Consider the following 50,923-nt stretch of genomic DNA (forward strand, 5'->3'; position numbering starts at 1 on the left):
TTTAGCCATTTTCACTTAGATATTATTCCTATCCATTGTGTTATCACTAATTATACAAAATGTTGGGATGAATCTTGTGGCTATTGGTATAATCTTAACTCTGACAATGCCAAAATAGGGTTAGCAACACCTGTTTATAACTTATTAAAACAAACGACTTATTAACGCCTCTTTATCAGAATCTACATTATTTTTAGTATATAATTACTCATTATTTTTTACTCTATTAAGTTATGCAAAACAAACAACATCAAAGCTTATCTGGCTACTTAGTCTTTTTAATGGCTTTTGCTATTGGTATTACTATAGCTAGCAATTATTATGCTCAGCCGCTATTACATTCAATTACAAATAATCTGCATATAAAAGTAGAAAATGCAGGATCAATCATTATGGTTGCCCAATTTAGTTATGCTGTGGGCTTACTTTTTATCACACCACTTGGTGATAAACTAGAGCGTAAAAGATTGATTATTATTTTAATGATATTATCCACTTGTGGACTTATGGTAAGCGCTTTATCTCAAAATATATGGATGCTTATAATAGGCACAGCTATGACAGGGTTATTTTCAACGGTAGCACAAGTCTTAATTCCTTTTGCAGCTACATTATCAAGACCAGAACATCGTGGTAAAATTGTAGGCACATTAATGAGTGGTATGTTACTAGGTATTTTATTAGGTCGAACTTTTGCGGGTGCCATTTCAACCATTGCCGATTGGCATGATGTGTATTGGATTGCAACAGGTATTATGGCCATTGTGACGCTATTACTCTGGGCTTCGCTACCCAGTTACCGTTGCGATATTAACATTAATTATTTTAAGCTGTTATGGTCGATTGCTTTATTATATAAACAAGAGCCAACACTTAGAATTCGTTCACTATTAGCCATTATATCGTTTGCACTATTTTCACTATTATGGACACCTCTTGCTTTCTTACTAACTAATGCACCATACCACTATTCTGATTTTATTATTGGCTTATTTGGACTTGCTGGTGCGGCTGGTGCAATGGGATCACCAATAGTGGGAAAATTATCAGACAAAGGCAAAGGTTTTATTGCAACCACTATTGGATTATGTTTATTGCTGTTAGCTTGGTTACCCCTATCGTTAGCGCAATTTTCAATTTTCGCCTTAATTTTCGGCGTAATTTTGTTAGATTTAGCCGTACAAGTTACCCATGTGTCGAATATGAATGCTATTTATCAAATCAGACCCGAAGCACGCAGCCGAATGAATACAGGTTATATGGTATGCTATTTTATTGGCGGAATGCTAGGATCTGTGGGTTCGACCTATTTATTTAGTCATTACGGATGGATAGCGATAATCATAGCAAGCACGTCTTTAGCAATATTAGGCATCATATGCTGGCTTTTTTATACTAAAACGCATTGCTACCTGAAACTTTTTGACAAAAATCACATTAACTAAATGTTGACCTAAATCAAATATGCATAGCGTATTTGATCAATTGTTTTTTTAATAGTGAACTGTGATTAATAGCATTCATGCCAATGGTTCTTAATGTCTTTTTCAGCACATTATCTCCATTAAACATATCTTGAATTGTTCTCATGGCTGTGAGCATCACTAACGTATCTTTACGACGGTTAAACTCAAATGACTTTAAATTATTTACAAGTCCAATATCTTTTTGTGTGTCAATTAATTGTTTAATTGTCGAAACTAATAAAGCGGAGTCTTGAAACCCTAAATTCACGCCTTGTCCAGCTAAAGGATGAATAGTGTGTGCAGCATCACCAATCAGAACTAAGCGATGTTTAATAAATTGTTTTGCAAAACGCGCTTTTAATGGAAATACCATGCGCGGATTAATTAATTGGCATTTGCCTACTTTATCGCCCGTTAACGCTAATAATTGATTTGAAAATTCAGATTCACAAAGCGAGGTTAAATTTGCCGCATTATCAGGTTTAGTCGACCAAACTAAGCAACTTTTATTGGCATCCCAAAGCGGAAGAAAAGCGATAATCCCATTAGGATAAAACACTTGTCTAGCACAAGATTGATGTGGATACTCAGTTTCAACAGTTGTAATAACAGCATGATGAAGATAATCTCGTTCAAAAACAGGAATATTTTTGCATCTACGTACCCAAGAATGAGCACCATCAGCACCAATCATTAATTTAGATTGTAAAACAGTTTTATCTGCAAGTGTCAAAAAGGCAAAATCGTCATTAAATGTACAATCAATTGCTTCAAAATTATAAAAATGAATATTGGAACACTTTTTAGCATATTGGTAAAGATAATGAGAAATAACATTATTTTCGATTATATATCCAAGATTTGAATAACCATAATCTTTAGCATGAGCAGACAAATGAGCTTGACCATATTTTTCCCATACACCTATTTCGTTAAACTCTTGTACACGTCGACTAGCGCACAGATCATCCCATATACCGATTTGCGAAAAATACCGTTGACTTGCGCCATTAATAGCTGAAGCTCTAATACCTATTTCACCATGTGGCAATGATCCATGCTGATGGATTTTAGCATCTATAATTGCTATGTTTAGTGCATATTGACTAAGTGCGCAGGCTGTCGCTAACCCCACTAACCCTCCACCTACAATTGCCACATCAAATTGAATATTCATACCAATAATTACATCTATTTATTATCTAACTTATCATCATTTTTTGATTCCACTTCGTCATCATTCATCGCTTTTTTAAAGCCTTTCAATGCTGAACCAAGATCTGAACCTAAATTACGTAATTTTTTGGTACCAAATAATAAAATAACTACAGCAAGAAACACTAAAAGATGTGGAATACTAAAAGACATAATAAACTCCTCTCAATAAATACAAGTCTCTATTTAGGATAGGCCTTAAAACAGATTTTATAGCATATTATTATACTATTTTTATGATGGGATTTCATGAATAGTTCAAGAACAAAAAAAAGACCTGTATAAAACTATACAGGCCAACATGAAATATAAGGAATATAAGGAAAGAAAACAATGAAAAATCCTTACCCTTCTTATTATCCGTTTTTTTTCTCATTAGTCAACGTTTTTATTTTTTTATTTATTTAGCCACAGCATAACAAAAAAACATACAAATCAAACAAAAACAAATAAATAAATGAAAAATACAACATTTGATCAATATCAACATTAACTTGAAAAAATAAATATAAACATTAAAATAAACAAATTAAAATGAAAAAGCACGCAACAAAAACAGAAAAAAATCAAATTATGTTTTTTTAAACAATTCACAGAAACAAAAAAATAAAAAGGATTTCATTAATTTTCTATATTATGGATGTGTACAAAATTATTTAAAAATACACTATAATCAATCAACTTGTGCAAGAAATAATGAGTCAAAGATGAATGCAATTAAAAATAATAATGTTAAAACTTTCAAAGATAGATTACATAGCTCAATGCAAGGTTTATCTGTTTCTGCTTTCGCTAAAAAATGTGATATGTCAGAAACAGTAATCCGAGATTATTTATCGGGAAAAACATACCCATCACTGACGCGCTTAGAAGTTATTGCTGAAAAATGTAATGTTTCTTTTAATTGGCTTGCTACGGGACATAGACTAGAATTTGTAGACTCCAAAAATGATGAAGATGTTTACAATGAAAATATTTATCGTATTCCTGTTTATAAAAAACAGCTACCAACAAAAGAAGAGGCACAAAAAGAACGTTTTGTTAGAGAAACCCCTCCGGTAATGAATTATCCTATTATTGAAGGTTGGGTTAAACACCGTGGTTTAGATGCTAAAAAATTAATTATATATTGGGCCAAAGGTGATTTAATGTCACCAGAAATAAAAAATAATAACGGTCTAATCCTTAACACTGAAGTGAGTGATATCGTTGATGGAGCAATCTATTTAATTGAATATGAAGATATTACTTTCTTAAGAAAAGTACGTTTAACTCTCGATGGGTGGCTGTTAATTTGTAACAATAGCCAACACCCTACAATTGAAGTACCAAAAGCAGACTTTCATAAATATCATATTGTTGGACGTGTTGTACTTATCATTAAAGATATTTATTAATGTCTTTAATCGCTATATATTAACTTTCGAGATATAATAAAAAACGAGGGAATATTAAACATTTTATTCCCTACTAATTTCTTTGATGTTTATAACTTAAATAATAACAGCTAGATAGTTAATTTATGTTTGTTAAATTTCATGGAGCATATTAGTGCAAAATTAATTTATAGTTATTTGCATTACCCCCTTTTTTCTATATTATTTATAATATTATCAATAAATAATCTTATTATTAATTAGGCCTAACATGTATCGATTTTTTGAAAAATTGGTGTCATCTTATCCGACAGATGAACCTCGTCCTATGGCTAAAAATTTTTTTAGTTTCATATGGCAATCAACTGAAGGAACTCGTTTATTTTTACTACTATTAATTATTTTTAGCGCGTTAGGTGGAGCTTTTGAAGCCTTTTTATACGCAGCCCTCGGTAAAGTTATTGATTGGCTTGCGATTGTTGAACCTAGCAAATTTTGGCAACAAGAAAAAACAACATTAATACTATTAACCTTAATCATCCTATCCAGTACAATTATTATTGGACTACAAACTATTATTAAACATCAGTGCCTAGCAGGAAATTTTCCAATGCGAATGCGCTGGAATCTACATAGGTTAGTACTTAACCAAAGTATGCGCTTTTTTCAAGATGAATTTGCTGGAAGAATATCAGCAAAAGTCATGCAAACAGCACTAGCGGTTCGCGATACGTGTTTCTTAGTAGCGGATATTTTCATCTATGTCCTAATCTCGTTTATTACTATGGCAACAATCATCGGCCAATTAGATATTTGGTTATTAATGCCATTTATGTGTTGGTGTCTGATTTATGGCATTACTATGTATTATTTTATTCCCCGATTAAGTAAAGTCGCTAGTATGCAGGCTAATGCTCGCTCTACGATGACAGGACGAGTGACTGATGCCTATACCAACATTATGACCGTAAAACTATTTTCTCATGCAGGCAATGAGGCAAAATATGCGCAAGAATCAATGGATGAGTTTTTAGTTACTGTAAACAAACAGATGCGCCTAGTCAGTAGTTTTGAAATTGTTAATCATTTATTGTCTATTTTGTTAGTACTAAGCACAACAGGCGTTGCATTGTGGTTATGGATAAATCAGTTCATTGGTGTTGGTGCAATTGCGACAACAACGGCTGTTGCACTTCGTTTAAATGGTTTTTCACACTGGATCATGTGGGAAATGGCTGCCCTATTTGAAAATATTGGGGTTGTTAAAGATGGTATTAATACTTTTTCAGCAACTAAAACAGTTGTTGATCAACCCAATGCAACATCACTTAATGTTACTCAAGGAAAAATTGAATTTAAACACATTTATTTTTCCTATGATAAAAAACAGAGTCATTCAGTCATTGAAAATTTAGATTTAACAATTAAATCTGGTGAAAAAATAGGATTAGTTGGTCGTTCAGGAGCAGGTAAATCAACACTTATCAATTTATTACTTCGCTTTTACGATTTACAAAGTGGCAAAATTGTTATTGATGGACAAGATATTACGACTGTTAGCCAAGAAAGCCTACGAGCTCAAATTGGTATGGTGACACAAGATACCTCATTATTGCATCGAACAGTGCGAGAAAACTTACTCTATGGTAACAATTACGCAACCGACGAGCAAATGATTGAAGCCGCCCAAAAAGCACATGCTGATAACTTTATTCAAACACTAATTGATGCAAAAGGTAGAACTGGGTATGACGCATTTGTTGGTGAGCGAGGCATAAAATTATCTGGCGGGCAAAGACAACGTATTGCAATTGCTCGCGTTATCCTAAAAAATGCTCCTATTTTATTATTAGATGAAGCAACAAGTGCGCTGGATTCTGAAATTGAACAAGCAATCCAAGAAAGCTTATACTCTTTAATGGAAGGTAAAACCGTCATTGCCATTGCTCACCGGCTATCAACCATTGCAGCAATGGATAGATTAGTCGTACTAGATCAAGGAAAAATCATTGAGCAAGGAACACACCAAGAGTTACTTATGAAAAATGGATTATATGCACAACTTTGGAAACATCAAAGCGGCGGATTCTTAGCAGCTAATATCTAATTTTATGCTTTACTAGTAAATAATTTTTAGGACACATATTCATTTTAGATAAAACTTATGTGTCCTTCTTACGGAATTATTAGTTAATAAAATTTTTATAAAACTCCGATTCAAAACGCATAATGGCACTGTTTTGGGGTTCGCTTTGACTATCGGCGTGATAACCTGATAGTAACTGCACGAAAGCCACATATTTACCATCAGATTTTTGGATAAATCCAGCTAAATTATAGCATCCTTGAATATAACCAGTTTTAGCTCGTATTGTCTCTTTAAAAGGCGCTTGATTAAAACTCTTACGATTTTGCAACGTACCATCAACCCCGGCAATTGGTAACATTTCAATAATCCTTAATTGCGTATTATGGGCAGCAATGTATTGCAAAATTTCCATTAATTTATCAGCACTTACCAAGTTTAATCTAGATAACCCAGAACCATCAACAATAACTAAGTTCTCAAGATTAATACCTGCTTTTTTGAGTAAAATTTGCTTAACAGCATCACCACCATTACGCCATGTACCTTGAACGTTATAATAATGAGCACCTAACGTTCTAAAAATGGCATCTGCATATAAATTATTTGATTTTTTAAGCATTACCGTTAACAGCTCAGAAAGCAGTTCTGATTGGCTAGATGCTAATAAAGTCAACTGAGTATTAGCTCTTTGATTATGTTCTAAAAGTGAACCTGTATACGTTATTTTTTGCTGTTTAAGCTCATTTTTTAAAATAGTAGAAAAATACTCCACCCCATTAATTACCGCAAATTTTAACGCTGTTTTATCTGAGCTTGCAGCAATGCATCCCGACAGATGGTAACGATTTTTATCTGAATAGGTAACATCTAACTCACAATACTTATCATTAATATCTTTACTATTTTTAGCTATGGTTTTCACATTTCCCGTCACCTGGACAGGAATGTTAGACGACGTAGATATCGTAGCTTGACCCCCGATTTTACCTGGTATCACTGATGCATAGAAACAATTATCATCAATAATCGCTGCCGATGGCGGAGCACTGTAACAAGCTGTTAAATTATTCCACGACCACCCCTCAGCTTTATCATGACTGGTAAATATTGAAGTATCTAAAATCACATTTCCTGCAATTTTTTCAATACCTTTTTTACGCAGTTCAATAATCATATTTTTTAATTTTTCTCGGGTAAATGTTGGATCTCCGCTTAATTGAATAATAAGATCACCATTTAACTGTTTATTACTTATTGAACCATTGGTTTGCATACGAGTTATAAATCGGAAATCACGCCCTAATTCAAGCTCTGCGGCTAAGGCTGTTATCACCTTTTGAGTACTTGCAGGCTGTTTGAACTGATCACTTTTATATTTTGCTAAAGTCTTAGGTTTACTTTCTACAGATTGAACCAAAATAGATAAATCGCTTCCCTTAGGCAAAGAAGATATATAGGGCTCTACCGAGAGTGCATACAAGAATCCTGTAAAAAAAGGAAGAAGAAATAAAATAATTATTTTAAATTTTGTCATGAATTTTAGCTCAAAATTGTATTAACTAAAAACAGTTAAATGTAAGTTGCAAATATAACTTTTTTTGATTTAGCTAGCAATATATACTCAACCGCTTTTATAATTATTATTTATTGAATAATTCAATATAACCAAAACACAAAATTCACTCCATATAGCTATTAATATTAGGTAATATAATTATGATTCAAGATTCATTAGGCTTTCCAATAGAAACTATATTAGTATTTAGTGGGCTAGCCTTGGCCGCAATTATTATTGATTTATATGCTCACCATAACGATAAACAAATTAGTTTAAGCAATGCCATTGTTTGGTCACTATTTTGGATAATCATTGCATTGGTGTTTGCACTATATTTGTACCTTCATCATGGCAGTGCTATAGCCAGCTTATTTATTACAGGTTATGTCCTTGAAAAAGCATTATCAGTTGATAATTTGTTTGTGATTATGGCTATTTTTTCGTGGTTTGCAGTACCAAATAACTATCGTCATCGCTTACTTTATTGGGGAGTTATTGGTGCTATTATATTTCGCGCCATATTTGTCGTAATTGGTACAGGTTTGTTATATTTGGGTCCTTGGATGGAATTTGTATTTTCAATCTTAGTTGCTTGCACAGGAATTATGATGTTGAAAAATCAAGACAATGACCAAGATATCAAAGATTACTCAAATCACTTTGCGTTTCGTATAGCCAAACGTATTTTTCCATCTTATCCCAAAATTGTCGGCCACCACTTTTTATTATCTCAAAAACAACTTGATACAGAGCTTACAAAACCTGAAAACAAAAATTTATTTGATACAATACCTAAAAGTAATTTTTATGCTACACCATTGTTTTTATGTATTATTGTAATCGAACTAAGTGATGTTATGTTTGCCTTTGATTCAGTTCCTGCAGTAATCGCTGTCAGCCAAGAACCATTAATCGTCTATAGTGCTATGATCTTTGCTATTTTAGGTCTTAGAACTATGTACTTTATTTTACAAGCCATGAAACAGTATTTAGTTCACCTTGGTAAAGCGGTTATCTGCTTACTCTTTTTTATTGCCGGAAAATTAGCTTTAAATGCAAGCAACCATTTATTTGGATATGGTATTGATATCTATCCAAGCACAAGTCTTTATATCGTTTTAGGCATACTAGCTTTGGGTATTATTGCCAGTATTATATGGCCAGAAAAGAATAAAGCTCAATAATAGCAATAACAATATTGGCAGGGTCCCTGCCATTTTAAGTTTAGATTTATTATCGTTTTAACGAGCGAATAAAATAGCTCACACCTAAAATAACAAACCAAATAGGTGTTGCCAGTAATGCTTGGCGGGTATCTGCCTCGAAAGTAAGTAACACAATCACGAAAGCAAAAAACACTAAACAGACAACACACATCAAAATACCACCAGGCATTTTAAATTGGGATTGTTCATGCAAGTTTACTTTTTTACAACGATAAGCAATATAAGAAATAAGAATCATCGACCAAATAAACATAAATAAAATAGCCGAAATTGTAGTTACTATAGTAAAAGCTTCCATAACATTAGGCACTAAGTAAATCAAAACTACACCACCAAATAAACAAGCACACGAAAATACTAAACCATTAGCCGGCACTGAACGACTTGATAATTTTCCAAAAGGCTCTGGCGCATCTTGTTTTTTAGCAAGTCCAAATAGCATTCTGCTTGTTGAGTAAATACCGCTATTAGCGGAAGATGCAGCTGATGTAAGTACTACGAAATTAATAATACTTGCAGCCGCTGGTAAACCAATTAAAGTAAATAATTCAACGAACGGGCTTTTATTTGGGGAAATTAACGTCCAAGGTGTGACACTCATAATAATGATTAAAGCAAAAACATAGAAAAAGATAATACGTGCTGGCACAGAGTTAATAGCACGAGGCAAATTTTTGTTCGGATCGACTGTTTCCGCTGCAGTTGTGCCAACTAATTCAATTCCCACAAAAGCAAAAATAGCAATTTGAAATCCAGCAAAAAAGCCCATAGTACCATGAGGAAAAAATCCTCCGTACTCCCATAGATTCGAAAATGCTGCTGTAGTATCTGTTTGTTCGGAATGGAAAGCGGTTATAATAAGTATTAGCCCAATACCAATCAGTGCTAAAATTGCAACAATCTTAATCATTGAAAACCAAAACTCTGTCTCACCAAACATTTTTACGGTTAATAAATTTAAAGTTAATAGCAAGACAACAGTCAATAACATTGGTATCCAAGATTGCAATTCAGGAAACCAATGTTGCGCATATCCAGCAATTGCAATAACATCCGCAATTCCTGTAACCACCCAGCAAAACCAATAAGTCCAACCAGTAAAAAATCCAGCCCAAGGACCTAAAAGGTCATTGGCAAAATCACTAAAAGACTTGTACTTCAAATTAGAAAGAAGGATTTCACCCATCGCACGCATAACAAAAAAAAGGATAAAACCAATAATCATATACACAAAAATAATAGAAGGTCCAGCAAGGCTAATTGTCTTTCCTGAGCCCATAAATAAGCCAGTACCAATTGCACCACTAATTGCAATTAATTGAATATGACGGTTAGAAAGGTTACGTTTTAGATCATGCTTTGAGGATGTAATGCTCATCGCTATTATTTCCTTTTTTTTTCACAATTTCTCGATTTTCTAAGAGTATAGGACTATAAAGTCTATAAAATAAAATCGCAAGCTGAATCTTTATGAAAACTTTTTATAGATTCGTAATAATTATCTGTAGTTTCTTATAATAGAATCTTGTAGCATAGCATTCTATGTTTGAGAACTTATTATAATTAATGACTAAGATGAAAGAAAACAACCATTACTATCGTTTTTATGCTTTATGCTTTTTTATTATGTTATCACTATTGAGCGGTTGTCAAAGCAATAAAAATGAAGGAAAGGAATATAGAGATGGAAAATTACCATTACCTCTCAATATCAGCCATCCACAACTGTCCGCCCCTATTAACATTTCTGACTATATTATCCAAGTTTCAAAAATTAAAGAAATATCACCATCTTTATATCAAAAAAATGAGCATATATATAAAGCTATCGATGCTTGGATTAACCGCTCATTAAGCACCAGTGAATTTAAAAAAGTCGGATTAAATAGCTATGAAATGGCTGGGCAAGACGGCTATGGTAACGTACATTTAACGGGTTATTACACTCCTGTGATTAAAGCAAGACATACCCCTACTGCAGAATTCAAATACCCAATTTATAAAATGCCCCCCAAAACAATAAAAGGAAGATTGCCAAGCCGTGAACAAATTTATAATGGAGCATTGTCAGGGAAAGGGCTTGAAATCGCTTATAGTAACTCTTTAATGGATAACTTCATCATGGAAGTGCAAGGCAGTGCCTATATTGATTTCGAAGATGGTTCCCCTTTAGTCTTCTTCTGCTATGGTGGTAAAAATGGTCATGGCTATTCAAGCATTGGAAGATTACTAGTAGAACAAGGTGAAATCGAAAAAGAAAAAATGTCGATACAAGCTATCAAAGATTGGGCTAAAAATAAAAGTGAAAAAAAACTGAAAGAACTATTAATTCAAAACCGCTCATTTATTTTTTTTAAACCACAACACAATGCTGAAGTAAAAGGGGCTGCTGCAGTACCTTTAGTTGCTAATGCATCTATCGCCTCTGATAAATCACTAATACCAATTGGTTCGGTGGTATTAGTTGATGTACCCCTCCTTGATAACGATGGCCAATATCGCGGTAGAAGAGAGACTCGTTTAATGGTTGCACTTGATGTAGGTGGCGCAATTAAAGGACACCATTTTGACCTTTATTTAGGTATTGGGGATAAAGCGGGTAAATTAGCTGGGTATTATAACCACTATGGCCGTGCATGGGTGATCAAACCTTAAACGACTAGCATCGACGCCATTAGAAGAACCTGTTAAAATAACACAATACGAGTTGAATTAAGGATCACCCATGAGATTATGCGACCGAGATATTGAAGCGTACTTACAAAATGGTAAATTAAAAATAACTCCACAACCGGCAGCTAGCTGTATTAATGGTGCAACCGTTGATGTTAGATTAGGTAACCAATTTCGAACTTTTCGAGAACATACTACACCTTATATAGATTTAAGTGGACCTAAAGAAGAAGTATCTGCAGTACTAGAACGTGTGATGAGTGAAGAAATGGTATTACCCGAAGGTGATGCCTTTTACTTACATCCAGGTGAATTAGCATTAGCGGTAACATTAGAATCAGTCACTATTCCTGACGATTTGGTTGGTTGGTTAGATGGACGTTCATCGCTTGCTAGGTTAGGACTTATGGTTCACGTTACAGCCCATCGAATCGACCCTGGTTGGCAAGGACAAATTGTATTAGAATTTTACAATTCAGGAAAAATTCCATTAGCACTTAGACCAGGAATGACCATCGGCGCACTCAGTTTTGAAACACTAACAGGACCAGCTTCAAGACCATATAACCGAAGACAAGATGCTAAATATAAAGACCAACATGGTGCTGTCGCCAGTCGTATTGATAAAGACTAAACGGTTTATAACCTTAAAAAAGGAATATTAATATGATCAAAAAAATATTGGTTACTTTACTTATTTTAATTTTAGTTATCACAATTAGTATTGTTTCTCTTATTGTTTTTGTCGATCCTAACAATTTTCGTGGATTTATTTCTAATACGGTAAAAGATAAAACAGGTTATGAATTATCTATCGATGGTAATTTGCGCTGGCACATATGGCCACAAGTAAGTATTTTAACTGACTCAGTAAAACTATCCGATAATGGCTCCCAAAAACCCATTTTAACTGCAGATAATATGAGATTAGATGTTGAATTACTGCCTCTTTTTTCAAAAAAATTATCAGTTAAAAATGTATTTATAAAATCAGCAATCATCAACATTACCGATGAAAGTAAAGGTAATATTGCAAAAAACAAAGTTGAAAAACCCTCGAATACTATCACTAATGGGCCTACTGATTTAAAAGATCAAAAAAGTTCATCTAATTGGGAATTTAACCTAAATAAATTTGAAATTGCTGATAGCACTGTAGTATTGCAACATAATGATGATCTTATTAACTTTAGAAATATTAATTTAGTAATAGAACAAAACAAAGATAAAAACATCTCCATCAATCTAAAAGGAAATATAGATAAAAATCAGCAAGATATATATTATATAGCTAACGCTTCTGTTGATTTAAATCAATTTCCAGAACAAACTACAATCGACTTAAAAAAGTTAGATTTTACCTATAAAGGCATTACTAATTCAGCAAAAGAGTTAAAAGGTAGTATTAATGGTGTATTTAACTACCAACAGACTCCAATGTTATTAAACAGCCAAAATTTATCTTTTTCAATTAATGAAAATCATGTTACTGGTACTATCAATGCCGATTTATCTAATAAACCGTATATCGATTTGCAGTTAAATTCGGATAAAATCGATCTCTCTTCGATTTTGGAAATAGATGAAAAATCGAATGAAAAGATAGCTAACCAACAAACATCACCCGTGGTATCAAATATCACAAAAACCACTAATGAATTAAGCTTTCTAAATACTTTTAATGCTAAAGCTAAGTTAAATATCAAACAGTTCAATGCCAACAAAATAATATTAAACAAAATTGACGTTGATATTACAAATAATGACGGTATTGCAATATTTAAAAATATTAGTTTAGATTTTGCTAACGGTCATATAGATGCAACTGGTGTAGCAAATGGTAAACAAAAAAATACGCTAATCAAGCTTAATTCTAAGATAACAAATATTAATTTAAACACATTTTTTAATCAAATAAATACCGAAAATGATCTAGATGGTTTATTTAACGCTACTGGAGATTTAGAAAGTAACAGTTTATCGGGTTCCAAACTGTTAGCCAACTTACAAGGAAATCTAGATATTGTTGTGACCAATGCAAAACTCAAAAATATGAATATTCAAAGTATTATCCAAAATGCAGCAGCACAATATTCAAAAGATGTCATAACACCTGAAAATCAAGAAAAATATACGCAATTTCATAAAATTTCTACCAATGCCTATTTGAAACAAGGTAACTTGGAATTTTCTACACTAAGTGCGAGTTCTGAAACACTTGATGTCATTAATGGCTCAGGAAGGGTTGGAATATTAAATCGAGATTTGGATATTAATTTGAATTTAAAAATGTTTGGCGGTTGGAACGGCAAAAGCGAAACAATTGGAAAACTGCAAAAGTTGACAATACCATTACGTATTTATGGGCAATTTGCTAATCTTCGTTACCAAATAGATATGGGTAAATTAATCACAGATATACTAAGCGATAAATTACAAGAGCGATTAGACAAACTTCGTGATAAATTAGAAAATCGTGATGCTAAAGATCACTCAAAATCTAAATCCAAAGCCATTGATATATTAGATGGATTGCTCAAAAAGTAATAATAAAAAACTCAAATTGCTTACTAATCAAAAGCTCGCTTTTAGCGAGTTTTTGATTCAACTCAACTATTAAATAAAAAAACAATCAAAAGCATTTTGTCCGTAAAATTACAAATCCATTAATTTTAAATTTATTTGTGAACTAGTAACTCTGTTTTTATAGCCTTAATAAGTTTTTTTAACATAAAATCTAGCAAACAAGCTCAACACTATGTTAGTAAATTGCTTTTAGGTATTTTTAATACACAAAAACTAAACTGTTCCCAAAAAGCTCAAAAGCTCTAACCCCTGCCGAATCAAACTCAATAATTACCTATAGCTAATAAAAAACGGTTTTATTCCCAACCAAAATCAGTCAGAAAAGGTATTGATTTTATTTAATTTTTTATTTATAGAAAAATTATTTATTATGCAACATTGAATAGGTACAATACAGATACACACATATCCTTGTGATCTGCTCATCTTCCATCCTTATATGGGTTTGATGCTAGATAGCTCCCGTTTGTCATTTGCTAATAACTAAGTAGATATCGATAGTATTGGATTTTCGTTAGTTGACTTGTAGTAACCCTACTCAAAATATAAAAAAACAATAATAAAGCTATTTTTATTTCTTTTTTAGGTTATCTTGTCCCAAAATTGTAAAATCCAAATAAAAAAATAAACCCCGAATTATCTCGGGGTTTATAGCAATTTAAGATGAGAAAAACTCACCTTTATATACCTAATATCTAAGCTATTTATAAAATAAACTTACTTAAATCTTCATCTGCAACAAGTTTATCTAAATGATCGCCAACATATTTAGCATCAATTGTGACAGTTTGTCCATCAAGTTCACTAGCCTCAAATGAAACTTCTTCCATCAAACGCTCTAATACAGTATGCAATCTACGAGCACCAATATTTTCATTTTGCTCATTCACTTGCCATGCTGATTCTGCAATCTTACGAATACCATCAGGAGTAAAATCTATATTAACGCCTTCCGTTGCCATTAGCGCTTTATACTGCACAGTAAGTGAAGCGTTCGGTTCAGTTAAAATACGTTCAAAATCTTCGCTAGTCAGTGCCTGTAATTCCACTCTAATTGGCAATCTACCTTGCAATTCAGGAATTAAATCAGATGGATTGGCAGTTTGAAAAGCACCTGATGCAATAAACAAGATGTGATCTGTTTTAACAGCCCCGTGTTTAGTCGACACAGTACAACCTTCAACCAATGGTAAAAGATCTCGTTGTACACCCTCACGTGAAACATCTGGACCTGAAGAGTTACCTCGTTTACAGACTTTATCTATCTCATCAATAAAAACAATTCCGTTTTGCTCAACCGCTTCAATCGCTTCATGCTTAAGTTCATCAGGATTAACCAATTTAGCAGCCTCTTCTTCGATAAGCTGTTTAAACGCATCTTTAATCTTCATTTTACGTGGTTTAGTTTTTTGTCCACCTAAATTTTGAAACATTGATTGTAATTGGTTTGTCATCTCTTCCATACCTGGAGGAGCCATAATTTCAACACCGATATTCACACCAGCTAACTCAATTTCTATCTCTTTATCGTCAAGAGAACCTTCACGTAATTTTTTACGAAAAGCTTGCCTTGCTGTTGAATTATGATTATCTTCAACTTGTCCCCAACCATCTTTAGCTGGTGGCACAAGCACATCTAAAATACGATCTTCAGCAAGTTCTTCCGCTCGATTACGATTTCGCTCCATTGCTTCCTGACGGATCATTTTTACCGCTGAGTCGGTTAAGTCACGAATAATTGAATCTACTTCTTTTCCCACATAACCAACTTCAGTAAATTTAGTCGCTTCTACTTTAATAAATGGCGCACGAGCCAATTTTGCTAAGCGTCTTGCTATTTCAGTTTTACCCACACCAGTTGGACCAATCATCAGTATATTTTTAGGCGTAACTTCATGACGCAATGTTTCATCTAGCTGCATCCGACGCCAGCGATTACGCAATGCTATAGCTACAGAACGTTTAGCTTTATCTTGTCCTATGATGTGTTGGTTTAATTCGCTTACAATCTCACGAGGAGTCATTTCAGACATAGTTAAATTTCTCTTAAATCAGATTAATAATTAAGTTCTTCGATTGTTTGGAAATTATTAGTATAAACACAAATATCACCAGCAATCGATAATGATTTTTGCACAATATCATGTGCAGAAAGTGAGGTATTATCTAATAAAGCCCGAGCCGCTGCTTGCGCATAAGGACCACCAGAACCAATAGCAATTAAATCATCTTCTGGTTGAATAACATCACCAGTCCCTGTAATAATCAGTGATGCACTTTCGTCAGCAACAGCAAGTAACGCTTCTAGTTTACGTAGCATTCTATCAGTTCGCCAATCTTTAGCTAGTTCAACAGCAGCTTTGGTTAAATGTCCTTGGTGCATTTCTAATTTTCGCTCAAATAGCTCAAATAGAGTAAAAGCATCAGCAGTACCACCGGCAAAACCTGCAATCACTTTGTTATTATATAAACGACGAACTTTACGAGCATTACCTTTCATAATAATACGTTCGCCTAACGTGACTTGGCCATCACCACCGATAACGACTTGCCCCTCACGACGGACACTGACAATTGTTGTCATGTTCTGCTCCTTCTTTTACTTAAAAACTTGATTCAGAATGAATAGAGGATATATTGGGATGATTAATGTAATTTCAACATTTACATTTACAGATATAGGTAATTTATTGTAAAAATTTTTTAGAAAACATCGTATTTACGTATAAAAATCATTTCGGTTGAAAGTCAATTGTCATCGTTTTTACTTGATTGTAAAACGAACTTGCAGGCTTTGGAATTACTGCTTGCTTAGTCGCTGCAAGTGCCTCTCGACATAATGCGTCATCACCACCTTTTGCACTAACGCTAAGTAATAAGCCATCCGGCGCTATTTGAATTTCTAATATACAATTTCGACCACTATATAACTTATTAGGATTAATAAATTTATTGCTGATAGCATTTTGAACTAAAGATTTATATTTATCGAGTTCTCCATCTGAAACACCTTTACGGCTGGCTGCACCACCTGATGGACTGGGTGTGCCTGATGTTAGCCCACCTAACAAATTATCAAGCTCTTTATCTTTTTTTGCTTGTGCTGCTTTTTTTGCTTTTTCGGCTGCAGCTTTTTCAGCTGCAGCTTTATCCGCCGCAGCCTTTTCTGCAGCGGCTTTTTCAGCGGCTTGCTTTTTTGCTTGTTCTTCCTTTTGCTTAGCTAGTTCTGCTTGTTTACGTTCATTTTCAGCTCGTTGCTTTTCAAGAAGTTCTTGTTCAGCTTTTGCTTTAGCTTCATGTTCGGCTTTTTGTTTCGCTAATTCTTCTTGTTTTCGCTGATTTTCTTCACGCTGTTTTTCTAATAATTCTCGTTCTGCTTTTAATTTAGCTTCTTGCTCTGCTTTTTGTTTTGCTAACTCAACTTGCTGTTGCTCTAAACGCTGTTTTTCCGCTTGCCTTTGCTGTTCTTCTAACTGCTCTTTCGCTTTGCGATCAGCTTCTTCTTTTTGTCTTGCAACCCTTGCAGCCTCCGCAGCTTCTGCTTCTTTCTTTTGTAGTTCTTCTACTCTTAGGCGCTCTCTTTCTAACTCTTTAAGCCTCTGTTGCTGAGCTAGCTGTTGCTCTTGTAACTCACGAGCCTGATTATCTATTTGTTGCTGTCTTTGTTGTTCAGCTTGTTTTTGACTAACTTGCGTTTTTAGTTGTCTTTGATACTGTTCGGTCATCACGGAAGGATCAACCATAATAGCGTCTATAGAATTCCCATTAACGCTACCATAGTTAGCATCATTATCATGCAGAGCCCGATACCCCAAAATGATGATTAAAATCACATGTAATATAATGGATATTATAATTGCTATACTTAATTTTGAATTTGGCTTATAAGACATTGCTGACATCTTGCTATATTATTTTATTTAAATTGGTTGAGTCATTAATCCTACAGACTTAACGCCCGCAGATTGTAGTAAATTCAAGGCTTTTATAATTTCTTCATAGGGCACATTTTTAGCCCCACCGACTAAAAAAACAGCTTTGTCATTAAATGACATTTGTTGCTTCACTTCTGCGACAATCTGCTCTTGTGGTAAGTTAGATTGACGATCCTGATCAATAATTAGTGCATATATCCCCACACCAGATACTTCAATAATAATTGGTTTATTTTCTGAAGACGAAACCGTTTTTGACTCCGACGCCTCTGGCAGGTCAACTTCAACACTTTGGCTAATAATTGGCGCTGTTGCCATAAAAATAAGCACTAATACTAATAGTACATCCAGTAGAGGGACTATATTGATTTCAGATTTAGTTGAATAACGTGAACGCCTATTTCTGCTCATAATTACTTCCTAACAGCAACAGCTTGACGTTGTAGAATTGCAGAAAATTCATCAATAAAGTTAAGGTAACTTTGTTCTATTCGGCTTACCCCCAATGACAAGCGATTATATGCAAGTACCGCAGGAATAGCAGCAAATAAACCAATTGCAGTTGCGATTAACGCCTCAGCAATCCCTGGTGCGACCATTTGTAACGTTGCTTGTTTAACAGCACCTAACGAAATAAATGCATGCATAATTCCCCAAACAGTACCGAACAAACCGATATATGGACTTATAGAACCTACCGTCCCTAAAAAAGGAATATGTAATTCTAGAATATCTAGCTCACGATTCATTGCTAAGCGCATAGAGCGCGATGCACCATCTAAAGCCGATTCAGCCATATTTGGGTTAATTTGATATAGCCGTGAAAACTCTTTAAAACCTGAATAAAAAATATGCTCTGTACCGCCAATTTCTTCTTTATGAAATTTTGCTTTATCAAACAAAACATTTAAATCGTCGGCAGCCCAAAAACTATTATCAAATTGCTCAATCTGTTTTTTAGCTTTACCTAAAATCATAGTTCGTTGAAATATAATAGCCCACGACATAACGGAAAAAGCAAGTAGCAACAACATAACGCTTTGTACTAACAAGCCAGCCTGCAAAAACAGAGCAATAATATTCAGATTTTCCACTTATATAAACTCCAAAACTAATAACTTGGGAAGCCCGCATGGCTTCATTTTAATAATATCAACACAAGCGATAAGAACACTTGCTGTACTAATAATTTGTTTATTTTGATTAAAAATAGTTTGCTTAAAAATAATAGACGCTTTACGAACTTGTTCAACCTCAGAACTGATAGTTAGCATATCATCTAAACGAGCTGGAAATTGGTAGCTAATATCCATCTTTTTTACAACAAAAGCAATACCTTCTTGTAATAATGTTTGTTGGCTAATACCAAGCTGCCTTAAAATTTCTGTCCTTGCTCGTTCATAAAAAGCAAGATACCTAGCATGGTAAACAACACCACCAGCATCCGTATCTTCATAATAAACTCTTGCATTCCAATTGAATTGTCTCATACCCGAATTATACTAATTAAATTTAGTGCTATTATATCTGAATATAAAATTCACTGCACTATGATATAAAAAACACAAATGAAAAAAATTATCATTTACATTTTATTCTTTACAACTCTATTTAACAATTAAAAAGGTGACGATTTGCCACCTTTTTATTATTTTTTAATTAGTATTATTTGTTATTAGATTCTTTTTCGCTACTATCGCGTTCAATCCATAAGCCAACTACAGCGGATAACATACATGCAGCCATAAGTCCTATAAACCATAAAACGTAATACATAAGTTTTCCTTAATAAAGTGAGTGTTTATTATTTTCGATATGATTTTTATCCAATCGCCCAAACATTTTGATATATGACCAAATAGTATACAAAAGAACTATAGGCAAAAAGATAAGAACAACAACAAACATAATATTAAGTGTTAATTGACTTGATGATGCATCCCATATTGTCAAACTTGCATTTGGCATAATGCTTGAAGGCATAATGAATGGGAAAGTTGCAATACCGTAGGTAAATAAAACACATGCAATTGTTAATACTGATGAAACAAACACTAATGCATTTTTATTTAAACTAGAAAAAAGAATAGTCAATAGCGGTAACAAAACACCTAAAGCAGGTACTATCCATAAAATAGGACAATTCATATAGTTAGTTAACCATGACGTATTAGTAGATACGGTTTTGCTTAGCGGATGAGATGACGCATTATAATCAATCACGCTAGTTACTTCATAGCCATGAATACCAAATACCACCCAAACACCTGCTAACACAAATGCAATTAACATGACTAAACTGGCAATTTGTGTAGCCTTTCTAGCTCTTAAATAAAGTTCACCTGATGTTTTCAGCTGTAACCATGCTCCACCATGAGCTACAAATAACATTAAGCTAACAACACCAGTCAACAATGCAAAAGGATTAAGCAAACCAAAGAAGTTACCATCATAAAACACACGATAAGAGTTATCAAATCTAAAAGGAACACCTTCTAATAAGTTACCAAAAGCGACCCCAAAAACCAATGCAGGCACAAAACTACCAGCAAAAATGCCAGCATCCCATAAATTACGCCATTTTGAATTTTCTAATTTACTACGATAATCAAAACCAATTGGTCTAAAAAACAGTGCACAAAGCACTAAAATCATAGCAATATAAAAGCCTGAAAATGACGCCGCATATGCCATAGGCCACGCAGCAAAGACTCCTGCACCAGCAGTGATCAACCAAACTTGGTTACCATCCCAATGAGGAGCAATTGCATTAATCATAATTCGACGTTCTGTATCTGTTTTACCGATAAAAGGTAATAAAATACCCACGCCCATATCAAAACCATCGGTGACAACGAAACCGATTAAAACAACACTAATTAGTACCCACCAGATGACGCGTACAATTTCATAATCAATCATTGTGTATACTCCCTATGCCCTATTCTGTTACCGGTTGTGTTTTTTCATAATGATAGTTGCCCGTACCTAAAGAACTAGGTCCTAAACGAGCAAACTTAAACATTAAGAATAATTCAGCAACTAAGAACAATGTATAAAGGCCACAAATAAGTACCATAGTGAATAGCACTTCACCTGCAGTTAATGATGAATTTGCTACTCCTGTCGGTAAAATATCCTGAATTGCCCAAGGTTGACGCCCATACTCGGCAACAAACCAACCAGATTCACATGCAAGCCAAGGGAATGGTAAAAACAAAACCAACAAACGATGTAACCAACGTTTCTCACCAATTTTATTTTTATAAGTAGTCCATAAAGCAAAACCTGTGCCCAAAATCATTAACACACCAAGGCCTACCATCACTCTGAAAGCCCAAAATAGTGGCCATACTGTAGGAATTGAGTCTTCAGTAGCAGCTTTAATATGCTCTTCTGTCGCTTGAGGAATCGTTAAATTATCACGATCGGTAAAACGTTTAACCAGATAACCATAACCTAAATCAGATTTATTATCCTCAAATGCTTTAAGGACGTCAGGATCTTGATTACCTTGTTGAATTTTTTCTAAATTTGTATAAGCCAAAATACCTTTACGAATTCTCGTTTCATTATTCGCTAATATATCTCTTAATCCAGTTACTTGCGTGTCCAATGAACGAGTGGTCATTATGCCCATTGCATAAGGAATTTCTATTGCAAATAAATTTTCTTTATTTTTTTGTGATGGAAAGGCAATAACATTGAATGACGCTGGTGCCGGTTGAGTTTCCCATTCAGCTTCAATGGCAGCAAGTTTGGCTGGTTGGACAGTTGTCATTTCATGCCCAGCTTCATCCCCCATTAGAGCAACAGCAATCGACATAATAAATCCAAATGTCGCGGCCACAGCAAAAGAGCGTTTTGCAAAGGCAACATCACGTTTCTTCAGCAAATAGTAAGAACTAATACTTAAAATAAAAATAGCACCTGTCAAATAACCTGCAGCAACGGTATGAACAAATTTATATTGAGCAACAGTGTTAGTAATCAGCTCAAAAAAGCTCGCCATTTCCATACGTGAATTAACTGGGTTAAATTCAGATCCCACAGGGAATTGCATCCAACCATTAGCAACTAAGATCCAAAGTGCCGAAAGGTTAGAACCAAATGCAACACACCAAGTCACAATTAAATGCTTACCACGGCTTAATCTATCCCAACCAAAAAAGAATAAACCTACCATGGTTGATTCTAAGAAGAATGCCATTAAACCTTCGATGGCTAACGGCGCACCAAAAATATCACCCACATAATGTGAATAATAAGACCAGTTAGTACCAAATTGAAATTCCATGGTTAAGCCAGTTGCGACACCTACTGCAAAGTTAATACCGAACAGTTTGCCCCAAAACTTTGTCATATCTTTCCAGACTTGCTTACCACTAACAACGTATACCGTTTCCATAATTGCTAGCATAAACGCTAAACCCAACGTTAATGGAACAAAAATAAAATGGTACATTGCAGTAAGTGCAAACTGGAGGCGTGAAAGTTCTACTATATCTAACATAAGCGCTCCCTAATCCTTAAATACTCACAAATTTTTATGTTATTGACGGCTATTATACACCGATAATGACAGAATAAAATTGATATATATCAAAAAAACTATATCTTAATTTGTTTTTTTACAGCATCCCCAATATCCGTAAGACTTTTTACAACCGTAATGCCCGCAGATTGCAATGCTTTAGATTTTTCTACTGCTGTACCTTTATTACCTGAAATAATCGCACCTGCATGCCCCATACGTTTTCCTGATGGTGCAGAAACACCAGCAATATATGCAATTACAGGTTTAGTTACGTGTTTTTTAATATATTCTGCAGCTTCTTCTTCAGCACTACCACCAATCTCGCCAATCATCACAATAACTTCGGTTTTAGGATCTTGCTCAAGTAAGGCTAAAATAGAGATAAAATCGCTACCTGGAATAGGATCACCGCCGATGCCAACACACACTGATTGTCCTAAGCCAATATCCGTTGTTTGTTTAACTGCTTCATAAGTTAGTGTTCCAGATCGAGAAACGATTCCCACCTTACCTGATCGATGAATATGACCCGGCATAATACCTATTTTACATTCATCTGGGACAATAATACCCGGACAGTTTGGTCCAATCATTACGACATCATTTAGCCTTAATTTTTCTTTAACAACTAACATATCTAAAGTTGGAATACCCTCAGTAATACAGACAATTAATTTAATACCTGCATCAATCGCTTCCAAAATAGAATCTTTACCAAATGCTGCTGGTACATAAATAACACTTGCTGTTGCACCGGTTGCTTCAACCGCTTCTTTAACAGTATTAAAAACAGGTAAACCTAAATGGACTGTTCCCCCTTTACCAGGTGTCACACCGCCAACTAATTTAGTACCATAAGCTAGCGCTTGTTGTGAGTGTAAAGTACCTTGACCACCCGTAAATCCTTGGCAAATGACTTTGGTTTCTTTATTGATTAAAATTGACATAATAACCCTTCTCCACACGCCTCTTCATTAGACAACAGCAACAATTTTTTGAGCCGCATCGATTAAACTTTCTGCAGTAATAACATTTAATTTGCTTTTAGCCAAAATTTCTTGCGCAAGCTTAGCATTATTACCTTCAAGACGAACAACAACAGGAACATTAAGACCTATTTCTTTAATTGCACTAATAACCCCGTCAGCAATTAAATCACAACGAACAATACCACCAAAAATATTAACCAAAATTGCTTTCACATTTGTGTCAGATAATATCAACTTAAATGCTTCAGCGACGCGCTCTTTCGTTGTGCCACCACCTACATCCAAAAAGTTTGCAGGTTCACCTCCATGTAATTTAATAATGTCCATAGTTGCCATTGCAAGACCTGCACCATTAACCATACAGCCAATATTGCCATCCAATGATACATAGCTAATACCTTGTTTTGCAGCTATTGATTCACGTTCATCTTCTTGAGTTGTATCTCTTAAAATGGTTAAGTTTGGGTGCCTAAATAGCGCGTTATCATCTAAAACAACTTTTGCATCTAAACAAATGAGTTCATCTGAATCGGTAATAACTAATGGATTAACCTCGGCTAATGAAACATCGTTTTCTAAAAATAGTTTTGCGAAATTAACAAATAGCTTTGTAAACTGATTCACTAATTTGCCTGTTAATCCTAACTTAAATGCAAGCTCACGACCTTGGAAAGCACAAGGTCCTGTTAAAGGATCGAGTGAAGTTTTGTGGATTAAGTGTGGTGATTTTTCGGCAACACTTTCTATATCAACGCCGCCTTCAGTTGAAGCCATGATCACAACACGTTTAGAACTACGATCAACCACCGCCCCTAAATAAAGTTCCTTATGAATATTAGACGCTTTTTCAATTAGAATTTTATTAACTAACTGACCTTTATCAGTTGTTTGATAAGTAACAAGATACTGCCCCAACCATTTTTCAGCAAATTGCTTTATTTCATTATAGCTTTGCGTGCAAATAACGCCGCCGGCTTTACCTCGTCCTCCTGCATGAACCTGACATTTAGCAACCCAAAGGCCTGAATCTGCCTGTGAAGATAATTCAGATAACGTATCTTGTACTTCATTAATTGAATTACAAACATACCCCTCAGGTACGGGCAAATTATATTGTTTAAAAAGATATTTAGATTGATATTCATGCAAGTTCATAAAGAAATTCCACAGCCTAAATTAATATAAAAACAGGTGATAATTCTAATGCAAGATAAATAAATTGTATAGCAAATAATAACTTATGTTTGGGGTTAGTTAGGATGATTGCTGATAGTAAGTGACAATGATATACTTCTAGAATATTTTAATATCGAAAATAATAAAGGTACAAATATGAAACAAGTTGGTATTTTTTTTGGTAGTGACACTGGCAACACAGAAAATGTAGCTAAGCAAATCCAACTCATTTTAGGTAGTGACAACGCCGAGCTTTTTGACATTGCAAAAGCCACTAAAGAAAACATCGAACAATACAATTATCTATTTTTTGGCATTCCAACTTGGTACTACGGAGAATCACAAGCAGACTGGGATGACTTTTTTCCTAATTTAGAAAAAATTGATTTTAACGGTAAAACTGTGGCTATTTTTGGTTGTGGTGATCAAGAAGACTATGCCGAATATTTTTGTGATGCCATGGGAACACTTCGCGATATTATCGAGCCTAAAGGTGCAAAAATTGTTGGACACTGGTCAACCGAAGGTTATAGCTTTGAAGCGTCAAAAAGTTTAGTTGATGACACACATTTCATTGGTTTAGCAATTGATGAAGATCGTCAACCTGAATTAACTGAAGAACGTATTAATAATTGGGTCAATCAAGTCAAAACTGAAATGAAAATTTAATCTATTAAAACGATTTCTTTTATTTACCATATATAGTTCCTATAATGGGAAAATATTAATAACTTAATGGGAAGTAATATGACAAATCATGATAATGATAATAATGCAGCGCTAAAAAGCGCTGGTTTAAAGGTTACGTTACCACGATTGAAAATTTTAGAATTATTACGAGATCCTTCATGCCAACATATCACAGTAGAAGACCTTTATAAAAAACTACTGGATATGGGAGAAGAAATCGGACTTGCAACCGTTTATCGTGTTTTGAATCAATTTGACGATGCAGGAATTGTTACTCGCCACAACTTTGAGGGTGGGAAAGCTGTTTTTGAACTCGCAACTCAGCAACACCACAATCACCTAATTTGCTTAGATTGTGGTGAAGTATTCGAGTTTCGTGATGATATCATTAACGCCAGACAAAAAGAAATTGCTGAACAATATGGCATGACATTAACTTTTCATAGTTTATATCTTTATGGACATTGCCAAGCAGGTAATTGTAAAAAACATCCTGAGCTTCATCACAAAAAATAAGCCTATTCCAATAGGCTTTTTACTCATTTAGAATATATCCACTCATCTTTTTGCTAGGTTAATAATTTAATGAAACAACTTTTAAACTTTATTCCGCTTGTATTCTTTTTTGTTTTTCTAACCATGTATGATGTCTTTGTTGGCGTTCAAGCACTAATGATCGCAGCAACAGTATGCTTTCTTCTCATTCTTATTCTATATAGAAAAGTAGATAAAGTAGAGTTGATTTCTTATATAATGGTGATGATCTTTAGTGGATTTACACTTTATTTGCGTGATCCGAATATAATCAAATGGAAAGTCACTATTATTAATTTTTTATTTGCTACAGCCTTATTAGTTAGCCAATTTATTTTTAAAAAAAATCTACTTCAAAAAATGCTAGGCAAAGAAATACAACTCGATACTGCTATTTGGAATAAACTAAATTTATTATGGATCTTCTTTTTTATATTGTGTGGCGCTATTAGTTTAGCTGCAACCTACTACACAACTGATGATTTCTTTTGGATATTTAAAGTATTTATTTTACCTGGTGCATCGTTACTATTATCGTTAATATCAGGTATCTATATCTATAAAAACATGAATAAAGATATAGATGATAAACAATAAGTTAGAACAAACGGAGTATTTTAGCATGACACAAAATACAACCCCCAAAGGTCAATTAGTACTTAGAACGCTTGCAATGCCGGCTGATACCAATCCTCACGGACATATTTTTGGTGGGTGGATCATGTCGCAAATGGATCTTGCAGGCGGTATTTTATCAAAAGAGATCGCGAGAAATCGAGTTGTAACAGTAAATGCTAGCAGCATTACATTCTACAAACCCGCAATGGTCGGGGATGTTGTTTGTTGCTATGCGCATTGCATCAAAACAGGAAAAACATCTATCACTATTGGCATTGAAGTGTGGATTAAAAAAGTCATTGATACATCTGATACGACACAGCGCTTTTGTATAACAGATGCCGTATTCACTTATGTTTCAGTTGATAAACATAATAACCCCAAACCATTACCTGAAGCATTTCAGAATTATGATTGCACTCAAGACCCAATAACTAAATTAAATCTAACTAATGGCTAATTAAGTATGCAATTTACCTCATTTCATGCATTAATCAGCACTTTGATCTTTCTTACTTACTGGTTGATCATTGTTGCAACAACATTACGGATTGTCTTTAAACGAAGACCAACCACTTATGTTATTGCATGGATGTTAGTCATTTATATCTTACCACTTATCGGAGTATTCCTTTATTTTGCCTTGGGCGAAGCGCACTTAGGTCAACAACGAGTTAAACGGGCACAAAAAATGCGCCCGACTATTTCAAAATTTATTAACCGTCTAAGTGAATTTTCTGATATTTTCACCAGTAACGTTAGCCTAGTTAGCAAGCCGATTTTTCAACTTTGCAAACACCAAACAGGCCTTGATGGAATTAACGGCAATCACATTGAACTACTAAGCGAAACTAACGAAATTTTTGACCGCTTAATTGAAGATATCAATAAAGCAACGTCTAATATTGAAATGGTATTTTATATCTGGAATGAAGGTGGTCGGGCTGACGAAGTCGAGCAGGCACTCATTCAAGCAACACAGCGAGGAGTAACTTGTCGATTAATGGTTGACTCTGCCGGTAGCCGACATTTTATTAAAACGAATGCAAGTAAAAGAATGCGTGATGCTGGTATAATTATTGTCGAAGCGTTACAAGTAAACTTACTTCGATTCATGTTTAGGCGATTGGACTTACGACAACACCGAAAAGTTGCCATTATCGACAACTACATCTCTTATACAGGCAGCATGAATATTGTTGATCCTCGTTTTTTCAAACAAAATAAACATGTCGGTGAATGGGTTGATATCATGGTCAGAATGAATGGACCGGTAACAACGCTTATGAGCGCCATATATGCTAGTGATTGGGAACTAGAAACAGGCAAACATTTAACACTACCAAAAATTACTGATTTTGCCGAACCACCAGAAGATAAAAAACACATAATGCAACTAATAGCATCTGGACCGGGTTATATGGAAAACATGATCCACCAAGTGTTATTAACGGCAATTTATTCAGCACAAGAACAAATTATTTTTACGACACCTTATTTAGTACCAAGTGATGATATTCTACATGCTGTCTGCACCGCAGCTCAAAGGGGGGTAGAAGTCATCATTATCGTTCCAAAAAATAATGACTCACTAATGGTTAAATGGGCAAGTCGAGCATTTTTTTCCGAATTATTAAACGGTGGCGTAAAACTTTATCAATTCAATGATAACTTATTACACACCAAAAGCGTCCTAATCGATAACCAGTTAAGTCTTGTTGGTACTGTTAATTTAGATATGCGCAGCTTATGGCTTAATTTTGAAATTACAACTGTGATTGATGACGTAGAATTTGCTAAATCGCTATCAGTGCTCTTACAAAAATATTTATCTAATTCAGATAGCATAAAAACTGACGAATGGAATCAACGTCCAATATGGCAACGCATAGTTGAACGACTGTTTTACTTTTTTGCACCTTTACTATAATTATTGAACAAGTTTTAAGTTCACTATGATTACAAACGAATATATTACGGCTTGCTAATAACCATTTTGAGAAACATCGGGTAAAAACTGATTATCAGCTAAACGATAAACCTCGCTCTCGATAGAACCATCAGTATTAAGCGTAATTTCTCGCCAACCAGGCGCATCTTCAGTTGATACTTGAAAATCATAACATTCAGGCTTAAACTGAAAACATGTTGAAGGGGTTGAAAATGCATGACAATGATGCCAAACATAATCTTGTTTTTGATGAATGTGTCCCCAACCTATCCCTTTTACATTAGAATGTTTTTGAATAATTTGCTCTAATTGATCACTATTTTTTAAAATATGGTGATCTAACCAATGACATCCAGAATTAATTGGATGGTGGTGTAAAAAAACTAATGTATTTCGATCAGAATGATCGGTTAAAGCATTATGTAAAAATTCAAGTTCAGATTCAGGTAAAAAACCATATGCTTGACCAATAACTTGGCTATTTAATAAAACAATCAGCCAGTTATCTCCTAACTGCACTATTTTATTATCGGCCAGTTGATAATCTGCAAACACATCTTGCATCCCCTCATAATTATCATGGTTGCCAGCCAACCACACACAAGGTGTATTAAACTTGTTGATTTGCTCAGCAAAACGAGCATAAGCCTTTTTAGAACTATCTTGCACAAAGTCACCCGTTGCCACAATCAAATCAAACGTCTTATTACTACTTCCAATTTCATTTATAACAGCTTGAAAACTTGCATTGGAATTAATACCAAGCAATGAACCATCGTCCTCAGAAAAAAGATGAGTATCAGTTATATGCAATATTTTACCGTAATTTTTGTTACGAATTGGAAGTTTTAACAATGACCTCAAAATTCACCCCAATTATTTATCAATCTATAATCATGGTTAATAATGTCAGCAATAAAATAGACATTGTGACAGGGAATACAATTTTTATTTTAAATCTTAGCGTTATACAAAAGTGTAAATTAGATCACACTTTTATGAAAGAAATAATTAAATATGAACACTAAAAAAGTTATTCCCACTCTTTTTTTAATAACTGGTGATTAAGTTCTAACCATTGCAGTGCAATAATTGATGCAGCATTGTTAATTAATCCGTCTTTGACCCATTGATAAGCTTGATTACGACTGACAACATGAACTTTAATATCTTCGTTTTCTTCAGCAAGCCCATGAATACCTTTGGCGGTTGATGAATCGACTTCGCCCACCAAAATATGCAATTGTTCAGTTAAACCACCAGGTGATGCTAAATAACTGATGATAGGTTTACATCGACCAATAACAACTCCAGCCTCTTCCATTGCCTCACGTTTTGCCACTTCTTCAAATGATTCATTTTCATGATCCATCATGCCTGCAATGAGTTCTAACATCCACGGACTCTCTTGGGTTTCAATAGCAGCAATCCGGATTTGTTCAATTAGCACAACTTCATCACGTTTTGCATCATATGCTAAAAGCACTACCGCATGCCCTCGTTCCAAAATTTCACGACTAACAACCTCGCTCATTGAACCATCAAATTTGCGATATTGAAAACGATATTCAAATAAAGAAAAAAAACCTTTATACAAAATTCGTTTAGTTAGATTAAACACATCATTTTTGTCAAAATGTACCGGATTATGTTTTATTTTCATATAAGATCCCAATGTTAAACTTAATTTGAATAAAAAGTGCGAATGGCATACAAACTATGCTTACTATATACTAATAATCTGTTAAAATTACGCCATTAAAAATACTACTATATTTTAATGATTTTTAAAGAGAAGATTAATGAAAAAAACTTTAACCTTTTTAATTGGCTTAGCATTAAGCCAATCTGTATTTGCTGAAAATTTGATTCAAGTCTATGAACAAGCAAAAGAAACCAATCCAGATCTACGCAGTTCATTAGCTGAGAAAAATAAAGCATACGCGGCAATTTCAGGTTCTCGAGCAAGTTTGCTACCGCAAGTTGGTTTAAGTGCTTCTTATGGTGTAACTCATGGCCGACGTGATACAAGTGGAGTAAAATCTAAAAGCGGAAACTTATATCAAGTAGCCGTATCGCAAAGCATTTTTAATTTTTCAAATTGGAAGGCCTTAGATATTACTAAAAAACAAGCAAGTATTGCCGATATTGCTTATCAATACCAAGGTCAAACATTAATCTTAAATACTTCTGTCGCTTATTTTAATGTGCTAAAAGCGCTAGATGCATTGAGTTTTATTGATGCACAGAAAAACGCGATTGGCCGTCAGTTAGAGCAGACTCGTCAACAACACCAAGTCGGTTTAGTCGCCATTACTGACGTACAAAATGCACAAGCAAATTATGACCTAACTGTTGCCCAACAAGTTAACGCATTAAATGAACTAAACAACGCAATCGAGGATTTACGCCAAGTAAGCGGTCGTTTTTATTCTAATTTAGCCAGTGTTAACACCAATACCTTTAAAACAGAGTCCCCAGAACAAATCAGCACATTATTAAGACAATCTGAATCATCTAATCTAAATTTATTAACAATGAAATTGAACCAAGACATTGCACGTGAACAGATCAAACTCTCACAAGCAGGTCATTTACCTACAGCCAATTTAGATGCATCAACTAATTTAAATAAAACTGATAGATATGGTAATAACGTAGCGGCTGGTGCTCATAGTGGTAAATCGTATTCAGGAAATAACTATGTTGGTGTCAGTGTAAACCTACCAATCTTTTCTGGTGGTGCAACGGTATCGAAAGTTGAACAAGCACAACAAAATTACGTAAGTTTCAGTGAAAAACTAGAAAGTACTAATCGTGGCGTGATTAACCAAGTACGTTCATCCTACAACAATATTTCATCATCGATTAGCGCAATCAAAGCTTATCAACAAGCAGTTGTTTCAGCACAAAGCTCATTAGAAGCAACTAATTCTGGTTATCAAGTTGGAACAAGAACAATCGTTGACGTATTAAATGCAACAACTCAGCTTTACAGTTCTAAACGAAATTTATCAGATGCAAAATATAATTATCTAACTAGCTTACTCCAATTAAAATATGCAGTAGGAACCTTAACTGCCAACGATTTAGTTTATTTAAACAATATGTTAGGAAAAGAAGTGAGCACTTTAGTAACGATAAAATAACTATTGGTTCTTTTATGACAACTGTTAAAAAAGGCGAGCAAATCGCCTTTTTTATTATGTATAAAAAACACACCTATTACGATATTGCATTCAACACAAATTCAATAAATGCTTTTAATTTTGGTGGTTGCTGACGATCAGCAGTATAAAGCATATTAAGCGGCTTGGCAGGTGGTAAAAATTTTTGTAATATGGGAAATAATTTTTTCTGCTTAATTGGCTCTTGTAACATAGATTCTGGCAACATTGTGATACCTAATCCTTCAATCGCAGCTATCACTAACGCTGAAGTCTGATTACTTTGAAATGTCCCTGATATAGGAATATTAACTATTTCACCATTAATCATAAACGGCCAAACATGATCTTTTTTATTCTGATTCACATATTGGTAAATCAAGCATTGATGCTTTTTCAAATCATCAGGTATTAATGGAACACCATATTGCGCTAAATAATCTGGTGAGGCAGCAAAAATAAGTTGATGAGGATTAAGTTTACGAGCAATAAGCCCTGAATCACTCAAATCACCAATCCGAAAAGCAATATCAAAACCGTCCTTAATTAAATCGACATAACGATCACTTAACTGTATATCGACACTAATTTGGGGATAACACTTCATAAAACTACTAATTAATGGCACTAAAGTAAAATTACCAAAAGTAAATGGTGCACTAATTCTAAGCGTACCACTAGGTTTATCTAAAAACTGTTGCGCAAGCATAGAAGTGGCTTCAACTTCACCTAAAATACTCACACAGCGCTCATAATACTGCTTACCAAATTCGGTAAGATTTTGTGAACGTGTTGTTCGATTAAGTAACTTTAACCCTAATTGAGTTTCTAAAAAAAGAATATATTTCGCAACCATTTGCGGAGAGGTATTTAATGAGATAGATGCCGATGCAAATGAACCTGTCTTCACAGTCAATACAAAAGCCTTCATACTTCTAAAAAGATCCATATTACCAATCTCCAGTTGTTAATAAAACAATTTTAAAGCCATTTACTATCTTTTATTTTATAAATATTATAACGCAAATCAAGTAAACAAATAAAAACAGAGTAAATATATGAAAAAAATCGGCATTATAGGGGCAGGATTTGTAAGTCAAGCCTACACAACATTATTTATGCGCGCAGGTTATCAAGTTATGTTAAGTAATTCTAGAGATAAAAAGACGTTATTTAGCGTAGCCACACGCTTAAACTGCCAAATTGGGAGCCAAGAAGAAGCCATTAAATTTGGTGATATAATTCTCGTTGCTATTCCTTTTATCAATTATACACAATTACCAGCAGAGCTACTCAGCGGAAAAATAGTACTTGATGCCACTAACTATTATCCTGCCCGCGATGGTCATTTAGGACAATTAGATAATCATGAAACAACAACCAGCGAGTTAGTCGCTAAACATCTTGATAAATCTAGAGTAGTTAAAGTTTTTAATGCAATTCTCGCAAAAGATGTTATTAAAGATGCAAAGCCTAATGATAAATCAGATAGAAGAGCAATTCCTATAGCTGGAGATGACTTAGCTGCCAAACAAATTGTTTTCACTCTTCTAGAAAGTATTGGCTATGATTATGTTGATGTAGGCGCTTTATCAAACAGTTGGCGGTTTGAACGTGCAAAGCCTGCATATTGCATACCTTTAAGCCGTCAACGATTGAATGATGCTTTAGCTCAAGCCTCTAAAGAAGTTGAAGTACCACATAATTCATGGCAAACAAATAACCAATAAAAAAATATAAAAGACCAAAATGAGTCCACCTTCCAGTAGAATAAAGTTATATTTATCATATATTTAATAATTTGAATAGTTTTAATTAAATACAGATATTTGAAATATTAGAGGAAATAAAAATGACCAATACACATAAAAAATATACCGTCATAACCGGCGCAAGTTCAGGCATAGGTTATGCAACAGCTATTGCTTTTGCAAAACGAAATAAAAACCTTATTGTTATTGCAAGAAGACAAGAAAATTTGGCACTTTTACAACAAGAAATTGCAAAAATTTCCCCAGAATTAGAAGTAATTATAAAACTTTGTGATTTATCACAACCAACCAACGCTTATTCCCTTTTTAATGATTTAGACAACTATTTTATTGAAACATGGATTAATAATGCCGGTTTTGGTCATTACGGCAGTGTTAGCGATCAAGATTTAGGAAAAATCGAATCAATGCTTCATTTAAATATTGAAGTCCTAACAATTTTTTCAACACTGTATGTACGTAAATATCAAAATGAATCTGGGACACAACTAATAAACATCTCCTCCCGTGGTGGATATACACTCGTTCCTAATGCGGTAACCTATTGCGCAACAAAATTCTATGTCAATGCCTTTACCGAAGGGCTAGCACAGGAATTAAAGCAAGCTAACGCCCAATTAACCGCAAAGGTGTTAGCTCCGGCTGCGACAAAAACAGAATTTGGTGAAAAAGCCAATAATGTCAGTAACTACAATTATGATGCAAGTTTTACCAAGTACCATACAGCAAAGCAAATGGCCGATTTTTTACTGGCTTTATACGATAGCAACAAAGTTATTGGTGAGATTAATACAAAAGATTTCTCTTTTTCACTAAAAGACAGCATATTTCCTTATTCAGGAAATCCGTCAGAAAATCAAAAATAATGCAATAACGAATTTACATGCAATGTTAAATCAAACAGCAAAATATGATTTTTAACAAAATTAAACTTTGGCAGTCGTTATTTTGATTGCCAAACTTCAGAATAAAAAGAAAAACATAGCATATTGATTTAAAGTGAAGTTTTATTTACTTCGATCAAAAAATGGCGTTTAAATGAAATTGGGCGCCAGATATGAAATAGGTTTCTAAGTGTAAACGGAAAGGTTTTTATAGGTTTTTTAAAAAGCTTAAGTAACCAACCATCAGTACCCTCAAACGACATAAATTCAAAACTTACCATATGGTCAGATAAAATTTTAATATTACCAAGACCACAAGCACTAAGCCAAGCATATGCGCCACCGCCAATTCTGGCACGATCAACGATATTGTAGTTTTTTGAATCAAGTAGATAGATGAATAAAACCTCTTCCCAAGGACCGCCATCTTGTGTCACAAAAATTAAAACATAACAGTCATCATAGCTAAAAGCCATTTCTAAAAAGCGGCCTTCTAGTTTTTCAGCATAGCAAACACCATCAACTTCAACAAGCGAAATAATTTTACCTCTTTTACCTTTAGGTAGCGGTTTTAATGTAATATTAGATATCGGTTTGATCATGTTTATCCTAAAAAATGCTTACTAAAATATTAATAAAAGCCTATCAATAATAAACTTAATAAAGCCATCAATTGATAAGCAAAATAATAAAATACCCATATTAAAAATAGATTATAAAACTAATTAATGGCTAGAACACAAATCCTCCAGTTGTGTTAGCTGGGATTTCTATTAATTACCCGATAAATCAAAAATTATTGCTTAATAATGAAATTAACTTAGTTTTAACGTAAAAGAAAAGTATAACAAATAGTTGTTGTATCGTCTTCAACCTGAACAGATATAAAAATAAAATGTCTTGATTTAAATACTGGTCTCTATTTTTGGACACGCATTGCGCCCTATCAAAGTGCAATGGGATTTTTTAGAGTAGAAAAGCAAACTCAAAAATAGTTGCATGATAGTTGGTTAGCTAAACATTTATAATAAAAAAAACAGTCCCCAAAAAACTAACGCTACAATTATTTATCAAATCAGAAAATTTTATAATAAAACGCATAATTTCCTGAAACATCTTAACAAGCACATTAACTTGTTAAGATGCATTTTTTACATGATGAGAATAAAAATTACGAAATGCGCATTCCCGGTTTAGCACCACTATCTGGCGATAACAAGTACACGCCGTCACCATCATCTTTACCACTGGCACAAAGCACCATACCTTCTGAAACACCAAATCGCATTTTACGAGGCGCTAAGTTGGCAATCATAATGGTTAAACGCCCAATTAGTACTTCTGGATCAGGATAAAACTGCTTGATGCCTGAAAACACATTACGGGTTTCATCACCAATATCAAGCGTCAACTGGAGTAATTTATCGGATCCTTCAACAAAACAAGCATGTTTAATTAAAGCAACACGCATATCAACTTTGGCAAAATCGTCAAAATTAATTGTATCGGCAATAGGTTCAGCAACATTTGTTTTAGCTGGTGTTGCTAGGGCAGCTTGCTCTTTTGTTTCTTCAATCATGGCTGTAATTTTATCCATATCAATACGATTAAATAGGGCTTTAAACTGATTTATCTTATGGCCAGTTAACGCATTAGCAATAGTATTCCATTCTAATTTGCTATTTAAAAATGCTTCTGTTCGCTCAGCTAATGAAGGCACTATTGGTTTTAAATAGGTCATTAAAATACGGAATAGGTGAATACCCATTGAGCAAATATCTTGCAATGTTTGATCTTGCCCTTCTTGTTTAGCAACCACCCATGGCGCTTTTTCATCAATATAACGATTAGCTTCGTCAGCAAGTGCCATAATTTCACGAATCGCCTTACCTGATTCACGTTGCTCAAAATAATCAGCAATGATTTGAGATTTTTCAACAAAATACGCATAAAGTGCAGGTTCAGCTACATTATCCGATAATTTGCCGTCAAAGCGTTTATAAATAAATCCAGCCGAACGTGAAGCAATATTAACAACTTTATTAACTAAATCGCTATTTACACGTTGAACAAAGTCTTCTAAATTTAAATCAATATCATCAATATGTGGTGACAGCTTAGCGGCATAATAATAGCGTAAGCAATCAGGATCTAAGTGTTTTAGATAGGTACTTGCTTGAATAAAAGTACCTCGCGACTTAGACATTTTTGCGCCGTCAACAGTCACATAGCCATGCACAAAAATATTCGATGGTTTGCGATGTTCGCTACCCTCTAGCATTGCCGGCCAAAATAAACTATGAAAGTAAACAATATCTTTACCAATAAAGTGATAAAGCTCAGTGCTTGAATCTTTATTCCAAAACTCATCAAAAATTGGTTTATTTTGTGTATTGCAGTAGTTTAAAAAAGAGCCCATATAACCAATTGGTGCATCTAACCAGACATAAAAATATTTACCTGGCGCATTAGGGATTTCAAAACCAAAATAAGGAGCATCACGGCTAATATCCCACGGCTGTAAGCCTGATTCGAACCACTCTTGCATTTTATTAGCGACTTGGTCTTGTAGTGTCCCTGAGCGAATCCACTCTTGTAACATAGTTGAAAAAGCCGGCAGATCGAAAAAGAAATGTTCTGACTCTTTTAAAATTGGTGTTGCCCCTGAAACCACAGATTTAGGATTAATTAAATCAATCGGATTGTAAGTTGCACTACACACTTCACAGTTATCGCCATATTGATCTGGGGCTTTACAACGTGGACAAGTACCTTTTACAAAGCGATCTGGTAAAAACATCTGTTTTTCAGGATCAAATAGCTGTGAAATGACTTTGGTTTTAATATAACCATTGGCTTTTAAACGCTTATAAATTTGCGCTGATATTTCACGATTTTCTGAGCTATGAGTTGAATGGTAATTATCATAACTAATATTAAATCCCGCAAAATCACGCTGATGCTCAGTTTTCACTTCACTAATCATCTGTTCAGGCGTAATGCCAAGTTGTTGCGCTTTAAGCATAATTGGCGTGCCATGTGCATCGTCGGCACAAATAAAATAGATCTCATTACCACGCATACGTTGATAACGCACCCATACATCAGCTTGAATATGTTCAAGCATATGACCTAAGTGAATTGCACCATTGGCATAAGGCAGTGCGCAAGTCACCAATATTTTGCGTTGAGTTGTCATGTTGATTTATTACCTTTTATTACATAATGGCAGAAATAGTACATCAATCGTGGGATTATCGCTAGATTTATGCCATAATTTGATAAAATTTCTACACTCTATTCACTTTGCAAATGGCAAATAATCCTTTTTAAAGAATGTAAATTATTATAATTTTTCCACCCTCTTTAAGAGGGAGTATTAAAAATGAACCCAGTATAAATATCAATGCATAAAGAGATAACAGCAATGAACATTGAAGTAAAAAAGATTCTTGAGAGTTTTACTCATTCAACCTTACAAAAAAATTTACTTGAACTTAACGCAGTAACAAAATGCGAAATAGTTAATCAGCATTTATACATTAATTTAACCATGCCCTTTGCTTGGCAAAACACTTTTGATGAGTTAAAAAAAATAGCCACCCCAAAATTACTTAAGCTTAATGGCATTAATGACGTTGACTGGCACATTAACTATAAAATAGCCACATTAAAACGTGCCAATGACCAACATGCCATTAACAATGTAAAAAATATTATCGCCATAAGTTCAGGCAAAGGTGGCGTGGGCAAATCATCAACAGCTGTTAATCTTGCACTAGCCTTACAAAAACAAGGCGCCAAAGTAGGCATTTTAGATGCGGATATTTATGGGCCTTCAATTCCCACCATGTTAGGCACAGAAAAACAGCAACCGTTAACACCTGACAATAAACACATGACCCCAATTATGGCACACGGATTAGCCAGTAACTCTATTGGTTATTTAGTTGATCCAGATAGCGCCATGGTATGGCGTGGACCAATGGCAAGCAAGGCATTACTACAAATATTACAAGATACATTATGGCCTGAACTTGATTATTTGGTTATTGATATGCCTCCAGGAACTGGGGATATCCAATTAACCCTAGCGCAAAGTATTCCAGTAACGGCCGCAATTATTGTCAGTACACCACAAGACATTGCATTGATTGATGCCAAAAAAGGCATGACCATGTTTAATAAAGTCAACATCCCAACGCTAGGCATTATTGAAAACATGAGTTACCACATTTGCGAAAATTGTGGTCATCACGAAGCTATTTTTGGCGAAGGTGGAGCACAGCGTCTAGCTGAGCAATATCAAACAAAATTGCTTGGACAAATACCACTTCATAAAATATTACGCCAAGATCTCGATACAGGGCAACCTACTGTTATTAGCCACCCTGATAGCGAATTTACCCAACTCTATTGCCAAATTGCTGGGCGCATTGCCAGTGAGCTATATTGGCAAGGCGAAACAATTTTACCGGATATTTCTTTTAAGGCGCTATAACAAAAAATCAGCTTGGCTGTCGAAAACAACAGCCAATGCTATTGATATTTTATAGTTAATTTGGCATAACATCGCCACGATCAGCCACGCAATAACTGCCCCATTATCACCCTTATTTTAAATGGCGGAACTCGGCTTTTGCCTTCGTTAGTTGTTGATTAAAATCGGCATTCGTATGTAATTGAGCAACTACCGCAGCTGCCATCACCTTAGCAGCATCAACATCACTTTGCCAATGATAGCCACAAATAACGCGGCTTTCGCCAATCTCATAACCTCGTTTTAAAATTTCATTTTGACGCGCTGGATTTATCTCTGCTAACACAAGTGAAATAGCAAACCCCATTGTTGTATGACCAGAGGGATAGGATCCATTGGTCGATAGCGTTTTTTCATCATCTGGGCGACAAGTTGGTTCATGGAAAAATGAAAATGGTCGAATACGATTATAATGATTTTTAGCTGAGCGCGTTGCCAAATCCCCTGCATCTTCTTTCATTGTAGTAACTAATTTATAAATTTCTGGCGTTTTCTTATCAGAAATTTCAAACCCAAAAGATGGTGAAAATTGCTTAGTTATATTATCTTTACTTGAATCAGCATCTAAGTAAGCCTGTTTTCCACGTTCTGTATTACGAACAGACTTACCCCAATCGTACATTGCTTTATCGCGTAAAAAATCAATGCTATCAAAAGTAGGAGGCGGTGGCAAAAGCAGTAAGCTATTAGGTGCTTGTTCTTCTTTAAGGAAAAAATCATTAGGATCTGTTGTTACATCTTTTCCCCCAGAAGCAAAAACATTTGAACATATTAAAGAAGCAACAAATAACGAACAAAAAATTTTTTTTGCATATACTTCTCCTTATACAAATAAGGGATAACTATCAAAACATGTTATCGAAACAAAAAACGCTTAAATAACATCTAACTAATTAATAATTTTGTATGAAACAACAACACGGTCAGCAAGATATCAATAGCTGTTCAACAATAAAATACAGCAACATATTAATAAAGATTGAGTATTTTTAATGTGATAGTCATCACAATTATATTTACAGTGGAATATTTGAAAGGCTAATTTAAATCATTACCGTGACGAATATGCTCAATATTTATCACGGTTTTAGAATGAATTTAAGCAAAAATCTTATCGCGGAACATAAAAAATACCGCACCTAAAAGACACAAACCAGCCCAAATATAGTCTGTCTTAAACGGCTCTTTTAAAATATAAATTGAAAAAGGGATAAAAACAGACAAACTAATTACTTCCTGAATAATCTTTAATTGACCTGCGCTGGCAACTTGAAAACCAATGCGATTAGCAGGCACTTGCAATAAATACTCAAATAACGCAATCCCCCAGCTAGCAAACACCGCCACTAGCCAAACTTGGTTATGTAAAAACCGCAAATGCCCATACCACGCAAAAGTCATAAAAACATTACTAAAAGTCAGTAAACAAACAGTAATAAGTAATTGATTCATAGTGTTGATATAAGAGTAAAGAAAGGGACTGGCATTATATACCATTGTCTAATAAATATACAAAATAGAAATAATTTAATTACATAAAAAAAACAACATTATTAACAATAGTTGAAATTGGCTAATTCATCACTAAAAGCATAATAGCGCTATTGCTCAGTAGCCTGTTTAGGTCTATATTAAATCAACGCCAATAGGTGCAAAATCTTTAATGCATTGAACGTCGTTATCCTATCAACACTGAAATTTATTACAACACAATTATTATCCCCAAAGGAAACAGTTATGCAAAAAAGAGTCAATGAAGTTACTATGCGTGGAGCCCCTATTACTTTGTTAGGTCCCAAAATCAACGTTGGTGACATAGCACCCGATTTTATCGTGCAAGATTTAGCAATGAAACCCATTAAATTATCCGATTTTAAAGGTAAAATCAGGATTATTAATTCGGTACCATCCATTGATACTTCCGTATGTAGTGCCCAAGTTCACCGTTTCAATGTAGAAGCAGCAAAACTAAAAGATACCGTGATATTTTCAGTTAGTGTTGATTTACCTTTTGCATTAAATCGCTATTGTGCGGCTGAAGGCATTGATGCTGTCAAAGTCACTTCTGACCATAAAGATCTGGATTTTGGCTTAAAATATGGCACTGTTATTGAAGAGCTACGCTTACTTTCCCGCGCCGTATTTGTCATTGATAAAAATGACAAAATTGCTTATGTCGAATATGTTAAAGAAACATCTTCGGAGCCCGATTATGACAAAGCCCTAGCGGCGGCTAAAGCGTTAGCATAAATCAAAGCAATAATACATCGCCACCCTCTACCAACAGTGGTGGCGATGATTTACTTTAAGATTTATTTATAGCAGCTATTTAATAGACAAAATTATTCAGTTATAATCCAATAAAAACATACCTCCTCCATAATCTTAATCATGAATAATAGTATTAACCGATCTCGTATTTGGTCATCAATTCTTTGCCTTGCATTTGCGGCATTTATTTTTAATACAACGGAATTTGTACCTGTTGGACTATTACCTAATATTGCTGAAAGTTTTTCAATGGATGTTGCTCATGCTGGATTATTACTCACCATTTATGCATGGTCTGTTTCGTTATTATCATTGCCACTCACAGTATTAACATCAAAAATGGAGCGAAGAAAATTACTAATTTTTCTATTTTGCCTATTTATTGGTAGCCATATTTTAGCCGGATTTGCGTGGAATTTTTACAGTCTGATGGCAGCAAGGATTGGCATTGCTTGTGCACATGCGGTATTTTGGGCAATTACAACACCTCTTGCAGTTCGATTAGCGCCTAATGGTAAAAAAGCTAAAGCAATGGGCTTTATTGTTATTGGCGTATCGATGGCAACCATCCTAGGGATCCCAATTGGTACCATCATAGGGCAACTCGTTGGTTGGCGCGTGACTTTTTTATGTATTGCTAGTATCGCTTTTTGCGTGATGATATTACTGCTCCGTTTATTACCTACTGTACCAAGCATGGATATTATCTCTATCAAAGATATTCCAACGGTATTAAAACGGCCAATACTGCTTAACATTTATCTATTAATAGCCATTATTATTGCTGGCCACTTTACTGCTTATACTTATATCACGCCATTTATGAAAGATGTTGGCGGATTTAGTCAAAATGTTATCGTCGCTTTATTGTTAGTAGTCGGTTTTTCAGGCATGATTGGCAGTGTTATTTTTGCAAGATATGCCGAAAAAAATCCAACCGCCATATTAGTGATGCCTATGTTGTCATTGATCATTTGTTTATTATCGCTTTATGTCTGTTCATTCACGCTTTATACCGCAATCATTCAATGTTTGATTTGGGGGCTTTCGATTACCATTATTGGCATGGTCATGCAAAGCAAAGTGATTGATGCAGCGCCCGATGCAACCGATATTGCAACATCGGTCTATTCAGGTATTTACAATATTGGAATAGGAGGAGGCGCTTTTATAGGCAGTAAAGTATTAATTTTACTATCAAAGGAAGATATTGGTTTTGTTGGCGCAATTTTTGTCATCATTGCCTTATTATTTTTCTGCCTTTGTTCTAGAAAGTTGTGGAATAATAAAACCATTTTATAAAAATCTTAACGCTCAGAAACAGCATTATTTATTATATACCCCAATAAATAATGCTGAAAATAACACCCTTACATTATGATTTACTTAAAGACTCTAACTGTTCCCAGCGTTCAAAAGCAGATTCTAATTCAGCTTCTTTATCGGTCAAAGATTGTAAGATTGGTCCCGTAACTTCGTGGGGTTGATTAAAAAAGTCACTTTGACCAATCTGTGCTTGTAAATCAGCAATAGCTAATTCTAATTGCTCTATTTTGCTTGGTAATTGTGTTAACTCTCGTTGCTCATTATAACTCAGCTTAACTTTCTTTTTAGTGGCTTGATCATTGCTTTTGTTATTCGCCGTGCTTAATGCTTTTTTAGGCTGTTTAACATCATTAACTGCCGCTACCTTAACCGGTTGCGCCTGTTGCTGTTGTTGTAGAGCATCAGCATAACCACCCGCATAAACGCCAATATGCCCTTTTTCTTCAAAAAACCAACATTGGGTAACGACGTTATCAACAAACTGCCGATCATGGCTAACTAGCAAAACTGTTCCCTGATAATCATTAACCAACTCTTCTAGCAACTCCAGCGTTTCAATATCAAGATCATTGGTCGGTTCATCAAGTATTAATAAATTACTAGGTTTTAAAAATAGTTTAGCCAGCAATAAACGATTACGCTCCCCACCTGATAATGCACGAACAGGTGTTCGGGCGCGTTTTGGAGGGAATAAAAAATCTTGCAGATAACCAAGAACATGACGCGATCGTCCATTAACCATCACCTCTTGTTTACCTTCAGCTAAATTATCCATCACGGTTTTTTCAGGATCAAGCTCTAATCGATATTGATCAAAATAAGCGACTTCAAGCTTTGTACCACAATGTACGCTACCTGATGTTGGCGCTAAATTACCTAACATTAGTTTTAACAACGTCGTTTTGCCAATACCATTAGGACCAATTAGAGCTATTTTATCGCCACGTAATACTTGCACAGTAAAATCATTAACTAGCAACTTATCTTCAATCTGATAGGTCACATTTTCAAGCTCAAAAACAATTTTTCCTGAACGTAACGCCTCCTCAATTTGCATTTTGGCACTGCCCATCACTTGGCGACGCTCGCTATACTCTTGGCGCATTGCTTTTAATGCACGTACTCGCCCTTCATTACGTGTACGGCGAGCTTTAATACCTTGGCGAATCCAAACCTCTTCTTGAGCTAATTTTTTATCAAATTCCGCATTTTGCAACTCTTCAACGCGCAAGGCTTCTTCTTTACCAAGTAAATAGTTATCGTAGTTACCGCTCCAAGAGGCAATTTTACCCCGATCTAAATCAATAATACGCGTTGCCATTTGACGAATAAATGAACGGTCATGAGAAATAAACACAATACTGCCATTAAAGCTTTTCAAAAACTCTTCCAACCATTTTATGGTTTGAATATCTAAATGGTTTGTTGGTTCATCAAGCAATAAAACCGATGGTTGACAAACTAATGCTTTGGCTAATGCAGCTTTACGAAGCCAGCCACCTGATAGCGAAGATAACAATGCATCACCATCAAGTGATAACGACGAAATAACATTACGAATACGACTATCTAATTGCCAACCATTTTGATGATCTAACTGCTCTTGCATTTTCGCTAATTTAGCCAAGTTACTTTCGCAAGGATCGTGTTCAACACGATGAGCTAAATCATAGTAATCTCGTAATAACTGGGCTTGTTCGTGTAATCCTTCTGCTACAAAATCAAACACATTGCCTTGCACATCACGAGGAGGATCTTGCTGCAAGCGTGAAACAATCACATTATTTTCATAAATAATTTGCCCTTCATCTAATGGCACTTCTTTATTTAACACTTTAAGTAACGTTGATTTGCCCGCGCCATTACGTCCAACAAGACAAACACGCTCATTTGGTTCAATAGACATATCAATATGATCAAGTAGCGGTGCATCACTAAATGAAAGATAAGCATTGGTAAGATTAATTAATGACATATTATTGGTTTTTATTTGGGTATTAAATAATAAGTCGCTATTCTATCATAAAGTTGCTCAAGGCAACTAAACCAAATACCAAAGATACGTTAATAGGCCTCACAAATATTAGAAATCACTGTTCTGTTCTATCAAAAAAAACAAATACTGTTTATATTAATGTAAAAATATTATTTAGATTTTGATGTGGAGATAACTATGAGTCACATGTGGACATTTCAGCGCGTAGGTGGATTAGATCAAGTGGTATTTAAAAATGCCAATGATATTATTAATCTACCTGATTTAGACCCTAAATTATGGGTAGCTTTAAGTTGCCCAACCACAGGGCTAGATTTTGATGAGCGAACCTTAGAGCTACTCGACTCAGACAAAGATGGACGAATTCGCATACCTGACATTCTCGATGCCATTAGCTGGACACAAGACAAAATCACCTCATTTGACAGCATTTTAAACTCAAGTGAAACACTGTCACTATCACAAATAAACACCTCGACTCCACAGGGAAAAAAGCTATCTATCACCGCTCACAGCATCTTAGCTAGCTTAAATAAAAACAACGTAAATTACTTAACGCAAGATGACGTTCAACAATCAATCAAAATCAACGCTAGTAAACTTTACAACGGTGACTTAATCTTCCCTGTATCAAGCGAATTATCGCCCGACATGCAAACATTCATCCAAACCGCCATCAACACCACCGGCGCACAAAAAGACATGAGCGGACAAGATGGCATTGACCTAAATATAGCCACCACCTTTGTCGACAACCTAAAAACATGGCTACAATGGCAAACTCAAATAAGTAAGACCCCAACTCCATTTGGTGAAAATAGTGCCGAGACTTGGAAGTTAATCCAACAACTCAAACCCAAAATTGACGATTATTTTTTACGCGTTGAACTGGCACAATACGCTCCACAAGCGCAAACAGCCCTCAATGTTGACGAAAAGTACATCGTCCCGACCCAAAATGGACTACTTTCTGATGACGCCTTAGCACAATTACCGCTATCAAAAATCGACACAACCAACGCACTTGACTTAGTCAATGGGCTTAATCCACTATGGAAAGCCAAAGTTAACCGACTCAAAACGCTCATCGCCCCAGCATTAGCCAATCCTGACTTACTAACCGAGCAAGAATGGCAAAACATCCAACACAGCTTAAAAACTTACACCACATTAATAAGCACTAAACCCGAAATAACAAAAATAAAAGTTGAAATCGCGCCATCTGCCAGCATAGAAGATATCCCAAGCAACACTATCGCCCACTTAGCCAACAGTGAACTGCTGAACGAATTTACACAAATGGTTGAACAAGACAATAAAACCCCGATATCCTCATCCGACGTCCTCGTATTAGAAAAGCTAGTCTTATTCCACAAACACCTTTACCGCTTACTGGTCAACTTTGTGTCTTTTGCTGACTTCTTTTCGTTAAAAACCCGAGCGGCCTTTCAGCTTGGAAAACTCTACATTGATGGACGCTGTGCAACTCTTTGCGTTGCAGTTGATAATATTGCCAAACACGCCACCATGGCAAACTACTCTGAACTCTGCTTACTCTATTGTGAATGTACTAGACACGGGCAAAAGCAACTCATTGCCGCCGCTATGACAGCGGGGAAAGGCGATTTACTGATTGAAGGTCGCAATGGCGTATTTATTGATAACGACGGCAACGACTGGGATGCCAATGTCGTCAAAATCATTACCAAACCTATCAGCATACAACAAGCAATCTGGGCACCTTATCAACGAATGGGGCGCGTAATTACCGAACAGATAAACAAATGGGCAAGCAGCAAAGATGCCGATGTTGCAAAATCAAGTGAACAAGCATTGCAAAACCCAGCCAATAAATTTGATATTGGCAAAAGCGTAGGTATTTTTGCCGCAATTGGCCTAGCCATTGGCGCAATCGGCACGGCATTAGCCACACTATTCCAAGCTATTTTTGCGCTAGCTTGGTGGCAATTGCCTTTGGTTTTTATTGGATTATTCCTAATTATTTCTGGCCCTTCTGTTATTTTGGCATGGTTAAAATTGCGTCGAAGAACCCTTGGCCCACTGCTAGAAGCATCAGGTTGGGCAATTAACGGACAAGTTAAAATAAACTTAATGCTAGGTAGCTTACTCACCAGTAAAGCAGAACTTCCAGCCAATGCAAAACGCAACTTACGAGATCCAATGAAACAACGCCACCACAAATTGGCTATCATTTTTTGGTTAGCTATTTTACTTGGTATTGGAACGACAGGAGGTTGGTTATGGCATGAAGGTTACCTTGACCACTATATCAAGCAGCACAAACAAGAACAAACCCAAAATAAAACTGACACAAATGCCAATATTGGCAAATAAAAGCAACAAACCATTTCGCCGACACTTGTCGGCGAAATGAAACGACCATTAATGCTGATAAACCGGCAAACGACGGCAAATTGCAAGCACCTTTTCTTTCACAGCTTGAATAGTTTGCTCGTCATCGATATTATCTAAAACATCACAAATCCAATTAGCCAAATCTCGCGATTCGGCTTCTTTAAAGCCTCGGCGAGTAATAGCCGGCGTACCAATCCGCACGCCTGATGTCACAAACGGGCTTTGTGGATCTTTCGGTACACTATTTTTATTAACCGTAATATTGGCACTACCCAAAGCCGCATCGGCTTCTTTACCTGTGATATTTTTATCGACTAAATCAATTAAAAACAGATGATTGTGTGTTTCACCAGAAACCACTTTATAACCACGCTGCATAATCACTTCAACCATCGTTTTGGCATTTTTCACCACTTGCTGTTGATATTCTTTATAAGCGGGTTCCATTGCCTCTTTTAATGCCACCGCTTTAGCGGCAATCACATGCATTAAAGGCCCACCTTGCGCCCCAGGAAAGACAGCCGAATTTAACTTTTTATATAATTCTTCACTGCCACCTTTAGCTAAAATCAAGCCCCCACGTGGGCCACCAAGGGTTTTATGGGTGGTTGTAGTCACAACGTGAGCATAAGGAACAGGATTTGGATAAACACCTGCGGCCACCAAACCAGCCACATGTGCCATATCCACAAATAAATAAGCACCCACACTATCGGCAATCTCGCGCATACGCTTCCAATCCACCACACCAGAATAAGCCGAAAAACCACCAATAATCATTTTCGGTTTAGACTCTTGGGCTGTTTTAGCTAACTTGTCATAATCAATACGTCCTGAATCATCAACGCCATAATCCACAATATGATAAAGCTTGCCAGAAAAGCTAACTGGCGAACCATGCGTCAAATGCCCACCTTCAGACAAATTCATGCCCAAAACAGTATCGCCTGTATTTAAAAGCGCCATATAAACCGCAAAATTCGCCTGCGAACCTGAATGAGGTTGTACATTGGCATAATCAGCACCAAATAAAGTTTTAGCGCGATCAATTGCCAACTGCTCGACCACATCAACATACTCACAACCACCATAATAACGCTTACCGGGATAACCCTCGGCATATTTGTTGGTTAATTGCGAACCTTGCGCTTGCATTACGCGTGGGCTGGTATAGTTTTCTGATGCGATCAATTCAAGGTGATCTTCTTGACGCTGTTCTTCACCTTTTATCGCATCCCACAGTTCTTTATCGTACTCGGCAATAGCCATCTTGTTACTAAACATGTTGGATCCTTATCATCAATTATGTAGTTTGTCTGGTTTTGCTTTATCGTTAGCAAAAATGGGTATTACTCTCATATGGTTACTTAACAACCAAACGATTTCAATCTTTTTTTGAGGTTATAAAAAATATTTATATTGAAGGATGGGATGTTGTGTTTTTATAAGGCAGTTTTTATTAAAAAAACAGCCAGAAAAAACTTTAATAAAATCAATAACTTTTCTGACCGATTTTTAGCGGAAAATCAGGACTTTTTGTTTTGGCGAATAGAATAAATTGAGTGCAGTGGTTTAGGACGTTTTGAGCTTGGGTGAACAAAATAGTTATCGTGACTACGTCCGAGTTGAGTTAGGGAATTTAAAGCGAATTCCCTAACAACCCGCGCTTTGGCTGCAGAATGTGGCCTGCGGCACTACTCGTATCATCCTGATACTCGCCTCTACGAGGCCATCTTCGCTGAGCTCAGATGTTCAAATTTGTTCCAGACAAATTTGTCCGACGCCGGCGCTCGGTCTTAACGCACCGTTTGTGATGCGTTCCAGACGCAGCACAAACTCGCCAAACATCCCTGTTTGGCGTGCTAACCTCGCACTGTTGTCGGCACATTCTGACGCCGGAATAGGACAAACGACATAACCATCGTTTTTGGAAGATATTATGTTTTTATAGTTATAAAATTGATTTTATTTAAATTAAATACCTTTCTGGCGTTTTTTTTTATTGCACTTGGCTAACAAATTTCATACTATTATCAAAAAATTAAGGAGATGATATGAAAAGAATATTGATAATAAGTTTAGTTAGTCTTGCTTTATTCGGCTGTGGAGAAAATAAAATTACAAAAGAGTATCTTTTAGGTAATTGGCATTGTGTCGGTAATGAGTATGAAAAGGAAAACAGTGACGCTAATGAAGATTTTGATGATTCAGTGTCGTCGTCAGAAAAAACAATGACATTTAAAATGTTAGATAATGAACTTTATCAAATAAATGAGGATGGAACAAAAATCTTGATTGACCCAAATAAAATGGACACTAATAAAAGTGAAGTTACAGAAAACGCCAAGATTAACACAAAAACAACAACAAAAATTGTTAATAGCGACACCTTTAATTTCACAATTTTGGCTGAAATAAATAAAATTAATAGTAACAATAATAATAATATTATTGATCTTAGAACCAAAACAGAAGTGATTTGTACCCGAATAAAATAAGCATTCTCATCACTAATAAAATAAAGCCCGAAAGGGCTTATTTAAATTTAGTTAATTTATTATTAACCACCAAAGCAATTCAATCCCCCCTTAGAGAGTTTTTATTAAAAATCTAGTAACTCAGGCTTGATTTGTAGTGCTTGGGCAATTTTAATCCGAGTTGCTTTTCTTAACTTTTGGCTTTTTCCTATTGAGAATAAGCTGATTTGCTAATACCTATTTTATTCGCAACGTCAACTTGGGATAATTTTAAATACTCACGCCATGCTTGTGCTAGGGAATAATTATTATCAAAAACCATATCAACAACTTCGTTTGGTACACCTGTTAGCAAGCTCATCTATTTCTTTCTTTTCTAGCCAATATTTATGTATTACGTCTGGAGAAAATTATGCCAATAACACAAGATTTACAAGCCATTGAGGGTAAACAGCTTATACAACTAATAGAAGTGAATGGCACAAAATTGGGGCTTGATGAAGTGCTGAGATTTCATGCTTATAATATTTCGCCTGACGGGTGGACGTCATTTACCGCTGAGAATTTACCATCAATAAAATAACAAGGTAAAAAATATTTACCGTATCAATATGAGTTAAAAGACATTGAATTAAGTAGCACTGCCCCACAACCAACACCAAGGCTATCAGTTGGCAATATAGACGGTAGAGTAACGTTTGTACTTGGTGTAATAAACAACAATTTCATCTTTGAAAACCATTTTTTAATATTTTGATTTTAAATTATCATTAAAAAAGGTTTGGAGCGGTTAATTTGCTGTTATTGGGTCACTATTCGTGGTTTTGTTGATTTGTTAGTTGCCGGCGCCTTGCTTGGATTGTGTAAGTGATTGATTTAGCTTAAAAACAGCAAAATAAAAACTTCAATAAAATCAATACCTTTTCTGACCGATTTTTACTATGTTATTTTTATAGATTGCCGTATGGTTATTTTTTAACTTTGTTTTGAGGGCCAAGTCAGTTGATGTTTTTTGATATAAGCAAAATCAAAAACCTTTCGCACTCCAGTTGGGAAGTTGCAACCTAAGATGCGTATATCGCTGATTTAACAATATCCCCTTACTTTCGTCCTTTTTATCAGCAAGCTTGCTGACAATTTTAGATTGAAAGTCTTGGGTGATGAATAAGTGCTATGTTAGTAGTGCTCATTTTATTGTTAGGCATACTATGCCTAGCATTGAATAGATGCCATCAGTTGAATTAACACCACTATGTTAAAGTACACAGCAAACACTTATCATTACCACCAACTGCTTGGTTATTCTTATTTATTTTACCCTTGTGCCACCGCCATCGACGCTTTCAGCGTCGCCGGCGGCGGGGGCGGCGCGATTGTGGCTTCGCCGCAACAGCGCAACCCTAAGGGAAATGCCCCAACTTACGCGGGGGCGTTATTCTTTGTTAGATTGTCCTCTCAGGCACCATAACCGCCCCCGCGGCCCAAGGATTAAGGA

47 protein-coding genes (1 of these 47 running past the window's edge) are annotated in these 50,923 nt (G+C 35.1%); 22 read left to right on the top strand and 25 right to left on the bottom strand.

Annotated elements, in window-relative coordinates:
- Together mutY and GA0061081_RS04875 are read left to right on the top strand one after the other, a co-directional pair.
- Positions 1-165, top strand: partial view of an A/G-specific adenine glycosylase gene (gene mutY / locus GA0061081_RS04870; RefSeq protein ID WP_091347622.1) — the final stretch only. It extends 879 nt beyond the left edge of the window; only the last 165 of its 1,044 coding nucleotides appear in the window; its start codon lies off the left edge, out of view; its stop codon occupies positions 163-165.
- Positions 166-233: 68 nt separating this feature from the next.
- Positions 234-1,445, top strand: a complete 1,212-nt coding sequence (locus GA0061081_RS04875) for an MFS transporter (protein WP_091347624.1) — start codon at positions 234-236, stop codon at positions 1,443-1,445.
- Positions 1,446-1,458: 13 nt separating this feature from the next.
- Here GA0061081_RS04875 and GA0061081_RS04880 read toward each other — a convergent pair whose 3' ends face one another.
- Both GA0061081_RS04880 and GA0061081_RS04885 read right to left on the bottom strand, forming a co-directional pair.
- Positions 1,459-2,643, bottom strand: a complete 1,185-nt coding sequence (locus tag GA0061081_RS04880; protein WP_091347627.1) for an FAD-dependent monooxygenase — start codon at positions 2,641-2,643, stop codon at positions 1,459-1,461.
- Between the two features lie 14 nt (positions 2,644-2,657).
- Positions 2,658-2,834, bottom strand: a complete 177-nt coding sequence (locus GA0061081_RS04885) for a Sec-independent protein translocase subunit TatA (RefSeq protein ID WP_065637331.1) — start codon at positions 2,832-2,834, stop codon at positions 2,658-2,660.
- A 554-nt stretch (positions 2,835-3,388) separates the two neighbouring features.
- Between GA0061081_RS04885 and GA0061081_RS04890 the strand changes: the two genes are divergently transcribed.
- On the top strand, positions 3,389-4,078 hold the full coding sequence (locus GA0061081_RS04890; protein WP_091347633.1) for a LexA family transcriptional regulator: 690 nt from the start codon (positions 3,389-3,391) through the stop codon (positions 4,076-4,078).
- A 250-nt stretch (positions 4,079-4,328) separates the two neighbouring features.
- A complete protein-coding gene (locus GA0061081_RS04895; protein WP_091347636.1) occupies positions 4,329-6,164 on the top strand; it encodes an ABC transporter ATP-binding protein in 1,836 nt (611 codons plus the stop codon).
- Between the two features lie 79 nt (positions 6,165-6,243).
- Here the strand turns inward: GA0061081_RS04895 and dacB are convergent, their stop codons facing one another.
- A complete protein-coding gene (gene dacB / locus GA0061081_RS04900; RefSeq protein ID WP_091347639.1) occupies positions 6,244-7,680 on the bottom strand; it encodes a serine-type D-Ala-D-Ala carboxypeptidase in 1,437 nt (478 codons plus the stop codon).
- 182 nt (positions 7,681-7,862) lie between these two features.
- Between dacB and GA0061081_RS04905 the strand changes: the two genes are divergently transcribed.
- A complete protein-coding gene (locus tag GA0061081_RS04905) occupies positions 7,863-8,888 on the top strand; it encodes a TerC/Alx family metal homeostasis membrane protein (RefSeq protein ID WP_091347642.1) in 1,026 nt (341 codons plus the stop codon).
- A 49-nt stretch (positions 8,889-8,937) separates the two neighbouring features.
- On the opposite strand, the gene cycA is transcribed toward GA0061081_RS04905, so the two are convergent.
- Entirely contained in the window at positions 8,938-10,308 is a 1,371-nt protein-coding gene (gene cycA, locus GA0061081_RS04910) for a D-serine/D-alanine/glycine transporter (RefSeq protein ID WP_091347645.1), read from the bottom strand.
- Between the two features lie 197 nt (positions 10,309-10,505).
- Between cycA and mltA the strand changes: the two genes are divergently transcribed.
- The 3 genes from mltA (at position 10,506) to asmA (ending at position 14,150) form a co-directional block, all read left to right on the top strand.
- Positions 10,506-11,585, top strand: coding sequence for a murein transglycosylase A (mltA, locus tag GA0061081_RS04915; RefSeq protein ID WP_091347648.1), 1,080 nt, complete (start codon positions 10,506-10,508; stop codon positions 11,583-11,585).
- A gap of 70 nt (positions 11,586-11,655) precedes the next feature.
- The gene (dcd, locus tag GA0061081_RS04920) at positions 11,656-12,237 is read left to right on the top strand and encodes a dCTP deaminase (RefSeq protein ID WP_091347650.1); all 582 of its coding nucleotides are present in this window, start codon (positions 11,656-11,658) and stop codon (positions 12,235-12,237) included.
- Between the two features lie 32 nt (positions 12,238-12,269).
- On the top strand, positions 12,270-14,150 hold the full coding sequence (gene asmA, locus GA0061081_RS04925; protein ID WP_091347653.1) for an outer membrane assembly protein AsmA: 1,881 nt from the start codon (positions 12,270-12,272) through the stop codon (positions 14,148-14,150).
- 743 nt (positions 14,151-14,893) lie between these two features.
- On the opposite strand, the gene hslU is transcribed toward asmA, so the two are convergent.
- The 11 genes from hslU to sucC form a co-directional block, all read right to left on the bottom strand.
- On the bottom strand, positions 14,894-16,222 hold the full coding sequence (gene hslU / locus GA0061081_RS04930) for an ATP-dependent protease ATPase subunit HslU (protein ID WP_091347655.1): 1,329 nt from the start codon (positions 16,220-16,222) through the stop codon (positions 14,894-14,896).
- Between the two features lie 23 nt (positions 16,223-16,245).
- Complete coding sequence (gene hslV / locus GA0061081_RS04935; RefSeq protein WP_025316169.1) at positions 16,246-16,773, bottom strand: ATP-dependent protease subunit HslV; 528 nt, start codon at positions 16,771-16,773, stop codon at positions 16,246-16,248.
- Positions 16,774-16,921: 148 nt separating this feature from the next.
- Entirely contained in the window at positions 16,922-18,082 is a 1,161-nt protein-coding gene (tolA, locus tag GA0061081_RS04940; RefSeq protein WP_091347659.1) for a cell envelope integrity protein TolA, read from the bottom strand.
- A gap of 27 nt (positions 18,083-18,109) precedes the next feature.
- Complete coding sequence (gene tolR, locus GA0061081_RS04945; RefSeq protein WP_091347663.1) at positions 18,110-18,535, bottom strand: colicin uptake protein TolR; 426 nt, start codon at positions 18,533-18,535, stop codon at positions 18,110-18,112.
- A 2-nt stretch (positions 18,536-18,537) separates the two neighbouring features.
- Positions 18,538-19,218 (bottom strand): protein TolQ, encoded by a 681-nt coding sequence (gene tolQ, locus GA0061081_RS04950; protein ID WP_091347666.1) that lies wholly within the window; start codon positions 19,216-19,218, stop codon positions 18,538-18,540.
- A complete protein-coding gene (gene ybgC, locus GA0061081_RS04955) occupies positions 19,219-19,614 on the bottom strand; it encodes a tol-pal system-associated acyl-CoA thioesterase (protein WP_091347670.1) in 396 nt (131 codons plus the stop codon). It lies immediately after the preceding gene.
- Between the two features lie 175 nt (positions 19,615-19,789).
- Complete coding sequence (locus GA0061081_RS10980; protein WP_141683340.1) at positions 19,790-19,900, bottom strand: cytochrome bd oxidase small subunit, CydX/CbdX family; 111 nt, start codon at positions 19,898-19,900, stop codon at positions 19,790-19,792.
- Between the two features lie 9 nt (positions 19,901-19,909).
- On the bottom strand, positions 19,910-21,046 hold the full coding sequence (cydB, locus tag GA0061081_RS04960; RefSeq protein WP_091347673.1) for a cytochrome d ubiquinol oxidase subunit II: 1,137 nt from the start codon (positions 21,044-21,046) through the stop codon (positions 19,910-19,912).
- 19 nt (positions 21,047-21,065) lie between these two features.
- Positions 21,066-22,637 carry a cytochrome ubiquinol oxidase subunit I gene (locus GA0061081_RS04965; protein ID WP_091347676.1) on the bottom strand — a complete coding sequence of 524 codons (1,572 nt, stop codon included), beginning with the start codon at positions 22,635-22,637 and terminating at the stop codon, positions 21,066-21,068.
- 98 nt (positions 22,638-22,735) lie between these two features.
- Positions 22,736-23,608, bottom strand: coding sequence for a succinate--CoA ligase subunit alpha (sucD, locus tag GA0061081_RS04970; protein WP_091347677.1), 873 nt, complete (start codon positions 23,606-23,608; stop codon positions 22,736-22,738).
- Between the two features lie 27 nt (positions 23,609-23,635).
- Positions 23,636-24,805 carry an ADP-forming succinate--CoA ligase subunit beta gene (sucC, locus tag GA0061081_RS04975; RefSeq protein WP_091347680.1) on the bottom strand — a complete coding sequence of 390 codons (1,170 nt, stop codon included), beginning with the start codon at positions 24,803-24,805 and terminating at the stop codon, positions 23,636-23,638.
- Between the two features lie 177 nt (positions 24,806-24,982).
- Between sucC and fldA the strand changes: the two genes are divergently transcribed.
- From fldA to cls, 5 genes are all read left to right on the top strand, one after another.
- A complete protein-coding gene (fldA, locus tag GA0061081_RS04980; RefSeq protein ID WP_091347682.1) occupies positions 24,983-25,495 on the top strand; it encodes a flavodoxin FldA in 513 nt (170 codons plus the stop codon).
- A 78-nt stretch (positions 25,496-25,573) separates the two neighbouring features.
- Positions 25,574-26,032, top strand: coding sequence for a ferric iron uptake transcriptional regulator (gene fur, locus GA0061081_RS04985; protein ID WP_091347684.1), 459 nt, complete (start codon positions 25,574-25,576; stop codon positions 26,030-26,032).
- 69 nt (positions 26,033-26,101) lie between these two features.
- Positions 26,102-26,647, top strand: coding sequence for an inner membrane-spanning protein YciB (locus GA0061081_RS04990; RefSeq protein ID WP_091347687.1), 546 nt, complete (start codon positions 26,102-26,104; stop codon positions 26,645-26,647).
- A 25-nt stretch (positions 26,648-26,672) separates the two neighbouring features.
- Positions 26,673-27,128, top strand: a complete 456-nt coding sequence (yciA, locus tag GA0061081_RS04995; RefSeq protein ID WP_091347748.1) for an acyl-CoA thioester hydrolase YciA — start codon at positions 26,673-26,675, stop codon at positions 27,126-27,128.
- A 6-nt stretch (positions 27,129-27,134) separates the two neighbouring features.
- Complete coding sequence (gene cls, locus GA0061081_RS05000; RefSeq protein ID WP_091347690.1) at positions 27,135-28,598, top strand: cardiolipin synthase; 1,464 nt, start codon at positions 27,135-27,137, stop codon at positions 28,596-28,598.
- Positions 28,599-28,652: 54 nt separating this feature from the next.
- Here cls and cpdA read toward each other — a convergent pair whose 3' ends face one another.
- On the bottom strand, positions 28,653-29,483 hold the full coding sequence (cpdA, locus tag GA0061081_RS05005; RefSeq protein ID WP_167349305.1) for a 3',5'-cyclic-AMP phosphodiesterase: 831 nt from the start codon (positions 29,481-29,483) through the stop codon (positions 28,653-28,655).
- A gap of 169 nt (positions 29,484-29,652) precedes the next feature.
- Complete coding sequence (nudF, locus tag GA0061081_RS05010; RefSeq protein ID WP_091347696.1) at positions 29,653-30,282, bottom strand: ADP-ribose diphosphatase; 630 nt, start codon at positions 30,280-30,282, stop codon at positions 29,653-29,655.
- Positions 30,283-30,421: 139 nt separating this feature from the next.
- Between nudF and tolC the strand changes: the two genes are divergently transcribed.
- Positions 30,422-31,768 (top strand): outer membrane channel protein TolC, encoded by a 1,347-nt coding sequence (gene tolC / locus GA0061081_RS05015; protein WP_091347699.1) that lies wholly within the window; start codon positions 30,422-30,424, stop codon positions 31,766-31,768.
- Positions 31,769-31,844: 76 nt separating this feature from the next.
- Here tolC and GA0061081_RS05020 read toward each other — a convergent pair whose 3' ends face one another.
- Positions 31,845-32,735, bottom strand: a complete 891-nt coding sequence (locus GA0061081_RS05020; RefSeq protein ID WP_091347702.1) for a LysR family transcriptional regulator — start codon at positions 32,733-32,735, stop codon at positions 31,845-31,847.
- 109 nt (positions 32,736-32,844) lie between these two features.
- Between GA0061081_RS05020 and GA0061081_RS05025 the strand changes: the two genes are divergently transcribed.
- Both GA0061081_RS05025 and GA0061081_RS05030 read left to right on the top strand, forming a co-directional pair.
- Entirely contained in the window at positions 32,845-33,516 is a 672-nt protein-coding gene (locus GA0061081_RS05025; protein ID WP_091347704.1) for an NADPH-dependent F420 reductase, read from the top strand.
- A 122-nt stretch (positions 33,517-33,638) separates the two neighbouring features.
- Positions 33,639-34,424, top strand: coding sequence for an SDR family NAD(P)-dependent oxidoreductase (locus tag GA0061081_RS05030; protein ID WP_091347706.1), 786 nt, complete (start codon positions 33,639-33,641; stop codon positions 34,422-34,424).
- A 128-nt stretch (positions 34,425-34,552) separates the two neighbouring features.
- On the opposite strand, the gene GA0061081_RS05035 is transcribed toward GA0061081_RS05030, so the two are convergent.
- Positions 34,553-35,044, bottom strand: coding sequence for a hypothetical protein (locus tag GA0061081_RS05035; RefSeq protein WP_091347708.1), 492 nt, complete (start codon positions 35,042-35,044; stop codon positions 34,553-34,555).
- A gap of 569 nt (positions 35,045-35,613) precedes the next feature.
- On the bottom strand, positions 35,614-37,641 hold the full coding sequence (gene metG / locus GA0061081_RS05040; RefSeq protein ID WP_091347711.1) for a methionine--tRNA ligase: 2,028 nt from the start codon (positions 37,639-37,641) through the stop codon (positions 35,614-35,616).
- Between the two features lie 228 nt (positions 37,642-37,869).
- Here metG and apbC point away from each other — a divergent pair, with 228 nt between their 5' ends.
- Entirely contained in the window at positions 37,870-38,943 is a 1,074-nt protein-coding gene (apbC, locus tag GA0061081_RS05045) for an iron-sulfur cluster carrier protein ApbC (RefSeq protein WP_209435364.1), read from the top strand.
- Between the two features lie 112 nt (positions 38,944-39,055).
- Here apbC and GA0061081_RS05050 read toward each other — a convergent pair whose 3' ends face one another.
- Positions 39,056-39,754 (bottom strand): acid phosphatase, encoded by a 699-nt coding sequence (locus tag GA0061081_RS05050; protein ID WP_091347716.1) that lies wholly within the window; start codon positions 39,752-39,754, stop codon positions 39,056-39,058.
- Positions 39,755-40,080: 326 nt separating this feature from the next.
- A complete protein-coding gene (locus tag GA0061081_RS05055; protein ID WP_091347719.1) occupies positions 40,081-40,434 on the bottom strand; it encodes a DMT family protein in 354 nt (117 codons plus the stop codon).
- Between the two features lie 285 nt (positions 40,435-40,719).
- On the opposite strand from GA0061081_RS05055, the gene tpx reads away from it, so the two are divergent.
- A complete protein-coding gene (gene tpx / locus GA0061081_RS05060; protein ID WP_091347722.1) occupies positions 40,720-41,232 on the top strand; it encodes a thiol peroxidase in 513 nt (170 codons plus the stop codon).
- A gap of 141 nt (positions 41,233-41,373) precedes the next feature.
- Positions 41,374-42,555: a sugar transporter gene (locus GA0061081_RS05065; RefSeq protein ID WP_091347724.1), complete on the top strand. Its 1,182-nt coding sequence runs from the start codon at positions 41,374-41,376 to the stop codon at positions 42,553-42,555.
- A 73-nt stretch (positions 42,556-42,628) separates the two neighbouring features.
- Here GA0061081_RS05065 and GA0061081_RS05070 read toward each other — a convergent pair whose 3' ends face one another.
- Positions 42,629-44,554: an ABC transporter ATP-binding protein gene (locus GA0061081_RS05070; RefSeq protein WP_091347727.1), complete on the bottom strand. Its 1,926-nt coding sequence runs from the start codon at positions 44,552-44,554 to the stop codon at positions 42,629-42,631.
- Positions 44,555-44,752: 198 nt separating this feature from the next.
- On the opposite strand from GA0061081_RS05070, the gene GA0061081_RS05075 reads away from it, so the two are divergent.
- Entirely contained in the window at positions 44,753-46,930 is a 2,178-nt protein-coding gene (locus GA0061081_RS05075) for a phage holin family protein (RefSeq protein WP_091347729.1), read from the top strand.
- A gap of 48 nt (positions 46,931-46,978) precedes the next feature.
- Here the strand turns inward: GA0061081_RS05075 and glyA are convergent, their stop codons facing one another.
- Positions 46,979-48,235 carry a serine hydroxymethyltransferase gene (gene glyA, locus GA0061081_RS05080; protein WP_091347731.1) on the bottom strand — a complete coding sequence of 419 codons (1,257 nt, stop codon included), beginning with the start codon at positions 48,233-48,235 and terminating at the stop codon, positions 46,979-46,981.
- Between the two features lie 770 nt (positions 48,236-49,005).
- Between glyA and GA0061081_RS05085 the strand changes: the two genes are divergently transcribed.
- Positions 49,006-49,449 (top strand): hypothetical protein, encoded by a 444-nt coding sequence (locus GA0061081_RS05085; protein ID WP_091347733.1) that lies wholly within the window; start codon positions 49,006-49,008, stop codon positions 49,447-49,449.
- 187 nt (positions 49,450-49,636) lie between these two features.
- On the opposite strand, the gene GA0061081_RS11170 is transcribed toward GA0061081_RS05085, so the two are convergent.
- Positions 49,637-49,789 (bottom strand): helix-turn-helix domain-containing protein, encoded by a 153-nt coding sequence (locus tag GA0061081_RS11170; RefSeq protein WP_209435367.1) that lies wholly within the window; start codon positions 49,787-49,789, stop codon positions 49,637-49,639.
- Between the two features lie 51 nt (positions 49,790-49,840).
- On the opposite strand from GA0061081_RS11170, the gene GA0061081_RS11080 reads away from it, so the two are divergent.
- Positions 49,841-50,011, top strand: a complete 171-nt coding sequence (locus GA0061081_RS11080; protein WP_167349307.1) for a hypothetical protein — start codon at positions 49,841-49,843, stop codon at positions 50,009-50,011.
- Positions 50,012-50,923: the final 912 nt, after the last annotated feature.

The sequence above is a fragment of the Gilliamella bombicola genome (assembly GCF_900094945.1).
Lineage (GTDB): Bacteria > Pseudomonadota > Gammaproteobacteria > Enterobacterales > Orbaceae > Gilliamella > Gilliamella bombicola.

Coding starts and splice junctions, on each gene's coding strand:
- GA0061081_RS04875 (WP_091347624.1), top strand. CDS start 234: ATGCAAAACAAACAACATCAAAGCTTATCTGGCTACTTAGTCTTTTTA.
- GA0061081_RS04880 (WP_091347627.1), bottom strand. CDS start 2,643: ATGAATATTCAATTTGATGTGGCAATTGTAGGTGGAGGGTTAGTGGGG.
- GA0061081_RS04885 (WP_065637331.1), bottom strand. CDS start 2,834: ATGTCTTTTAGTATTCCACATCTTTTAGTGTTTCTTGCTGTAGTTATT.
- GA0061081_RS04890 (WP_091347633.1), top strand. CDS start 3,389: ATGAATGCAATTAAAAATAATAATGTTAAAACTTTCAAAGATAGATTA.
- GA0061081_RS04895 (WP_091347636.1), top strand. CDS start 4,329: ATGTATCGATTTTTTGAAAAATTGGTGTCATCTTATCCGACAGATGAA.
- dacB (WP_091347639.1), bottom strand. CDS start 7,680: ATGACAAAATTTAAAATAATTATTTTATTTCTTCTTCCTTTTTTTACA.
- GA0061081_RS04905 (WP_091347642.1), top strand. CDS start 7,863: ATGATTCAAGATTCATTAGGCTTTCCAATAGAAACTATATTAGTATTT.
- cycA (WP_091347645.1), bottom strand. CDS start 10,308: ATGAGCATTACATCCTCAAAGCATGATCTAAAACGTAACCTTTCTAAC.
- mltA (WP_091347648.1), top strand. CDS start 10,506: ATGAAAGAAAACAACCATTACTATCGTTTTTATGCTTTATGCTTTTTT.
- dcd (WP_091347650.1), top strand. CDS start 11,656: ATGAGATTATGCGACCGAGATATTGAAGCGTACTTACAAAATGGTAAA.
- asmA (WP_091347653.1), top strand. CDS start 12,270: ATGATCAAAAAAATATTGGTTACTTTACTTATTTTAATTTTAGTTATC.
- hslU (WP_091347655.1), bottom strand. CDS start 16,222: ATGTCTGAAATGACTCCTCGTGAGATTGTAAGCGAATTAAACCAACAC.
- hslV (WP_025316169.1), bottom strand. CDS start 16,773: ATGACAACAATTGTCAGTGTCCGTCGTGAGGGGCAAGTCGTTATCGGT.
- tolA (WP_091347659.1), bottom strand. CDS start 18,082: ATGTCTTATAAGCCAAATTCAAAATTAAGTATAGCAATTATAATATCC.
- tolR (WP_091347663.1), bottom strand. CDS start 18,535: ATGAGCAGAAATAGGCGTTCACGTTATTCAACTAAATCTGAAATCAAT.
- ybgC (WP_091347670.1), bottom strand. CDS start 19,614: ATGAGACAATTCAATTGGAATGCAAGAGTTTATTATGAAGATACGGAT.
- GA0061081_RS10980 (WP_141683340.1), bottom strand. CDS start 19,900: ATGTATTACGTTTTATGGTTTATAGGACTTATGGCTGCATGTATGTTA.
- cydB (WP_091347673.1), bottom strand. CDS start 21,046: ATGATTGATTATGAAATTGTACGCGTCATCTGGTGGGTACTAATTAGT.
- GA0061081_RS04965 (WP_091347676.1), bottom strand. CDS start 22,637: ATGTTAGATATAGTAGAACTTTCACGCCTCCAGTTTGCACTTACTGCA.
- sucD (WP_091347677.1), bottom strand. CDS start 23,608: ATGTCAATTTTAATCAATAAAGAAACCAAAGTCATTTGCCAAGGATTT.
- sucC (WP_091347680.1), bottom strand. CDS start 24,805: ATGAACTTGCATGAATATCAATCTAAATATCTTTTTAAACAATATAAT.
- fldA (WP_091347682.1), top strand. CDS start 24,983: ATGAAACAAGTTGGTATTTTTTTTGGTAGTGACACTGGCAACACAGAA.
- fur (WP_091347684.1), top strand. CDS start 25,574: ATGACAAATCATGATAATGATAATAATGCAGCGCTAAAAAGCGCTGGT.
- GA0061081_RS04990 (WP_091347687.1), top strand. CDS start 26,102: ATGAAACAACTTTTAAACTTTATTCCGCTTGTATTCTTTTTTGTTTTT.
- yciA (WP_091347748.1), top strand. CDS start 26,673: ATGACACAAAATACAACCCCCAAAGGTCAATTAGTACTTAGAACGCTT.
- cls (WP_091347690.1), top strand. CDS start 27,135: ATGCAATTTACCTCATTTCATGCATTAATCAGCACTTTGATCTTTCTT.
- nudF (WP_091347696.1), bottom strand. CDS start 30,282: ATGAAAATAAAACATAATCCGGTACATTTTGACAAAAATGATGTGTTT.
- tolC (WP_091347699.1), top strand. CDS start 30,422: ATGAAAAAAACTTTAACCTTTTTAATTGGCTTAGCATTAAGCCAATCT.
- GA0061081_RS05020 (WP_091347702.1), bottom strand. CDS start 32,735: ATGGATCTTTTTAGAAGTATGAAGGCTTTTGTATTGACTGTGAAGACA.
- GA0061081_RS05025 (WP_091347704.1), top strand. CDS start 32,845: ATGAAAAAAATCGGCATTATAGGGGCAGGATTTGTAAGTCAAGCCTAC.
- GA0061081_RS05030 (WP_091347706.1), top strand. CDS start 33,639: ATGACCAATACACATAAAAAATATACCGTCATAACCGGCGCAAGTTCA.
- GA0061081_RS05035 (WP_091347708.1), bottom strand. CDS start 35,044: ATGATCAAACCGATATCTAATATTACATTAAAACCGCTACCTAAAGGT.
- metG (WP_091347711.1), bottom strand. CDS start 37,641: ATGACAACTCAACGCAAAATATTGGTGACTTGCGCACTGCCTTATGCC.
- apbC (WP_209435364.1), top strand. CDS start 37,870: ATGAACATTGAAGTAAAAAAGATTCTTGAGAGTTTTACTCATTCAACC.
- GA0061081_RS05055 (WP_091347719.1), bottom strand. CDS start 40,434: ATGAATCAATTACTTATTACTGTTTGTTTACTGACTTTTAGTAATGTT.
- tpx (WP_091347722.1), top strand. CDS start 40,720: ATGCAAAAAAGAGTCAATGAAGTTACTATGCGTGGAGCCCCTATTACT.
- GA0061081_RS05065 (WP_091347724.1), top strand. CDS start 41,374: ATGAATAATAGTATTAACCGATCTCGTATTTGGTCATCAATTCTTTGC.
- GA0061081_RS05070 (WP_091347727.1), bottom strand. CDS start 44,554: ATGTCATTAATTAATCTTACCAATGCTTATCTTTCATTTAGTGATGCA.
- GA0061081_RS05075 (WP_091347729.1), top strand. CDS start 44,753: ATGAGTCACATGTGGACATTTCAGCGCGTAGGTGGATTAGATCAAGTG.
- glyA (WP_091347731.1), bottom strand. CDS start 48,235: ATGTTTAGTAACAAGATGGCTATTGCCGAGTACGATAAAGAACTGTGG.
- GA0061081_RS05085 (WP_091347733.1), top strand. CDS start 49,006: ATGAAAAGAATATTGATAATAAGTTTAGTTAGTCTTGCTTTATTCGGC.
- GA0061081_RS11170 (WP_209435367.1), bottom strand. CDS start 49,789: ATGAGCTTGCTAACAGGTGTACCAAACGAAGTTGTTGATATGGTTTTT.
- GA0061081_RS11080 (WP_167349307.1), top strand. CDS start 49,841: ATGCCAATAACACAAGATTTACAAGCCATTGAGGGTAAACAGCTTATA.